Raw genomic sequence first — 57,671 nt, forward strand, 5'->3', positions numbered from 1 at the left:
GTGCCGGATGCGCTGGATAACGGTCACGGTGATCGCGATACGCTACTCCCGCTGGCTGCGCGCTTCACCGCCGAGGACGTTCAGCTCTATTACCAGATTGCACTGCAAGGCCGCGGGGACATGGAAAGCGCCCCGGATCCGCGTACCGCGCTGGAGATGACGCTGCTGCGCATGCTGGCGTTTAGGCCCCAGGGCGTACCCAAGCCGCCGCAGACACCATTGCCGATTCGCGGCTCGGCCGAGAATGAGGCGCCAGCCGCCGCGCCATCGAGCGCTCCGGCACCAAACCCGCCAGCGTCTACCGTCGCGCCTTCATCTGGCGAGCCGTCGCGTCCCGAGACCCAGGCGCCCGCAGCGAGTGATAGCAGTCTCGCAGCGGACGATAGCGGTGAAGAGACACCGCACGAGTTACCTGAGACCGCAGCGCCTGAAGTCGAAACGCCCACGGTAGCGGAAGAGACGCCGCCTCTCGTGGCCGACGTCCCTGATGATGCTGCCGATGCCGCGCTCGAAGACGAGGCGCAACGCCAGGCGGACGCCGCTGGCGTTGCCGATGTGGACGATGCGCCGCCTTGGGCGCTCGATGACGCCCCGGCGCCTGTCGCCTCCGAGGCCCCCGCCGCCGTGCCGGAACCTCCGGCGATGGATGCTGCCGCTGATGTGGATGAGCCTGATCCCGAGCCTGATCCCGAGCCCGAGCCCGAGCCCGAGCCCGAGCCCGAGACGCCGGCACCCGTCGTTGCCACGCACGAGTCGGGCGCTTTCGACCACGCGCGTTGGCTGGCGGTGTTCGAGTCGCTGGCACTGGGTGGGCTGACGCGTAACCTGGCGGCGCATTGCATCGTGGAGCACGACGACGGTGAAACGCTGGCGCTGCGGCTGGACCCTTCGCAGGGGGCGATGCTGGCCGATGTACACATTGAGCGTCTCACCAAAGCTTTAGCCGATCAGGGCGTCGAGCGGCGCTTGAATGTCACGGTCGAGGCCCTGCCCGAGAACCTGGATACCCCGCGTTCGCAAAGCGAGCGGCAGGCGCGAGAGCGTCATGCCCAAGCGGTTGAAGCGTTGCGCCGCGACCCGCATATTCAGATGCTGGAACATGATTTTGGCGCCCACTTGCTGGAACGCAGCGTGACGCCGACCGATGGCGCCGCTTCCGACGCGTAAGTCGTCGGCGGCTCTGACTTTTTAGAACTCCTTGAGGATACGACCATGATGAAGGGCGGAATGGGCAACATGATGAAACAGGCCCAGGAAATGCAGGAAAAGATGCAGAAGGTCCAGGAGGAAATCGCCGAGACCGAAGTCACGGGCGAGGCCGGGGCCGGGATGATCAAGGTCACCATGAACGGTCGTCACGACGTGAGTGACGTGAATATCGACCCCTCGGTGATGGAAGAAGACAAGGAGTTGCTCGAAGATTTGCTGGCCGCCGCCGTCAACGACGCGGTGCGCAAGGTCGAGACGACATCCAAGGAGCGTATGGAAGAAGTCACCGCGGGGATGAACCTGCCGGCGGACTTCAAGATGCCGTTCTAAGCGATGGCGTTTTCTCCCCTCGTCGATCAACTGCTGGAGACGCTGCGTGTGTTGCCGGGCGTGGGCCCCAAGACCGCGCAGCGCATGGCCCTGCATCTGCTGGAGCGCGACCGCGACGGCGGCCGTCGGCTTGTCGCCTCATTGGGCGAGGCCTTGGAACAGGTAGGCTATTGTCAGCGTTGCCGCACGCTGACAGAGACGCCGCTATGCACCATTTGTGAGGATGCACGGCGCGATGAAGGACTGCTGTGCGTCGTCGAGTCGCCGGCCGACATGCTGGCGATCGAGCAGGCCGGCGGCTATCACGGCCACTATTTCGTGCTCCACGGCCATTTGTCGCCGCTGGATGGCATCGGCCCCGAGGACATTGGGCTCGATCAGCTCGATGAACGGCTCGCAAACGGCGCCATCGAGGAATTGATTCTGGCCACCAACCCCACCGTGGAAGGCGAGGCCACTGCGCACTACATCGCCGAGCAATTACGTGGCACCGGCGTGCGCCTGTCGCGCCTGGCCTACGGCGTGCCCATGGGTGGCGAGCTGGAATACGTGGATGGGGGCACGCTGAGCCGTGCCTTCAATGGCCGTTTACCGTTCGCGCAAGAGTCGAGCTGACCCTCATCATCGTCAACAAGGATACGGGATGCCCCCGAGTTTCGAGATTCGCTGGGTGGAAACGCCCACCGCGCTGGCCGAGGCGTGCGAGGCGCTGGCCGACGCCAATTGGCTGGCGGTGGACACAGAATTTCATCGCGAGTCGACGTTCTTTCCCATCGCGGCCCTGGTGCAGCTCTATGCCGGCGGTGATGAGGCCTTCCTGATCGATCCGCAAGTCGTGGCGGCCGATAGTGCTCTGCAGTCGCTCCTGGGGGCCGACGGACCGCTCAAGTTGCTGCATGCCAGCGGCGAAGACCTCGAAGTGCTGGAGAGCTGGGCGAATGTCGCCGTCGCGCCAATCGCCGATACGCAGGTGGCGCAAAGCCTACTGAGTACCCAGGCATCGCTGGGCTATCAACGCTTGGTCGAGCAGTGGACCGGCGACGTGTTGCCCAAGGAGGAAACGCGCTCGGATTGGCTGCAGCGTCCGTTGTCCGACTCACAGCTACGCTATGCCGCGCTGGACGTGGTCTATTTGCCGCTTGTCTGGCAAGCGCAACGCGACGCGCTGGTGCAGCAGGGGCGCCTGGCCTGGTTGGAAGAAGAGTGCGCGCGCCTGTGCGAGGCCAATCGTCGCAACCGCGATGCCGATGAGCAGTGGTATCGTCGTCATCGCCAGCTGTGGCGGCTCGAGCCGCGTCAGTTGGCGCTTTATCAGGCGCTCACGCGATGGCGCGAAGGTGAGGTGCGACACCGCGATCTGCCGCGTGGTTGGCTGGCGAGCGATAAGGTGCTATTCGCGATCGCTGTGGAGATGCCGCGCAACCGCCATCAGCTCTCGACCATCGAAGGCGTCAGGCCCAAGCTGATCAAACATGACGGCGATACCTTGCTGGCGATGGTGCAAGCAGCCGTGCACCTCGATGACGAGGCACTGCCGGCGCCGCTTCCACCCCCGCATTCAGCGGCGTTCAAGACGCGGCTCAAGGCACTCAAGAGCGTCGTCAACCGCGAGGCCGAACGCCTGGATATCGCCCCCGAGGTGCTGGCCAATCGCCGCGATCTCGAAGCCTTGGTGATGGCGGATCTGGACGGCGTGCCGCTGTCGCTGCCCCAGGGCTGGCGTGGCACCTTGCTGGCCGAGGCGTTCACCCAGGCCCTGGCCGATCACTGAGAGGCGAAGACGATGCCCAAACGACTCTGTGAAATCTTCAAGAGCCCGCGTCGCGACGAAATGTATTTATACGTGGATCGCGCGCGAGGGCTGACGGATGTGCCCGCAGCACTGCTCGAGCGGTTCGGTAAACCGGTATCGGTGACCGTGATGATGCTCAGCGACGACAAGCCGCTGGCGCGGGCCAAGGCCGGGGACGTGCTGGCCGCCATCGCGTCACAAGGCTTTTATCTGCAGATGCCGCCGACGCGCGAGGCCTACATGCTGGACTTATACAAGGCGCCCACCGAGGCACGGTACTGACCCATGCGTGAACGTTTCTGGGAGCGTTTTTCCCTCCAAGAACTCGACGATGAAGAGTGGGAAGCGCTTTGTGATGGTTGCGGTCTGTGCTGCCTGCTCAAGCTCGAAGACGAAGAGAGCGGCGATGTCGCCACGCTCAACGTGGCCTGCCAGTTGCTGGATATCGATACTTGCCGTTGCAGCGATTACGAAAACCGCTTCGAGCACGTGCCGGGATGCACCAAGTTGACCCGCGACAACCTGGCGGCGTTTCACTGGCTGCCGACGTCGTGTGCCTATCGTCGATTGGCAGAGGGACGTAAGCTCGCGGCCTGGCATCCGCTGATCGCGGGCGATGCACGGCGCATGCATCGCAAGCAGAAGAGCGTGCGCCACTTCGCGGTGAGCGAGTGCGAGGTGGCCGATGAGGCGCTCGAGGATCACATCATCGACATTATCCCGTGCCAATGACGTTTTTGGTGGCAGGGTGCGGTATATGAAGAAGGCCCCGACCGGGGCCTTCGTCGTTATAGGGCGTCAGCGTGGGCGATCAGCGGGCACCTCATTGTCGGCGAGGCCCAAGGCCCAAAGCAGGAAGGCATCCTGACGGGCGTTGTCGTGCCAGGCCTTGAAGCGTCCCGAGGCGCCACCATGTCCGGCCGCCATGTCAGTGCGCAGCATGATCGGGCGGCGCTGCTCGGCGGGCAGTTGGGAGACGATCTCGGTCAGGCGTGCGTAAAGCTTGGCCGGTTCCCAGTAGGGTACACGCGAGTCGTGCCAGCTGCCTTGCAGGAACAGCGTGGGATAGGGCTGCGCGACGAGGTTGTCGAGGGGGGAATAGTCGCGAATGCGGCGTTTCGCTTCCGGCTCATTGGGGTTGCCCCATTCGCTGTATTCCGCCGTCGTCAACGGCAGGTCGGGGTTTTCCATGGTGCGCAGCACATCGACGAACGGCACGTCGAGTACGGCGGCACAGAACGCGTCCGGTTCGAGATTGAGGCTAGCGCTTACCAGCAGGCCGCCGGCGCTGGCGCCATAGGCGGCGATGCGCTGGGTATCTGCTACGCCATTCGCCACCAGGGCATGACGCGCGGCGAGAAAGTCGCGGAAGCTATTTTCCTTGTGCGCCAGCTTGCCGGCCAGATACCACGGCTCGCCCCGATCGCCGCCACCGCGCACATGGGCGACGGCGAACGCCACGCCCCGCGACAGCAGTTCGAGCCGCGCCACGGAAAACCACGGATCGAGCACTTCCCCGTAGGCCCCATAGCCATAGAGCAACGTCGGCAGTGGCCCTTGCTCGATCAGGTCGCCCCGCGCCACGACGGAGACCGGAATGCGTTCGCCATCGTGGGCCTCGGCCCACAGGCGGTGGCACACCAGTTGCTCAGGGGCAAGATCGCCGTGCACGGGCTGAGCCTTGAGCAGGCGGCGCGCGTCGGTATCGAGGTCGTGCTCGATCCAGCGCGGCGGCAGCGTGAACGATTCCTCGTGCAGGCGCAGGCGGCGGGTGTCGAAGTCGGGTGTATCGCCCAGTATCAGGCTGCAGGGCGCTTCGGGCAGCGGTAGACGCCGCTTGATGGGCGTCGCCGTGTCGAGCGCGACCACGCTGAGATGCACCTGGGCCTCGCGGTGATCGCGTTCGGTGATGACGAGCCCCCAGGCGAAGGCATCGACGCCTTCCAGCGTCAGATACTCCTGATGATCTAGCAGCGGTGCCCACTCACCGGGTGTGGATTCGGCCGCGACGTCGAGCTGGAAATGCGGCGCATCCTGATTATGCAAAATGTAGAAGTGGCCGGGACGATGCTCGAGGCCGTATTCGACGCCCTTGACGCGTTCGCGTACGCAGCGCGGCGGCGTATCGGGCGCTGCCGCGGGGATCAGGTGGCATTCCGAGGTGTCCTTGGAGGCGGTTTCCAGCACCAGCCAGGCGCGTGATCGGGTCTTGCCCAGCCCCACCCAGAACTCGGCGTCTGCTTCACGGAACAGGCACGCGCTTTCCCCGCTTCCGATATCCAGCCGCCAGATGCTATCCGGACGTTGCGTGTCGTCGTAACGCGTGAACAGCAGAGTACGGTTATCCTCGGCGCAACACAGTTCGGGGCCGATGTCGTTCAGCAGGCGCCGGGGTTCGCCGTCAGGCAGGACGCGTAGGAAGAGATCGAAATTCTCGTCGCCGTTGGTGTCCTCGGTCCACGCCAGCCAGCTTTCATCGGGGGCGATGGCCATGTCGGCGACTTCCATGAAGTCGTGATGCAGGGCGCGGGCCTGGACATCGAGCACGCATTCACGCTGTGACGCGTTGTGGTTGGGGTGGCGCCACCAAATCGGATAGTCGGCGTCGTGGGCGGTTTCGCTCCAGTAGGTATGGTGATCGAGCGGCGTGCGCAGGCCATCGACGGCCAGTTCGCGACGCGCCAGGTGGCCGGCGTAGAGTGTCTCGACGAGTGGCTCGAGGGGCGCGAAGCAGGCGGTGGACTCTTGGTTGGCCTGCTCGAGAAAGCGTACCACCTCGGGGTCGTCGCGATTCTCCAGCCAATGCCAGTAAGGATCGTCCTTGCGTTTGAAGCGTGCGACCGGCGAGAGTTGGGTCGCGTCGTGAAGCGCAGGGATGTGCGGCTGTGCTTTCATGTGCAGCGGTGTACCATGTCGAAGAAAGATCGAACGCGAGAGGACGCGATGCTGATTTCCGATTCCCTGCCACAGTTGTGGCTGAGTTACTTTGTATTATCGCTGCTGGTACTGGTCACCGGCTACCTTGGGGTGCGCTTTTTGCCCAAGTTACCGCGTTGGGTCGTGACGGGGGCGGTCGCGGGAATGTTATGGGCGGTGGCGCCATTTACCTCGCCCTTGTTGGAGGACGGTGAGCATTATTCCGGTCTTGCGCCGGCCATCGTCGTCGCGGCGGTGGGCGTCTTGCAGGGCGATGGTGGCCAGCTTGCCGTGGCCACGCCGCTGTTGTTGGTCGGTATGGCGATAGGCGGTGTACTAGGCGCGTTAATGTGGATATGGCGCCGACGTCGCCATAGCGGTGGTGATAACGATGCGCCACACGGTGGTGGCAAGCAGCGTAAGTCGCCCTCCGGAAATGCGCGGGACGACGACCGGCGTCGCGAACCGGTGCTCAACTGATATGTTCGGCCGTTATGCGCCTCACATGAGTTTGGTTTTATAAAGAAGAAGGAAGGGTCATGCGAGCGCTGTTCGCGTTGTTGGTGCTGTGTGTCGGTGGGGGACTTGCGTCGCTGAGTTGGGCACAGGACACCAGCGCCTCCCAGACGCCGGATGTCCGCATGATTTTCGACGTCTCGGGAAGCATGAAAGCCAATGATCCCAATAACTTGCGTGCTTCGGCATTGAAGTTGGCGGCGACGTTGTTGCCTTCGCAGGCGCGCGGTTCGGTGTGGACGTTTGGTTCCCGGGTGCAAAATCCGTTGCCTGGCGGCAAGATCGACTCCGATTGGCGGCGGCGTGCTCGGTCGCTGGCGCCGCAACTGATCGACTATCAGCAGTTCACGGATATCGAGCAAGCGCTGCGTGAAGTAAGCCAGACAACAGGCGGTAAGCGTCATGTCATCTTGCTGACCGATGGCATGGTCGACCTGCCCGGGAGCGGGGAGGAAAAACGCACGCGTGATGCGGCCTCGCGTGAGGCCTTGATAGCGTCGCTGGCGCCCGAACTGGCGTCGCGTGGCGTGGTGGTGCACACCATTGCGCTCTCGCCGAATGTGGATCGCGAGTTGCTCGAACGGGTATCCCAGATCACGGGTGGCCTGGCGGCGGTGGCCGAAACTCCCGAAGCATTGCTGCGGGCGTTTCTCGATGTGCTCGAGCGCATCGTGCCCCGCGATCAGTTGCCGATCAAGGAGGGCAGTTTCGAGGTCGACGACGAGGTCGAGGGCTTCAATGCGCTGCTATTTCACGAAGAAGGTGCGCCCGAGATCGCGCTGGTGGGCCCTGACGGTGAGCGTTACACGCGTGACGATCACCCCGATGACATGCTTTGGCAGAGCAATCCGCGTTATGACTTGATCCGCGTGCCTGAGCCGCAGGTGGGGGAGTGGCATATCGAGGGGCCGGTGGGGCGCGATAGCCGCGTGAGCATCGAATCGCCGTTGCAATTGCGCAGTGATACCTTGCCGCCGACCCTGTATCTGGGCTTCGGTGTGCCCCTCGACGTTTGGCTATCCCGCGAGGGCGAGACGCTCACAGGTGATGCGTTACCGGCTGGTATCCGTGTGCGTGGTGAATTGCGTGGACTCGATGACGAAACGCGGGCATCCACGTCTCTGAAGGCCGAGGACGACGGCCACTTCACGGGCACGCTGCAGGCACCCGAGGAGGCAGGCAACGCCCGCCTGGTGCTCAACGCCGATAGTGATGCCTGGACGCGTGAGCGTGTGCAGGGCGTCAACGTCGTCCCTCCCGTGATCACGACGCTTAACGGCGATGCCACGCAGGTCACGCTGGAGGCGCAGCATCCGCGTTTGAACGTCGACAATACGCAGATCTCGGCGAGCTTGTTGGGCGAAACGCTCGACGTGGTGCCGGATGGAGAATGGACGTGGCAAGTCGCGCTGCCGGAAGTCGATCCCGATCAATCGGTACCATTGAATCTCGACATGACGGTGACGCTCGATGGACGCACTTGGTCCATTGCCTTGCCTGCACTACGTCTCAACCCCGAGGCGCGTATCGGGGTTTCCGGCGCCGATGTCAATGGCGGGGGCGCGCGTGCCGAGACGTTGCCGGGCGGCGATGCTGTCGCCGCCCAAGAGGATGAAAGTGATGCGCGCGAAGAGGGCAATTTGACCGCCCTGGCCGGCGCGCTATGGGATAAGGCCGGCGATGAGTGGCAGGCGCTGCGGCCGCATGTCGAACCCTACGCCAAGCGTCCCACGACCTGGGCGGTGTTCGCCGCGCTTCTATTGTCGCTGGTGCTCATAGGTGGGCTGCGTCGTCGCTCAAGACGGCGTCGTCATCGGCGGCGGCGCGACCCGCAGGTATAATCATCGGCAAGATTCAGAGCCTCGGCATGATTGCCGGGGCTTTTTTGTCTTCCGATTCTTGCGACAGCGTACGGGCAATCGACGTTAAACGTTAGTTTCAATCGGCTGTTTTAATTCCTGCTGGCCTGTTATAACGGAAACGGCAACATCAATAATGTTGTCTAAAAGATGTCGAACGATGTTGCATTGCGCGTGCCGAACCGGCTGGTGTCGTAGCCGGTGTCGCGCTATCTTGCGGAAAGCCTGTGTTTTTTCGGCATGACCCAGGCTCGAGATTCAATAATAAATGTCGGCACTCTGAAGTCGACCCGGTCAGCGGAGATATACGATGAGTCACGCCACCTCGCCGGTCGTTTCCGGTCCGCCTCTCGAAGGAATGGAGGAATTCGCCTCGGTCAACGAGGTGTTCGTCCACAGCTGCGGACGCTTCGCCGACAAGCCGGCGTTCACCTGCATGGAGCAAACGCTGAGTTATGCGGAGCTCGAACGCCTCTCGCGGGATTTCGCCGCCTGGCTAAGCGAGGAAACCGACCTGGTGCCGGGAGATCGCATCGCCATCCAGTTGCCCAATGTGCTGCAATTTCCCGTGGCGATTTTCGGCGCCATGCGCGCCGGGCTGATGGTGGTCAATACCAACCCGCTGTATACCGAGCGCGAGATGGCGCATCAATTTCAGGATGCCGACGTCAAGGCGATCCTGATTCTCGCCAACATGGCCGACAAGCTCGAGCGGATACTGCCGCGCACGGCGATTCGCCACGTGCTGGTGACCGAACTCGGCGACATGCATGACTTCCCTAAACGGGCGTTGATCAATGCCGTGGTCAAGCACGTCAAGAAGATGGTGCCGCGTTACACATTGCCCGAGGCGACACGTTTTCGCGATGCCTTGACGCGCGGGCGAGGGCTGTCGAGTGAAGCGGCCATATGCCAGGCCGATGACGTGGCCGTGCTGCAGTACACCGGCGGTACTACCGGCGTGGCCAAGGGCACCATGCTCACGCACCGCAACCTGATCGCCAACATGCTGCAGACGCGTCAGATGATCGCCGGGCTGATCGAGGAAGGGCGCGAGACGATCATTGCACCGCTGCCCGTCTATCATATCTATACGTTCACGGTGAATTGCCTGTTCACCATGGTCACCGGCAACCACACCGTGCTGATTCCCAACCCGCGTGATATCGACGGCTTCATCAAGACGCTGCGCAAAACCGAGTACACCGGTTTCGTGGGGCTCAATACGTTATTCAACGCGCTCTGCCAGCGCGAAGACTTCCGCGCCCTGGATTTTTCGCGTCTCAAGCTGACCATTTCCGGAGGCATGGCGCTGACCAAGGCCGCCGCGAAACGTTGGGAAGAAGTCACGGGCTGCGCGATCCTGGAAGGCTACGGCATGACCGAGACCTCGCCCATCGTGTGCGTCAATCCACCGGATGGTATTCAACTGGGCACCATCGGCAAGCCGGTGCCCGGCACCTCGATCAAGGTGATCGGCCCCGAAGGCGAAGAGGTTGCGCGGGGCGAGCCCGGCGAGCTGTGCGTTCAGGGCCCGCAGGTGATGAAGGGCTATTGGAATCGCCCCGAGGATACCGCCAAGACGCTGGACGCCGAGGGCTGGATCCGCACCGGCGATATCGCCGTGATTCAGGACGACGATTACGTGCGCATCGTCGACCGCAAGAAGGACATGATCATCGTCTCCGGCTTCAACGTCTATCCCAACGAGGTCGAGGACGTGGTGGCCACGCACGAGGACGTGATCGAGGTTGCTGCCATCGGGGTGCCCGACGATGCCACCGGCGAGGCGATCAAACTCTTCGTGGTGAGTCGTAACGAGGCGTTGGATGCCGAAACGTTGCGCACCTGGTGCAAGCAGGAACTCTCCGCCTACAAGGTGCCCAAACTCATCGAGTTTCGTGATGAGCTGCCCAAGACCAACGTCGGCAAGGTACTGCGCCGTGAGCTGCGCGACGGCCAGGATGGCAAAGAATCGACGCCGGGTGATGGGGCAACATAGGCGCGAGGTCGGCCTTGGCGTTACAATTGACGGCTCGCCTTCCCGTGGAGGCGAGCCGTTTTGCTGATTTCATGAGGCGCCCTTGAGCACGACACCGACGAGCGATTCCCGCGATCAACTGGCGCACTTGCGCTCGCAACTTGACGACTGCCTGTTGCGCGATGCCCACGATCAGGGGCGGCGTCTCGACAAGCTGGCAGGACGCGCGCGCGGCGGCAAACCCATCGACCGTTCGCTGCGCGAGATCGAAACGCGTCTGGCGCGCTCGCGAGAGGCCTTGGCGGCGCGGCGTGCCCAGCCGTTGACGCTGCGCTATCCCGAGCATCTACCCGTGGCCGAGCGGCGCGACGACCTGCTGGCGGCGCTCGACGAACACCAGATCGTCGTGGTGGCCGGGGAAACCGGCTCGGGCAAGACCACCCAGCTACCCAAGCTGTGTCTCGAGCTGGGACTGGGGCGGCGCGGCCTGATCGGCCATACGCAGCCACGGCGTCTGGCGGCACGCACCGTCGCCACGCGCCTCGCCGAAGAACTGGAAGTACCGCTGGGGGCGCAGGTCGGCTATCAGGTGCGCTTCACCGACCAGACCGATGAGCGCACGCTGGTCAAGCTGATGACCGACGGCATCCTGCTCGCCGAGACGCAGAACGACCCGGATCTGATGCGCTACGATGCGATCATCATCGACGAGGCCCACGAGCGCAGTCTCAACATCGACTTCCTGCTCGGTTATCTCAAGCGTCTGACCGAACGGCGTCCGGATCTCAAGATCATCATTACCTCGGCGACCATCGACGTCGAGCGTTTCAGCCAACACTTCGGGCGTGAAGGCAAGCCGGCGCCGGTGGTCGAGGTCTCGGGGCGCACCTACCCGGTGGACGTGTTCTATCGGCCGCTGGTGCGCGATGCCGACGACGAGGAAGACCGCTCCCTGCAAGAAGGCATCCTGCATGCGGTGGAAGAGATCGAGTCCATCGAGCGCGAGCGACGCTGGTTCAGCGGGCCGCGCGACGTATTGATCTTTCTGCCCGGTGAGCGTGAAATCCGCGAGACGGCGGATACCCTGCGGCATGCCGATCTCCGGGGCACCGAGATCCTGCCGCTCTATGCGCGCCTTTCCAACGCCGAGCAGAACCGCGTGTTCCAGTCGCACGCCGGGCGGCGCATCGTGCTGGCCACCAACGTCGCCGAAACCTCGTTGACCGTGCCGGGCATTCGTTATGTCATCGACCCCGGCCTGGTGCGCATGAGCCGCTACAGCTACCGCGCCAAGGTCCAGCGCCTGCCTATCGAGCCGGTCAGCCAAGCCAGCGCCGATCAGCGCAAGGGGCGCTGCGGACGTATCAGCGAGGGCGTGTGTATTCGCCTCTATAGCGAGGAGGATTTCCGGGCACGGCCGACCTACACCGAGCCCGAGATTCAACGCACCAATCTGGCCTCGGTGATCCTGTCGATGCTCGCACTCAAGCTTGGCGACATCGAAGCGTTTCCCTTCGTCGACGTGCCGGACTCGCGCTTCGTCAAGGACGGGTATCGTCTGCTCTATGAGCTGGGGGCCGTGGGAGCCGACAATCGCCTGAGCGAGCTGGGACGGCGCCTGGCCCGCTTGCCCATCGATCCCCGCCTGGCGCGCATGGTGCTGGCCGGTGCCGAGCAGGGCAGCCTGCGCGAAACCTTGATCGTGGTCAGCGCGCTGGCCGCTCAGGATCCGCGCGACCGCCCGGCCGACAAGCGTCAGGCCGCCGATCAGCAACATCGCCAGTGGCAGGATTCCGAGTCCGACTTCATGGCCTGGCTGAATCTTTGGCATGGCGTCGAGCATGCCCGCGAGACCTTGTCCGGCAACCAACTGCGGCGCTGGTGTCGCGACAACTATCTGAGTTATCTGCGCTTGCGCGAGTGGCACGATACTTTTCGCCAGCTCAAGCAATTGACCCGCGACATGGGGCTCGAGTCCTCCAGCGCGGTACTGCCGCCGAAGGAAGACGCCCCCGCGACGGCGCATCCGCGTGTCGACGGCGAACGCCTGCACAAGGCGCTGCTCTCGGGGTTGCTCTCGCACCTGGGGACGCTGCAGGAAAATCGCGAGTATCTGGGCGCGCGCAATCGCAAGTTCATGATTCATCCCGGCTCGGGACTAGCCAAGAAGACGCCCAAATGGGTCATGGCCGGCGAGCTGGTGGAAACCTCGAGGCTATATGCGCGTGACGTGGCGCGCATACAGCCGGCCTGGGTAGAGCCCATGGCCGAGCATCTGATCAAGCGCAGCCACAGCGAGCCGCATTGGGAAATGAAACGCGGTCAGGTGGTGGCCTTCGAGCAGGTCACGTTGTTCGGTCTGCCGATCGTGACCGGACGACGCGTCGATTATGCCAAGGTGGCGCCAGCGGAGGCGCGCGAGATATTCATTCGCCGCGCCCTGGTGGAGGGTGAGTATCGCAGCCAGGCCGATTTTTTCCAGCACAATCGCGCCTTGATCGACGACGTCGAGGAACTCGAGGACCGTGCCCGCAAGCGCGATATCCTGGTCGACGAGGAGACGCTGTTCGCTTTCTACGATGCGCGCTTGCCGGCGGACGTCGCCGGTGCCCGCAGTTTCGAGCGCTGGCGCAAGCAAGCCGAGCGCGAGGCCCCCGAGGTGCTCAAGCTCGACCGCGACACGCTGATGGCGCGCGACGCCGAAGAGATCACGCAGGAGGCCTATCCCGATGTGCTGGTGCACAACGGTGTGCGTTACCCGCTCAGCTATCATTTCGCACCCAGGCAACCCGACGACGGCGTGACCTTGACGGTGCCGGCGGCGATGCTGTCGCAACTCCCTGAAGGACGCCTCGAATGGCTGGTGCCGGGGCTCTTGCGCGAGAAGTGCATCGCGCTGCTCAAGACGCTGCCCAAGGCGATTCGCCGGCAGGTGGTGCCGATACCCGATTGGGTGGATGCCGCCCTGGCGACACTGGTGCCCGATGAGCGCCCGCTGACCGAGGCGCTGGGCGAGTTCCTGCGCCGACGTACCGGCGTGCGCCTGGGCCCTGATGACTGGCATACCGAGGCCCTCGAGGCACATCTGGTCATGAACCTGCGGGTGGTCGACCACGATGGCAAGGTGCTCGGCGAAGGACGCGACCTGGGCGCCCTCAAGCAGCGTTTCGACGAGGCGGCGAGCCAGGGCGCCAAGGCGCTGGCGGCGAGCGGGCCGACGGCCGAGGCGCTTGCCGAGCTGCCGACGCAAGCGATTCCCGAATCGCGTTCCACCCAGCAGGCGGGGATTCGCGTCGAGGCCTATCCGGCGTTGGTCGATCAGGGCGATAGCCTGGCCATCGAATCGTTCGATCATCCGAACAAGGCGCACGCGGCGCACCGCCACGGGGTCAAGCGCGCGGCGATGCTGCGTCTGCCCGAGCAGGTGCGCTACCTCGCCCGCGAGCTCAAGGGCGTGGACCGTTGTGCGCTGCTGTTCGCCAAGGTGGGTAGCAAGCAACAACTCGTCGACGACCTGATCGAAGCGGTCTTCCTGCAGGTGGTCGCCGTGGACCCGTTGCCGCGCGATCGCGACGCCCTCGAGGCGCGCATCGAGGCCACGCGGGGCGAACTCGTCGCCCATGCCGAATCCCTGGTTGCGACTCTCCAGAAGGCTCTGGAAGGGCATCTCGAGGTGACCAAGGCACTCAAGGGTAACCTCAATTTGTCCCTGGCCTTGGTCTACAGTGATTTGAAAGCCCAGATGGGGCGCCTGGTGTATCCCGGCTTCGTCAGCGACGCCGAGGCCTGGCTCGAGCAGTATCCGCGCTACATGCAGGCGGCTCTGATCCGGCTCGAGAAGGCGCCGCGTGAACGCAATCGCGATCAGGCGGCAATGCATCAGGTACACGAATTCGAGGAGCGCTTGCACGCGCGGCGCGAAGCCGACCAGCGCGAGGGACGCCGCGACCCGCATTTCATCGAGTTCGGCTGGTGGCTTGAAGAATTGCGCGTGTCGTTGTTCGCTCAGCAACTCGGCACTCTGGCGCCGGTGTCGGTCAAGCGCCTCGAGCGTCGCTGGGCGGAACTGACGGGGCGTCAGCAGTGACACCGCGAATCCTAACGACTATACGACAAGCGCACCTGGGAGTACGCTCATGACGCACGCGGTCATCACCGGAACGGGGCTCTATACACCGCCCAATGCCATCGACAACGCCACGTTGGTGGCCTCGTTCAACACTTGGGTGGAGCGCGAGAACGCGCGCCACCACGAGGCGATTCGTGACGGACACCGCGAACCGCTCGAGCACTCGAGCAGCGAGTTCATCGTCAAGGCCTCGGGAATCCACAGTCGCTATGTGGTCGAGGCGGCGGGTATCCTCGATCCTGATCGCATGCGTCCGCAGTTGGCCCCACGTGCCAATGACGAGCTCTGCGTACAGGCCGAGATGGGCCTGGAAGCGGCGCGCCAGGCGCTGTCCAATGCCCAGGTCACGCCCGATGCCCTGGATATGGTGATCGTGGCGTGCTCCAACCTGCAGCGGGCGTATCCGGCCATTGCCGTGGAGCTGCAGGCGGCGTTAGGTGCCGGCGGACATGCCTTCGACATGAATGTCGCGTGTTCCAGTGCGACCTTCGCCATCGATGTGGCCAACAATGCGATCCGTGCTGGCAGCGCCAGGCGCGTCTTGGTAGTGAGCCCGGAGATTTGCTCGGCGCATCTCAACTTCCGCGACCGCGACAGTCACTTCATCTTCGGCGATGCGTGCACGGCGGTGGTGGTGGAGGCCGATGACGTGGCGCGTGCCGCGGAGCGTTTCGAGATCATCAGTACGCGCCTGGTGACGCGTTTCTCGAACGCGATCCGCAATAATTTCGGCTTTCTCGACCGGGTCACCGAGCACGGGGTCGATGCCGAGCCGGCGTTCGTGGCCGACAAGCTGTTCGTCCAGGAAGGGCGCCAGGTGTTCAAGGAAGTATGCCCGCTGGTCGTCGAGTTGATCGGCGTGCATCTCGAAGCGGAGAATGTGGTGCCCGACGATCTCGAGCGGCTGTGGCTGCATCAGGCCAATCGCCACATGAACGACTTGATCGCACGGCGCGTGCTGGGCCATGCCCCTAGCGAAGGTGAAGCGCCGGTGATTCTCGACCGCTATGCCAACACCAGCTCCGCCGGCTCGATCATCGCCTTCCATCTGCATCGCCACGACCTGGCCGTGGGCGATATCGGGGTGGTCTGTTCGTTCGGGGCGGGCTACAGTGCGGGCAATATATTATTACGTAAGGTGCAAGCTTGATGAAAACGACCAAGTGGCTGGCCGTGGTATGCATGGTAGCGGCGGTGAGCGGCTGCGCGACGCAGGGCCAGGTGGATGCCAATCCCGACGATCCTTGGGAGAGTTACAACCGCAAGGTGTTCGCTTTCAACGACACCTTGGATCGCTATGCGTTGAAACCCATCGCCCAAGGATATGACTATGTGGCCCCCGAGCCGGTTCAAACCGGGGTGGGCAATTTCTTCAGCAATCTTGGTGAGATCGGAACCACGGTCAATAGCGTATTGCAGTGGAAGTGGGTCAACGCCGGCGTGGCGTCCGGGCGTTTCGTGATCAATTCCATTCTCGGCATCGGTGGGTTCCTCGACCCAGCCTCGCGCATGGGCCTCGTCGAGCGTGAAGAAGATTTTGGCCAGACGTTGGCTACCTGGGGAGTCGCGGAAGGCCCTTACGTGGTGTTGCCAGTCCTCGGGGGACGGACATTACGCCATACCTCGGGGCTCCCCGTGGATTGGTATACCGACCCGGTGACCTATGTCGAAGAAGATTCGGTGCGCTATGGCTTGCGCTTCCTTGATCTCATCGATACGCGAGCGGGACTTCTCGACCGCGAGAAGCTGATTCGCGGCGACCGTTATAGTTTCATTCGTGACGCGTATCTTCAGCACCGGCGCTACGAGGTCAACGATGGCGAGACGGGCAGAGACCCCTTTGCCAGCGGTGATTTCGGCGATGATTTCGAATACGACGAAGACGCCTTCGCCGATTGATCTCGAGACCCCACATGGCCAACGCACGTACTCTGATCGGTCTACTCGATACGCCCGGCGCATCGCGCGATGCACTGGCGCGTCTCATTGGAAGCGGGCGCTTTGCCGTATTGGCGGCGACGTCCGCCGACGCGTTACCCGATGATGTGGCCTTGGTGGTCGCCCATGTGCGTGCGGTCGAACGCGGTGACTGGGCTGCGTTGGCCGCGCGCTGGCCGACCATCGTGATCAGTGAAACGCGTCTCGATGGCGATCTGCTGCAGGCCGTCGACGCTGGGTTGGTCGATTACCTGGTCGAGCCGGAGGGGCATGGCGATATTCTGCGTCGTCTGATCGAGCGTTCCATCGAGCATCACCGGCTGAGCCAAGAGCATGCTCGCGACCGCCAACGCCTGGCCGAGCTCAATGAAAGCCTAAAAACCCATTTGGCCATGTTGCGGCTCGACCAGCAGGCCGGTTGGCAGATCCAACGCAAGCTGCTGCCCGCCAGCCCGATAACCCTGCATGGCGTGAGGGCCGATTACTGGCTAGCGCCGTCTCTTTATTTGTCGGGCGACTTTCTCGACTTTCAACGCTGTGATGCGCGCTATAGTTTCTTTTATTTCGTCGATGTCTCAGGACACGGGGCGTCATCAGCGTTCGTGACCGTGCTGCTCAAGTATCTCAGCAACCGTTGGCTGACGCAGTGGCGGTCGCAGGAGGCCGAGACATTCCCCGCGCGGTGCCTTACGGAACTCAATCGGGAGCTTTTGGAGACGGGGATCGGCAAGCATGCCACGGTGTTTGCCGGTGTGCTTGACCATGAGCAACACTATCTCCACTATTCGCTCGGCGCGCAGATGCCGATGCCTTTCTTGCAAGCAGGTCACGAAATCAGCGTGCTCTCGGGCGAGGGGCCGCCCGTGGGGTTGTTTCCCCATGTCGAGTTCCCCACCTATGGTTGTTCACTGCCGGAACGTTTTCGTTTGTGGCTATGCTCCGACGGCATTCTCGAATGCCTGGAAGGCGATACGCTCGATCAGCGTCTCAAGGCGTTGAAACACAGGATTGCCTCATGCACGTCGGTAGATGCGTTGAAAGACGAACTCGTGCTGGGCGATGAATTGCCGGATGATCTCACCATGATGACATTGAGTGGATTCGACCATGCATGAAGGGCGTATTCAGGCGGCGTTCGACGCTGGTGTATTCGTACTCAAGCTCAGTGGTGACGTGCGTCTGACGTTATGTGCGACGCTTGATCAGCAGGCCCAGCGCGTGGCCGACAGTCCGGGCCTGGTGGCGGTGATGATCGACCTGCGCGAGGCGACCAATGTCGACTCCACGGCGTTGGGTTTTCTGGCCAAGGTGGCCATGGCCGTCGAGGGGCGGCTCGAGCAACCGCCGACCATCGTCGCCGAGCATCCCGACGTGCGTCGTATGCTCGATGTCATGGGGTTCTCGCGGTATTTCACGCTGCTCGAGGCACCGCTCACCGAGCCGGCGAGCCTCGACGAGTTGCCGCAGGTGAGTGCCGACGCGCATGACATGCAGCAACGCATCCTCGAAGCCCACCGTATCCTCATGCGCATGAGCGATCACAATCGCGATGAGTTCCAGCCCTTGGTCGATCTGCTCGAGGAGCAGAAATCCGACTAGGATTTTTCCAAGGCGCACGCTGACGCACGATTGGCACGACCGTTCCATGATGTCATTGCCGGGACATCCCGTCACCGGCTTCAGTTACCGACGCTCATGCTCGGTCCCCAGTGAGCCCGTTATCGGCTATGATGAGCGCACTAGCGGTTAGCCTTCTTCATGATTGCGTATCGTCCCGTTCGGGGTGATGCGTCGACGTATGTTTTCGGGAGATGTCGTGACTCAACTCAATGCGCGGCGATTGGCATTGCTGGTAGCGGCCAACACCGCCCTGGCACCTTTTGCCATCGATGCCTACTTGCCTGCCATACCCACGCTCGCCGAGGCAGTGAATGCCAGTGTTCACCATACCGAACTGTCGCTGAGCGTGTTCCTGTTCGGGTTCGCTATCGGGCAACTGATCTGTGGCCCCTTGTCAGACCGCTTGGGTCGGCGCCCGGTGCTGCTGACCGGCCTGGTCGTGTTCCTGCTTGCCAGCCTGGGGATCATGCAGGTTTCGTCGCTGGAGACGCTGTGGGGATTGCGCTTCATTCAGGCGTTGGGCGGCGGCGCCTGTGTGGTCAATTCGGCGGCCATCGTGCGTGATTGCTTCAGCGGGCGCGAGGCCGCCAAGGTGATGTCGACCATGGCGATGATCCTGATGCTGGCGCCGCTCGTGGCGCCCACGGTGGGAAGCGTGCTACTGGGGATTTTCAACTGGCAGTCGATTTTCCTGTTCCTGGCCCTGTACGCGGCATTTCTGTTGTTCTTCCTGGGCACACGGCTGCCCGAGACCCACGGGCGCGATCCCGACGCGCCGTCACCGCGCCAAGTGCTGGGCAATTATCTCAGCGTGCTTCGTCATCGTGAGGCGATGGGATATATCTGTGCGGTGTCGATGTCATTCGCGGGCATGTTCGCGTTCATTACTGGCTCGCCTTATCTGTACATGGAGCATTACGGATTATCGGCGGCCGTCTATCCGTTCGTGTTTGGGGCCAACATCATCGTCATGGCCTCCTCGAACCGACTCAATATTCATCTCTTGAAGACCCGCACGCCGCAGCAGAACCTCGTCGTCGGGCTGGGCATACAGCTGTGTGCCGGTGTGGCGCTGGTGGCGCTGATCCTCTCTGGTCTGGATTCGATCTACAGCGTGGCGCCGCTGATGGTCGTCTTCGTGGGAATGCAGGGGCTGATCGCGCCCAACGCGATGTCGTCGATGCTGGATCACTTCCCGAAGATGAGCGCCACGGCGACGGCTTTGCAAGGGTGCCTGCAATTTTCCAGTGGTGCGTTCGCCGGCATGCTGGTAGGGGCCTTCGAAATCGCCAGTGCCTGGCCGACGGTGTTGACCATGCTCGGCGCCTCGCTGCTGGGCAATATCGGTGTGCGCTTGCTGGCCGGTCGAGCGCTGGGGGCGGAAACGCAAGTGGCTTCCCAGCGTTAGGCGGTGTCTCCTGAAATCCGCGAATAAGCGCAGCGTTTGCGTTCGTTGAGCTGTCGAGTACTGCTGATGTGATATTCGTCATCTCCTGTCATGAAGCTGTCATTTTTGTCGGGCATCTTAGGTGTCGCGAAGGTTGAACACTCTCATCGACAGGAGTTACCCGCATGAACCGTATACTCAAGAGCCGTGTCTTGAAGACCACTGCGCTGGCTGCCGCCGTGATGAGCGTCGCGGGTGTCGCCCAGGCTCAGGAGCGCCAGCAGCTACGTATCGTCGGTTCCAGTACCGTCTATCCGTTCGCCAGCTATGTCGTCGAGGAATTCGGTGCGACCACCGACTACCAGACGCCCGTCATCGAGTCCACGGGATCGGGTGGCGGTCTCAAATTGTTCTGTGAAGGTCCGGGAATTGATACGCCGGATATCACCAACGCGTCGCGTCGCATCAAGATCTCCGAATTCAAGCGTTGCCAGGAGAATGGCGTCACCGACATTACCGAGGCCAAGATCGGTTATGACGGTATCGTGTTGGCTGAAACGTCCGAAGGCCATGAGCCGATCAACCTGACGCGCAAGCAGATATTCCTGGCGCTGGCGGCGAAAGTGCCCCAGGACGGCAAACTCGTCGACAACCCCTACGAGAAGTGGAGCGATATCGACCCGTCGCTGCCGGATCGCGAGATCGAAGTATATGGTCCGCCGACCACGTCCGGTACACGCGATGCCTTCGAAGAACTGGTGATGGAACACGCCTCTGAGAACATGGAGGCATACGGCGGTGAAGGCTATACCGATATTCGTCAGGACGGTGCCTACATCGATGCCGGTGAGAACGATAACCTGATCGTCCAGCGCATCCAGGAAAACACCACGGCGTTCGGTATCTTCGGTTACTCCTTCCTCGAGGAAAACCAGGACATTCTGATGGCCGCGAGCATCGGCGGCGTGGAGCCCAAGCCCGAGGCGATCGGCTCTGGCAAATACCCGGTGGCCCGCTCGCTGTTCTTCTATGTCAAGAACCAGCATGCCGACAGCGTGCCGGCGATGTATCCTTACGCCAATCTCTTCTTGAGCGAGAAGATGATCGGCCCGATGGGCTACCTCAAGGGATTGGGGCTGATTCCGCTGCCGGAAAAACTGCGCGAAGAGCAGCGTGAAGATCTTGCCAACCGCGAGACGCTGAAGCTTAGCGATCTGAAGTAACGCTCGTGCAGATCGCCGGAATGGCCGGCAGCTTAGCTGCCGGCTCATTTGTTTGATGGGCCCAAGGAGATAAAAACCTCCATGGGAGAATGTTTTTCCGAGAGATCGATATGTCGACGAATATCGTCTTCCTGCTGTTTTGTGCAGTCCTCGTGGGGCTCGGCGGGGTGGCCTTTGTTCTGAGCCGGGCGAAAGCCACGCGGGTACGCGCGACGGGTACCTCGATGTACGCACAGCCGGATCAATATGGCTGGTTCGCGGTGCTTACCACCGCCGGGCCGGCGCTGCTGATCAGTGCCCTGGGGGCGTTCGTGCTGCTCTTGATGGGTGCTGATATCCCCTTGCTTTATTTGTTGGCAGCAAGCCTGGTCATCGCGGCCATTGGCTTGGTGCTGGGTTTGAACCAGGTGCGTCCCGATTTCCATGCCCGGCGCGCCATCGAAAGTGTGATCCGCAAGCTGCTGGCGGCGGCGGCGGCGATTTCGATCCTCACTACGCTGGGCATTCTCATCTCCATCGTCGGCGAAGCGCTGCGCTTCTTCCAACTGCATAGTTTCTGGGACTTCATCACCGGCACGACCTGGAATCCCGGGGCAAGCTTTCTTTCCTCCGCCGGACGTGGAGAAGATGGAGGCAGCGCCGCACAGTTCGGGTCCGTCCCGCTGTTTGCCGGCACCTTCATGATCACCTTGATCGCCATGCTGGTGGCGATTCCCGTTGGACTAGGCGCTGCCGTGTACATGGTCGAGTTCGCGCCCGCCAGGGTGCGCCAGGCCGCCAAGCCGGTTCTGGAGGTGCTGGCGGGGATACCGACCGTCGTTTATGGCGTGTTTGCGGCCTTGACCGTGGCGCCGCTGGTGGTGGACATCGCCGGGCTTTTTGGGCTCGAGGCTTCGTATTCCAATGCCCTGGCACCGGGGCTGGTGATGGGCATCATGATCATCCCGTTCATTTCCTCGCTTTCCGACGACGTCATCAACTCGGTACCCAGCAGCCTGCGTGAAGGCGCCCTGGCATTGGGCATCACCAAGGGCGAGATGGTCCGCAACGTGGTGGTGCCGGCGGCGGCACCGGGGATCATTTCCGCCTCGCTGCTGGCCGTCTCCCGTGCCCTAGGGGAAACCATGATCGTGGTCATGGCGGCCGGCATGCGCCCCAACCTGACCGCGAATCCGCTGGAGGACATGACCACGGTGACAGTGAGTATCGTCGCGGCGTTAACAGGCGATCAAGAGTTCGGCAGTGCCCAGACGCTCTCGGCCTTTGCCTTGGGGCTGGTGCTGTTCATCGTGACGCTGACGCTGAATATCGTCTCGGTGATCATGATTCGCCGCTTCCGCGAGAAATACCGCGTCAACAACCTGTAATTCGATAGGTCGAGAGCATGAGTCAATCGTTCGAAGAAATTTCCGCGCAGCTCAAGAAGCGCCACCGGCGTTCGGCGCGCATGAAGTGGATGACCATGGGCGCCTTGATCCTGGCGGCGGTGTTTCTGGTGTTCTTCATTTCCGACATGGTCGTGCGTGGCTGGCCGGCGTTTCAGCAGGCCCAGATAAAAGTGGACATTACGTATAACGAGCAGTCCAAGGAAATCCCCTTGGCTGCCGTGAACGAGACAGTACGCCCGCTGGTGTCACGCGGCGTATTCCGCACCCTGCCACAGCGTATGGAAAGCAATCCTGAGTTGATGGGCACCACAAAAACCCAGTGGGTGATTGCCGATAGCCCGGTCGATCAGTACCTTCAGGGCAACAAGAGCGAGCTCAGCGCCGAAGCGAGGGAAGTGGTCGACAGGCTGGTCCGTCAGGGACGCGCGGAACTGAAATTCAACACCCGGTTCTTCACTGCGGGTGACTCCAAGATGCCGGAGTTGGCGGGTATCGCCGCTGCGGCAATCGGCACATTGATGACCATGCTGGTCACCATGTCGGTATGTTTTCCCATCGGGGTCATGACCGCCGTGTATCTAGAGGAATTCGCCCCCGACAATAAGTTGACCCAGATAGTCGAGATCAATATCAATAACTTGGCGGCCGTTCCCTCCATTCTGTTTGGTCTGCTGGGTCTGGCGATCTACATTGGCTTCTTCGGCGTACCGCGTTCATCACCTCTGGTGGGCGGTTTGACTCTGGCGCTGATGACGCTGCCGGTGATCATTATCTCGACACGTGCGGCGCTGCGCAGCGTGCCGGACAGCATTCGCCATGCGGCATTCGGCGTGGGGTGTTCACGCTGGCAGGTGGTGCGCGATCACGTGCTGCCGGTGTCGCTGCCGGGCATTCTGACGGGCTCGATCATCGGCCTGGCGCAGGCTATGGGCGAAACCGCGCCGTTGATTCTGGTGGGCATGGTGGCGTTCATTCCGGAAGCCTCGATGACCTTGACGGATGCCTCGACCGTGATGCCGGCGCAGATCTTTACCTGGGCCAGCGAGCCCGATAGCGCCTTCGCCGAAAAGACGGCGGGTGGGATACTGGTGCTTCTGGCAGTGCTGATCTTCCTCAATGCTCTCGCTGTCTGGCTGCGCAACAAATTCGAACGCCGCTGGTAAGCGACTCCTGACAGGACATCATTCGCCATGAACGATACGACTTTGCAAGACTTTCAGACCCAGCAAGAGCCGCCCATGACGTCGGAGGGTGGTGCGCGTGAGCAATACAGCGATGCGCCGACACCCGACAAGGGACAACCGGTGACGCGTAACGAAAACGTCGAGGAAAATTTGAGCGTGCGGGTGCGCGACCTCAATCTGTGGTACGGCGAACATCAGGCATTGAATGACATCAGCATCGATATATTCGCCAATACCGTCACTGCATTGATCGGTCCTTCGGGGTGCGGGAAGTCCACCTTTCTGCGCTGCCTGAACCGCATGAACGATTTGATCAGTACGGTGAGGATCAAGGGGTTGGTGGAAATGGATGGCCGCGACGTCAATGCCCGGGGCATGGATGAAGTGGCCCTGCGCCGACGCGTGGGCATGGTGTTCCAGAAGCCCAATCCGTTTCCCAAGTCGATCTATGAAAACGTCGCGTATGCGCCGCGCATGCACGACATGGTCAGCCGCAAGGCCGACCAGGATGAACTGGTGGAGCGTGCGTTGCGCGATGCGGGTCTATGGAACGAGGTCAAAGACAAGCTATACGAGCCGGGAACCTCGCTTTCCGGTGGGCAGCAGCAGCGCCTATGTATCGCGCGTGCAATTGCCGTGCAACCCGACATCATTCTGATGGATGAGCCGACCTCGGCGCTTGATCCCATCTCCACGGCCACGATTGAAGACTTGATGGATAAGCTCAAGAAAGACTTCACCATCGTCACCGTGACCCACAACATGCAGCAGGCAGCACGCGTGGCGGATTACACGGCGTTCTTTCATCTTGGTGATATGATCGAGTACAACGCCACCAAGCAGATGTTTTCCAACCCGCATACCAAAAAAGCAGAGGACTATATCACCGGCCGCTATGGTTGATGACGAAGCCTCCCGACGATATTCCCTGGGGCGCTGCGGCGCCCTTTTTTGCGACGAGAAACAAGGTGCTCAAGTTCACTGCGCGCAATCGATGCATTTCAAGATTGCATAGTCCAGTGTCAGGGGCCCCCAGGCAAGAAGAAAGCCGATCGCCAGAATGCCGTAATGTTGCAGGATGATGCGTCGATAACCCACTACGCTTCCTTTCCGGTGAGTTGAATGATCAATTCGTGATGCGAGAATAGCCGCCGGGTACGCCGGGCTTGGCGAGCACCCATTGCCACAGCTGTATGTCGCGCACGCGGAAGGATGCGGCACACGACAACAGGTAATAACGCCACATTCGGTAGAACTCGTTGCCGTAGCGTGCCTTGAATTGCGGCCAGTGCGCTTCGAAGTTTTCCCACCAGGCCATCAGTGTCTTGTCGTAGTCGGCGCCGAAGTTGTGCAGGTCTTCGGTAACGAAAAGCCCGCCTGCGGCATCACCGATCTGGCCGATGGAAGGCAGGTCGCCGTTGGGGAAGATGTACTTATCGATCCACGGATCCGGCGTGCTCTCACGAACGTTCTTGCCGATTGTGTGCAGCAGGAAGAGCCCGCCTTCCTTGAGGCAACGATGGGCGACTTCCATGTACTCGCGGTGATTCTTGCGGCCGACATGCTCGAACATGCCGATACTGACGATGGCATCGAACTCTTCGTCGGTATCGCGGTAGTCCTGAAGCCGAAATTCCACGGGAAGCCCCTTCTTCATCAAGGATTTCCCGTAGTCGGCCTGCTCGCGCGAGATGGTGAGTCCGACACACTCGACCCCATAATGCTCGGCAGCATAGGCCATGAAACTGCCCCAGCCGCAGCCGATATCCAGAACACGCATGCCGGGTTTGAGATCTAGCTTGCGGCAGATCAGATCGAGCTTGGCTTCCTGGGCGGCGTCCAGCGTCTCGGCATCGTGCCAATACCCGCAGGTATAGGTCATCCGCTTGTCGAGCATGGTCGCGTAGAAGTCATTACCCAGGTCGTAATGCGCCTCACCGACTTTCCAGGAACGTTTGACGCTTTGCAGGTTGGTGAACTTGGCCCTTAGAGCATGGAACACCAGTTTGGAAGGTTGCACGGCCTTGTCGATGTCGGCGCGGAGCAGGCGAGTAAAGAACTGGTCGAGGCGCTCGGCGTCCCACAGGCCGGCCATGTAGGTCTCGCCGAGCCCGAGATTGCCCTCGGCAAGCGCCCGGTCGAAAACCTCGGCTGAATGCACCTGCATGTCCCAGGGGCGCGAGCCATTGATCTGGATATCGGCGCGGGCCAGGAGGTCGGCCACGAAACGATAGCTCTTGTGCTGCTCAAGCGCCTGAGTCGAAGTGGTGGTTTCCTTGAGTGGAGCGTTCACTGCTAATCTTCCTCTTGCTCATGCTTCCAGCTCGCGGGGAAGCTTATTGGGCTTTCTTGCTCTGCTTTTAGGCTAGACGAAGATTATACGCCATTGACACCGTTTGCACGCTACCGAGCTGATAGTTTTTATGGATGGTGGAATGCAAACAAGGCCATTCGGTGGGCATCGAGAAGCGTTTTAGCGACGCCCTGTATGCATGATACTTTGACGCCCGATCATTGGGGCTGTCTCGGCAGGCCCAGCGCGAGCAGGGCGCTTGCCAGGACCATGGCGGCTGAGAGCCACAGGCATGCTGCCAGGCCGTACATCTGGTAGATCCAGCCGGACAGAATGGTCCCGATGAGGCGTCCCATGGCATTGGCCATATAGTAGAAACCGACGTCCATCGACACGCCCTCGGCGCGGGCGAAGCGCACGATCAAGTAGCTATGCCAACTGGAATTGATGGCAAAGATCGCCCCGAAGGCGAGCAGGCCGATGACTAGCCACAGGACGGTGGTATCCAAGGGCGTCAGGGCGGTCACTGCCGGTAGCAAGGCCAACGCCAGTGCCCAGCCGGCGGTGATGGTGCGCGTATCGCCGTGGAGCAATCGGGTGATGCGCGGCGCCTGGGTCTGAATGCCTCCGTAGCCGATGACCCAGACGGCCATCAGGATGCCGACGCTCCAGAAGTTCCAGTCATGCTGATCATAAAGGAACACCGGCAGTGCCACCACGAACCAGATATCGCGAGACGCGAATAGGCATAGGCGAGCCGCGGCGAGCACGTTGACCGCGCGTGACGTGGAAAACACCTCGCGGAACTTGGGCTTGGCTTTCTGGCGCCCAAGATCGGCGCGTAAACGCCATAGCGACAGGCCCAGCACGACGATGAGCATCAGCCACATGGCGAATATCGCGCCCTGGAACCCGATCAGGGTCAGCAGCAGCCCGCCAAGGAAGAAACCGGCCCCCTTGAGGGCGTTCTTGGAGCCGGTAAGGATCGCCACCCAGCGGTACAATGCCCCTTGAGCATTGGCACTGTCCGAAGGCACCAGCACCTTGACGGCGCTCTTGGCGCTCATCTTGTTGAGGTCCTTGGCAATCCCGGATATCGCCTGGGCGGCCATCACCCAAGGGACGGTCAACGCCGTCGTCGGCACCAGCAGCATGCCCAGTGCGATCAACTGCAGCCCCAGGCCCAGGTTCATGGTGCGATTCAGTCCGAGTCGCGCCCCGAGCCAGCCACCGACGAAGTTGGTGACCACGCCGAAGGCCTCGTAGAACAGGAACAGCAGCGCGATCTCCAACGGCGAGTAGCCCAACTGGTGAAAGTGCAGCACCACCAGCATGCGCAGTGCGCCGTCGGTCAGCGTGAACGCCCAGTAGTTGCCCGTCACCAGCAGGTACTGGCGGATCTCGAAGGGAAGGGCGCGTAAGCGTTCGATGGCCGTCATCATCATTGTCCTAGGCGTTACCGACTTTCAGGGTGAGCTCGGCGGTGCGATTGGCGTAGCCCCATTCGTTGTCGTACCAGGCGTAGAGCTTCACCTGCGTATGGTTGATCACCATCGTCGAGGGCGCATCGATGATCGAGCTGCGCGGATCGGTGCGGTAATCGATGGACACCAGCGGTCGGGTCTCGAATCCCAGGATACCGGCCAGTTCACCATTCGCGGCGTTTTCCAGGGCGGCATTGACTTCCTCGACGCTGGTGGCGCGCTCGACCTCGAAGACCATGTCGGTGAGCGAGGCGTTGGCCAGCGGTACGCGCACGGCATGGCCGTTCAGCTTGCCCTCGAGCTCGGGAAATATCTCGGTGATCGCCTTGGCCGAGCCGGTGGTGGTGGGGATCAGGCTCATGCCGCAGGCCCGCGAGCGGCGCAGATCCGGCTTTTGTGGAGAGCTCGGTGCGTCGAGGATCGTCTGGGTATTGGTGATGTCGTGCACCGTGGTCATCGAGCCGTGGCGAATGCCGAACGTCTCGTGGATGACCTTGACCGCCGGGGCGAGACAGTTGGTGGTGCAGCTCGTGGCGGTGACGATGCGATGGGTGTCGGGATCGAAGGCGCCATCATTGACACCCATGATCACGTTGAGCACGCCTTCGTCCTTGAGCGGCGCGGACACCACTACGCGCTTCACTCCCTGCTCGAAGTACGGCGACAATTGCGCGCTCTTCTTGACGACGCCTGAGGCGTCGATCACCACATCGCACCCTGACCAGTCGCTGTCCGCGAATCCCCGGTTGGCGCTGAAGGGGACGGTCACGCCGTCGATGATCAGCGCGTCTTCGCGTGCCTCGAGGCCCTGGCCCGGTGCCCAGTGGCCATGAACCGAATCGAATTCCAGCAAGTGCGCGAATGTCTCGGCATCGCCGCCGGGATCGTTGATGCGCGCTATTGCCAGGGACTGCGTCTGACGCGCAGTCCACAAGGCACGCAGGGTAAGGCGGCCGATGCGGCCGAAGCCGTTGATGCCGATACGCAGTGCCATGGAGTACTCCTTTCAATATATATGATAAAAATAATGTAACGTCATTGTGTGTCAGCATGATGAAAGACTACATGGCGCGTTGATTGACCCGCTGCGAGACTTGCTCGACGCTTTCCTTACGTTCGGAATAGCGATCGCTCAGGTAGTCACTGCGGTCCCGCACCAGCAGGGTGAACTTCATCAACTCTTCCATGACATCGACGATGCGGTCATAAAGTGGTGAGGGTTGCATGCGGTCTGCGTCGTCGAACTCCAGGAATGCCTTGGGCACCGAGGATTGATTGGGGATGGTGAGCATACGCATCCAGCGCCCGAGCACGCGCAGTTGATTGACGGTATTGAAGGACTGCGAGCCGCCACATATCTGTATGACCGCCAGGGTCTTGCCCTGGGTCGGGCGGACGCCGCCGAGTGCCAGCGGAATCCAATCGATTTGTGCTTTCATGATGGCGCTCATCGCGCCGTGACGTTCCGGCGAGCACCACACCATGCCTTCCGACCACTGCGCCAGATCGCGAAGCTCCTGTACCTTGGGATGCGTGGCATCTTCGCTGTCGGGAAGCGGCAGATCGCGCGGATCGAATAACCGTACGTCGGCGCCCATGGCGCGCAGCAAGCGGGCGGCTTCCTCGCTGACCAGGCGGCTGAAAGAGCGCTCGCGCAATGACCCGTAAAGCAGCAGGATGCGCGGCGCATGCGTACCGGGCGGCGTATCGAACAAGCGCTCGGCGGAGGGGGCCGCGAAGTGCGCATCCTCGAGGTTGGGAAGGTCGTGCATGGGGGCCTCCTGTATGGGATAGTCGGGGATCAACGTCACTTCAATTGTTGTGCAATCATGGAAACCAACGACGCGCTCAAGGCGCTCTCGGCGCTGGCGCAGCGTACGCGCCTGGCGATTTTCCGCTATCTGGTCGGTGTCGGCCCCGACGGTGCCTTTGCCGGCGATATCGCCGAGGCGCTGGAAGTATCGCCCTCGACGCTCTCCTTTCATCTCAAAGAGCTGTCCCATGCTGGCCTGGTGCATGGCGAATCGCACGGCCGCCATGTGCACTACCGTGCCGATTTCTCGCACATGCGTGGCCTGGTGGATTACCTGACCGCACATTGTTGTGACGACCAACCCGAGCAGTGCCGGTTGCCTGACGACGCAGGGCGCTGTTGACCCCGGGCCTGCCGCTTTATGCGTTGAGCAGTTGTAGCCAGGCGGCCAGCGCCAGCAGCGTGATCGTCAATACCGGCACGGTGAGCACGATGCCCACCCGAAAGTAGTAGCCCCAACTGATCTGCATGCCCTTGCGTGCCAGCACATGCAGCCAGAGCAGGGTGGCAAGGCTACCGATGGGGGTGATCTTGGGGCCTAGATCGCTGCCGATGACATTGGCGTAGATCATCGCCCGCTGGGTCAGATCGGCCACGTCGCTGGCGTCGATCGACAGCGCCACGACCAGCACGGTGGGCATGTTGTTCATCACCGAGGACAGCCCGGCGGCGATGAAGCCGGTGCCCAGCGTGGCGATCCATGGGCCGTGCCCGCCTAGCCACTCCAGTCCGCCGGCGATCATGTCGGTGAGACCGGCATTGCGTAGCCCATAGACCACCAGGTACATGCCCAGCGAGAACACCACGATGTTCCAGGGCGCCTCACGGAGCACCTTGCGGGTGCGGATATGCTGGCCGCGCTGGGCGATGACGAAGAGGATCAGGGCACCGATGGCGGCGATCACGCAAACCGGTACGCCCAACGGTTCGGCGACGAAAAAGCCGATCAGCAGTAGGCCTAGTACCCACCAGCCGGCCTTGAATACCGCCGGGTCGCGGATCGCCTCGTGGGGTGCGCGTAGTTCCTCGAGTGCGTAGGTGGCGGGTATCGAGCGACGGAAGAACAGGTACAGCATGCCCAGCGACGCCAGGACCGAGACGACGTCCACCGCTACCATCACCTTGGCGTATTCGCCGAAGCCGATATCGAAATAGTCCGCCGAGACGATATTGACCAGGTTGGACACCACCAGCGGCAGGCTGGCGGTATCGGCGATGAATCCGGCGGCCATGACGAAGGCCAGGGTGGCGCTGGCACTGAACCCCAGGGCAATGAGCATCTCGAAGACGATGGGGGTGAGAATCAGCGCGGCACCGTCGTTGGCGAAGACCGCTGCCACCAGCGCGCCGAGCAGGACCACCAGGGCGAACAAACGAGGGCCTCGGCCGTTGCCCCAGCGCCCGATATGCAATGCCGCCCACTCGAAGAAGCCGGCTTCGTCGAGCAGCAAGCTCGTAATGATGATGGCAATGAAGGTAAAGGTCGCGTTCCAGACGATCTCCCAGACCGCAGGGATGTCCTCGAGGTGGATGACACCGGTGAGCAGGGCGATCAGGGCACCGGCGCTTGCGCTCCAGCCAATGCCCAGACCGCGTGGCTGCCAGATGACCAAAACGAGCGTGGCGATGAAAATGGGAAGCGCGAGTAGCATGCGATGTCCGAGGCGGATGAGTGGATCGCGATGATTCTATATTTAAATAATTATCGAAATGTTTCAAGCATACATGCTGACGGTGTCGTCTCATCAACCGATCTGGATATGGCCCTCGGCATAGCGCATGCCGCCCGTGCGCCGCGTAGCGAGGAAGTAACCCAATGACAGCGGACCGACACGCCCCAACAGCATGGTCAAGATCAGCATCCATTGTCCGGGGCTCGAGAGCTCCTCGGTGATGCCGCGTGACAGCCCCACGGTGCCGAACGCCGAGACGCTCTCGAAGGCCAGATCGAGAAACGCCTGGCGGCTATCGGTGATGGTGAGCACCAGCAGCGTCACGAACACCAGTGCGACCCCAGCGAGTGCCACAGCGATGGCTTTCATCACGGTCTGCTGAGAGATGGAGCGCCCGAAGGCCATGGGTTGCGTACTGCGTAGAAAGGCGCGGGCCACCAGGATCAGTACGATGAAGGTGGTGAGCTTGATCCCGCTGGCGGTGGAGCTTGCGCCGCCGCCGATGAACATCAGCAGCATGGTGAGCAGCGACGAGGCATCGGTCATGGCGGTGGTATCCACGCTGTTGAAGCCTGCCGTGCGTGGTGTCACGGCCTGGAACCAGGCGGCTTGAAGCTTGTCGCCGAGACTTTCCAATCCACCCAACGTGGCGGGGTTATGCCACTCGAGATACCCCAGCGCCAGCATGGCCACGAGATTGACGGCCAGGGTGGCGCAAAGCACCACCTTGGTTTGCATCGAGAAACGGCCCCAGTGGCGTTTCTCGCGGACATCACTGATGACCACGAACCCCAGACCTCCGACGATGAAAAGCCCGCTGACGACAAGCGTCACCAGGGGAGTGCCAACGTCGCGCGTCAGGCTGTCGGGCCACAACGAGAAGCCGGCGTTGTTGAACGCAGAGACGGCATGAAACAGGCTTGCCCACAGCCCCCGTGACCAGCCGAGTTCTGGAACCCAGTGCAGCGCCAGCAGCGCGGTGCCCAGCGCTTCGACCACCAAGGCGAAGGTGACCACCATGCGTACCAGTTGCGAGAGCGCGCCGAACGAGGTTTCACCGAGCGCCTCGCGCACCAGCGTTTGCTGCTGCAAGGGGAGGCGCGCGCCGAGCAACAGCAACGTCAAGGCGCCGAAGGTCATGAAGCCGAGTCCGCCGATCTGGATCAGCACCAACAGGATGCTTTGGCCCAAGATCGTGAAGCTGCTGGTATCCACCACCGTCAAGCCGGTGACGGTGACCGCCGAGGTTGCCGTGAAAAGCGCCTGTTGCCAGGCGATTGGCTGCGTTGCCGTGCCAGGCAACATCAATAGCCCGCTGCCCAATAAACATAACAGGGTGAAACCGAGCAGCAGGGATTCCGGTGGTGAGAGGCGCAGCATGCGCCCGTGCGGCGCATGCCGGAACGGACGCGTCAGACGCTTCCAGAGACGCATGCTCAGCGCTCTCCCCGGTTGCCGAACGCCCAGGCGCGGTGAGGTGATGCGTCCATCATAGCTTGTTGCCGAGCTCGCGTAGGGCGGCGAGATCGCCCATCAGCACGAGGTGATCGCCACGAGTGAGGGTGGTGTCGTGTCCTGGAGCGCGAATCACCTCCTCGCCCCGCTTGATGGCCACCAGCTGGAGTTCGCGTTCGTCGATCCCCAGAGTGGCAACACTGTCGCATTGCTCGGTGAGGCGCTCGGTGGTTTCGATTTCGACGATGAATTCGTGTTCGCCGAGACGAATGAAATCGACCATGGCATGATAATTGAGGCTCTCGGCGACGCGGATGCCGCTATCGTATTCGGGGTAGACGATATGATCCGCGCCGAGGCGGTCGAGCAGTTTGTAATGGGCGTCGGAGTGCGCCTTGGCCCAGATCTCGCGTGCCCCGAGTTCCTTGGCATGCACTGTGCAGATCACGCTGGCTTCGAGGTTACCGTCGACATCAATGAGTACGGCGTCGTAATTCTCGAGGGAAAGCTCGGCGAGGGATTTTTCGTCGGTGATATCGGCGATCACGGCGTGATCGAGATGCTCGGCCAGCGCATCGACGCGCGATTCGTCGCGGTCGACGCCGAGCACCTGATTGTCATGGCGCTTGAGTTCACGTGCGACCGTGCTGCCGAAATAGCCGAGTCCGAGGATGGCAAGTTGGCGTGACATGCGGCCTCCTTGACTGTCGCCTTTGCCGCCATGCGCAGGCGGCATTTCGTTGCCAGCTTCGCATATGCCGGGGCTGGGCTCCAGCGCACGCAATAATGGTATGGAACGCGGTTCGCGAAATACCAACGGAAAACGGTAGAATCTCGCGGTGGCAAGTGCTCGCGCCGCGCTGCATGAACCACAACAATAACCCTTCAGGTGAACCATGACGGCAAGACAGCAACCGAAAAATCTTTGGATCGGCCGCTGGGGCTTCGTGCTGGCGGCGACGGGCTCGGCGGTGGGCCTGGGCAATATCTGGAAGTTTCCCTACATGACCGGGGAGTACGGCGGCGGCGCCTTCGTACTCGTGTATCTGGCCTGTATTCTGTGTATCGGCATTCCCGCGATGATGACCGAGATCGCCTTCGGGCGGCGTGGTCGCGGCAGTCCCATCGACGCTGTCAAGCGCGTGGCGCAGGAATCCGGACGCGGCAAGATCTGGTCCGGCTTCGGCTGGATGTCGATGCTCGCGGGGTTCATGATCCTGTCCTTCTACGTGGTTGTCGCCGGTTGGTCGTTGGCCTATCTATGGAAGGCGATCAGCGGCGGCCTGCAAGGCGGCAGTGTCGATGACATGGCGGCCATTTTCAGCGCCAATAACGCGAACCCATTGAGTCTGGGGGCGTGGAGCACCCTGGTCACTGTGGTGACCATGTTCATCGTCGGCAAGGGGGTGCAAGAAGGGATCGAGCGCAGCATGCGTTGGATGATGCCCGGCATGGTGTTGTTGTTGCTGGTGATGATCGTCTACGCGATGTTTTCGGGCGGCTTCGGCGATGCGGTGACGTTCCTGTTTTCCTTCGAAATCGGCAAGTTGTCGAGCGAAGGTCTGCTGGCGGCGATGGGGCATGCGTTCTTCACGCTGTCGCTATCGGCGGGGGCCATCATGGCCTATGGCGCCTACCTCCCCGATAACAAGTCCATCGCCCGTACCACATTCACCGTGGCGATCTGCGACACGTTGATCGCGTTGATGGCCGGGTTGGCGATCTTCCCGGCGATCTTCGCCAATGGCATGGACCCGGCCAGCGGTCCGGGGCTCATCTTCATGAGCCTGCCCCTGGCATTCCAGCAGATGCCGTTGGGAAGCGTACTGCAGGTGATCTTCTTCGTGATGCTCAGCGTGGCGGCGCTGACCTCGGCGGTGTCGATGATCGAGGCCACCGTGGCCTGGCTGACCGAGCGCAAGGGCATGACTCGCAAGCGCGCGGCCTGGAGCAGTGGCATCGTGCTGTGGTTGCTGAGCACGTTGGCCATGTTGTCGTTCAACCTGGGCGCCGACTGGACGCTCGCCGGCAAGAACTTCTTCAACTGGCTCGACTACCTGACCTCGCGGTGGATGATGCCGCTGGGCGGTCTGGGCCTCTGCCTGATGGCCGGTTTCTTGCTGCGCGATGAGACCTTCCGCGACGAGTTGCGCCTTTCCAAACGTCAGCATGCCCTGTGGCTGTTGATGGTGCGCTATGTCAGCCCGCTGGGGATCGTGCTGATCTTCATCGACGCGCTGGGGGTGATGACCATCGACATCGGTAGCCAGTGGCCATGGTTCCTTGCGGTGCTGGTGGTGATCGCCGTGCTCGGCGAGATGCTGAGCCCGCGCGTGAAGCGCCAGTTCGTCGGTTGAATGCGGCGTCGCAAGAGCGCCTTGCATCCATGCAGAAGCCCGGCCTTGGCCGGGCTTCTGCATGTCTGAGTCGACGTGGTCGAAGTCTAGTCTTCGATTTCCCAGGTGACGCTCACGCCAGCGTCGATGGAGATTTCTCCGGCCCGATATTCAGGCGCTGATTTGGCGTCGGCGGACTCGGCTCGCATCATCATGCTACGCGGCGCGTAGGTGGGGGACTGCGTTTCCTCGATGCGGATGACATCGCCGAGCTGGACCTCGAGCGTTTTGGCCATCAACTGCGCTTTTTGCTTGGCGCGCTCGAGAGCTTTCGATAGCGCCTTGTCGGTGGCCGCGTCGCGATCCTTCAGGTCATATTCGACACCGTCCAGCGCATCCACGCCGGCAGCGGTCAGGGCATCGAGAATGCTCGGCAAGCGTTCGAGATCATGAATGGTGACACTGATGGGGCGCGCGATCTGGGTGCGCACTTGATCTTCCGCGTTGTCGCCCTCCCGGGAGTGCGCGATGATCTCGGGGTGCACGCTGAGTGAGCCGGCTTTGATGTCATCGCTCTTTACACCGGCTTCTTCCAGGGCGCGGATCAGCTTGCCGGTGCGTGATTCGAGACGTTGGCGTGCCTCGACGAGGGCCTGGGTGTCGTTGTCGGCCTTGCTGCGAGCCACCGCGGGTGTGCGTTCCCATAAGCGTGCATTGAGCCGTGCCATGTTCGGGGCCACGTCGAGGCTCGACTGTGCCTGTACGTGGAGTTCATGCGGCGCGTGGGGGCCGGGTTTGGCTTGCGCCTGGGGTACGGCTATGAGCAACGCGCCGAGTAGCGCCGTCGCCATGCAGGGAAAGCGAATATCCTTGCGCATCATGCAAATCTCCTATGGATATTGAGAAGCTGAGCCGTCGTCGAGGCGAGCGACTCATGCGCGCATGCTATCCTGCGCGCCCGAGAGTGGCTATGGGAGTCGTGAGGTTGTGCCGTATTTACGCGTTTCTTGCACACCTGCTGTTGATGGCGGTGTTGCTATTGCCGGGCGCGGCCCTGGCGGCGATCGAGGTGACCGACGATGCCGGCAACACGGTGACACTCGATCGCCCTGCCGAGCGTGTCGTGGCCCTGGCGCCGCATATCGTGGAAATGCTCTATGCAGTGGAGGCCGGCGAACGGCTGGTGGGCGCGCTGCAGGGCAGCGATTACCCCGAGGCGGCCAAGCAGATCCCCCGTGTGGGCAGTTATCGAGGCATCGCGCTGGAGGCCATCATGGCCCGCGAGCCGGATCTCGTCGTGACCTGGCGCAGTGGCACGCCGCGCAGCGTGGTCGAGCGTCTTGACGCACTCGGTGTGCCGGTCTACGAGAGTGAGCCGCGTCGGCTCGACGATGTGGCGGACAATCTGCGTGACCTGGGGCTTCTCACCGGTCACTCGAAGGTGGGAGAACGTGCGGCCCGCGCGTTTGAATCACGCCTCGCTGCCTTGCGGCAAACGCTGAGCGAGACGCCGCGCGTGTTCTATCAATTGGGACACAACCCGCTGACCACGCTGGGGGATGGACATATCATCACCCAGGCGATTCGCCATTGCGGGGGAAAACCGTTGTTCGCCGAGCGCTCGGTGCTGGTGCCGGAGATCGGGCGCGAGGCGCTGATCGAGGCGCGGCCCGAAGTGATACTGTCGGCTTCGCGCAGCGATGATTGGCAGCGCGCCTGGCAAGGCCACGACTGGTTGCCGGCGGTGCGCGATGGCCATCTCTACACCCTCGACCCCGACCCCATCAGCCGTCCCGGCCCACGCCTCGTAGAGGGCATCGCGCAGGTTTGTCAGGTCCTCGAGCGGGCGACCCGGTCTTCCTGAGGGGTGACGCAATAGCGAGTCACTCAGTAGTCGATACCGCGGCGTGCCTGGACCCCGGCATTGAAGGCATGCCGCACTTCCTGCATCTCGGTGACGGTATCGGCCATGTCGAGCAGCTCGCGATGGGCATTGCGCCCGGTGACGATCACCGTCTGTTCGGCGGGCCGGTTGGCCAGCGCCTCGCTCACCGTGGCGATGTCGAGATAGCCGAACTTGAGCATATAGGTGATTTCGTCGAGGACCACGAGATAGACCTCGGGATCGCTCAGCAGGCGTTGGGCGTCCGCCCATACGGCCTGGCAGGCCTGGGTGTCCGTTTCTCGATTCTGCGTTTCCCAGGTAAAGCCGGTGGCCATGACATGTACACTCAGGTTGGGGTCACTCGCGAGGCGCTCGCGCTCGCCGCATTCCCACATGCCCTTGATGAACTGCACCACGCCGGCCCGGTAGCCATAACCAAGGGCGCGGGTGACGGTCCCCCAGGCGGCGGTGGTCTTGCCTTTGCCATTGCCGGTAAAGACGAGCAACAGACCGCGTTGCTCGGTGGCGGCGGCGACTTTCTCGTCGACATGCGACTTGAGGTTGCGCATGGCGTTGCGATGGCGGGATTGACGGTCGGTCATGCGATATTCCTGAATGAAAGAGGCAACGTAACGCGCCCCGGGCCTGCACCACAACGTTGTAGACGTGCGTGGTTTACTACAGACGCTGTTCGAGCTCTCGCCACAGGCTACGATAAGCACGTGCCGCAGGGGAGGAGCGTGCGAACTGTGTGATCGGCGCGCGCTCGAGCCCCATGCGCTCGACGGCACTGGCGTTGGGAATGGTCGTGGTCAGCATCAGTGGCCAATCCTGGTTGAGCGTGGCCATGACGTCGAGATGGAGTTTCTTGCGGCGATCGGCGAGCGTGAAGAAAGGCCAGACCGGGCAGGTATGGTCGGCCTCGTCGAGGTGCTCGCGCAGTTGTTCCAGCGTGCGCAGCGAAAGCGTCGTTGGCACGGTGGGCACCAGCAGGGCGTCGACGCTCGAGAAAACATGCTCGGAGAGCGTGGAAATGCTCGGTGGGCAGTCGAGTATCACCAGATCGTAATCGTCGTGTACCGGCTTGAGGATCCTGCGTAGCCGGCTGAGCTTGCGGCCCTCGAGCAGATGATCCATCTCTCGCGAGCCGAACGATGCCGGCAGCAGATCGAGATCGGGCATCTCGCTGGTACGAATGACCTTGTCGAATGAGGCCTTGCCCTTGACGAGCTTGTCCACGCCACCGCGCACCTTGGGTTTGACGCGTAGATAGAAGGTGGTGGCCGCTTGTGGGTCGAGATCCCAGAGCAGCACGCGATGCCCGGCCTGGCTCGCCAGCGCGGCCAGATTGACGGCGCTGGCGGTCTTGCCCACGCCACCCTTGATACTGTAGATGGCCAGCATTTTCATCGCGGTTTCTCCCGGGCTATAGCGCGTGGGGCACGGTGACAGCCAGTTATGACATTCATGTGTCAGCCACGCGCTTCATCGACGATTGTGACAACGATCCATCAGAACATAACGCGGTATCATGGTAACCCCTTCATTGTGTGATGGTCGTCAGGCAACAAGGGAAGTGCAACCCAGCGCTGTGGGAGGCGGAGGTGGAAATACTGAGACGGCGTATCGAGCGTCAGATCATGGGCATGACCGGCATGGCCCTGGGCGATATCGATTATGAGTTCCCACCGGGCGACCCTGGCCTGTTCGGGCCGCAGAGCGTGTGTTGGCGCGTGCACAGCGATTTCACCTCGATGCTGTGCGGCGGCATCAGCTCGCTGATGTTGCAGATGCTGCATCCGCTGGCGCTGGCCGGGGTATGGGATCATTCCAACTTTCGCGACGACATGCTCGGCCGGTTGCGGCGCACCAGCCAGTTCATCGCCGCGACCACCTTCGCTTCCACGGCGGATGCCGAGCGCCTCATCGAGCGGGTACGGCGCATTCACGACGAGGTGGCGGGCACCGCGCCTGACGGCCGGCCCTATACCGCCAACGATCCGGATTTGCTGACCTGGGTGCATGTCGCCGAGGTCAGTCGTTTTCTCGCCGCGCATCTGCGTTATCGCAATCCTGAACTGAGCGCTGCCGACCAGGACCGTTACTATGCCGAAGTGGCGCGTATCGCCGAGGCGCTGGGTGCGCGTGATGTGCCGCGCACGCGCGGGGATACCGATGCCTATCTCGAGGCGATGCGTCCTCAGTTGTGCTTCGAGGCGCGCACCGCTGAGGTGTTTAGACTGCTGATCGGCGCACCGGCCCCGCACCCGTTAGCGCGGCCGCTGGTGGCGTTGACGATGCGCGCCGGCGTCGACTTGTTACCGCCCTGGGCGGCTGAAATGGCCCACCGCGACATGCCGCGCTGGCAGCGTCATGGCGTGCGGACGGGCGTGCATCGGCTGGTGCCGATAATGCGTTGGTCGGTGCGCAATGGCGCCTCGAGTCGTGCACGGCGACGTGTCGCCGGGGTTACGACGACGGCGGCTGGGTCACCGATGGAGGATGACCGTACTTGACTTCGAATTGCTCGGTCATCTCCTGGCAGCGTTCCTGAGTGGTGTGTCGCTCGCGAACGCTCATTTCCGACGCCGTCAGCGACTGCCAGCACTGTGCGATGCCACGTTCCTCGCGGGCTTCGTCTTCCGGGGTCGCGCCCTGGCTGATGAAATAGATAATGATGGCATACACCGCCACGATGAAGGCGATGGCGCCGACGATCAGACCCAGGCAGCCTTTGCGACTGGCGCGGCGGGGAGAGGATGTATCTTTCACGGCGGGCTCTTTCGTCGATTGAGTGCGTCCCGGAGTATAACAAAGCAGGGCCCAGTGTCGGGGCGGCGCAATGTCGCGTGCTAGGCTATCGTCGGACGAGGTGCGCTCTGCTTGGGTCGCCAAGATGTAGGTTGCTATCATGCGCTCATGAACGCTATACCGCTCCCGCCGCATCCCGCGTCCCTCGACGATCCGCTTTATTATCTGCACAACTTCCGCAGTGCCTTGCGCTGGCTCGAAGCGTGCTACGCGGACCTGCTCGATGACACCGAGCGCGACTTCCTCGGCCGCTTCGAAACCTTGCCCGAGCCTGCCCAGGCGCTGTGGGTGCGCATGGTCATGCGCAAGGGGGATACCTTCCGTGACGATCGACTCGACTATGCGGAAATCGGGCCGCCGGCCACGGCGCTGACGCCGTTGATCGAACGCGGATGGGTGGAAGACGATCCGCTCTTGTCGGTATCGGCGTTGTGGCCCTTGCTGACCAAGGTCGAGATCGGCCGCCACCTGCACGGGCTGTTGCGCGATCACGGCCTCACGCGTGGCGCGCGCAAGGCGGAGATGCTCGAGGTGCTCGCCGAGGCCGATCTTGGCGAGCACCCGCTGACCGCGTGGTGCCCCGAGATTCCTTTAAGGGTAGTGAGCATGACGCGCATGGCGCTGTGCGAGCGGCTACGCTTGATGTTCTTCGGCAACCTGCATCAGGACTGGAGCGAGTTCGTGCTTGCCGATCTCGGCGTCCGCCGCTTCGAGCGGGTGCCGCTGAGTCCGGCCTCGCGGGCCTTTCAGTGCCGCGAGGACATTCACACCTACGCACACCTGCATGCCTGCCGCGAGCGTCTGGAGGCCGGCGAGCCCATCGCCGCCATACTCGATGAAGTGCCGCCGGCGAACGCCAATCCATGGCTGGAAAATCGCCGCGGCAAGCTGCTGTTCCTGCTGGCTCGGGCGCGTGAGCGCGAGGGTGAGCTGGCGGCGGCGGAAGGCCTCTACGCGCAGAGTGTTCACCCCGGTGCACGCGGGCGTCGCCTGCGCATGCTGGAACGCCAGGATTGCCACGCCGAGGCCCTGGCGTTGGCCAACGAGGCTGTGGCGGCGCCGGAAAGCGAGAGCGAACGTCAGCAACTTGACCGCCTGTTGCCGCGCCTGCATCGCGGCCTCGGCCTCGCGCCGCCGTCCGTGACCGAGGAACCGGTGCCGGCGCGCCTGGAAATGGCGCTACCACGCACGGCGTCGGTGGAACGCGCCGTGGCGCAGCATCTGTCGTGCGCGTCGATGCCGGTGTACTACGTTGAGAATGCGCTGATCAATGCGCTGTTCGGTTTGCTGTGCTGGGAGGCGGTGTTCGCACCGCTCCCCGGCGCCTTCTTTCATCCGTTCCAGCGTGCCCCTGCGGATTTGTTGCGTCCTGAGTTCGCGTCGCGCCGCGAGACGCTCTTCGCCCGCTGCCTGGCGCGTCTCGAGGTGCCCGAGGGCGAGCATGGCTATCGCGCCGTGATCCGACGTACTTACCACCACAAGCATGGGCTCGAGTCGGCTTTCGTGCAGTGGGAGGCGCTCGATGAAGCGCTGCTGGACATGGCGCTGGCATGCCTGCCGGCGGCGCATTTGCGGCTGTGGTTCGAGCGTCTGCTGCGTGATGTGCGCGCCAACCGTTCGGGAATGCCGGATCTGATTCAGTTTCGCCCCGAGCAGGGCGACTACCGGATGATCGAAGTCAAGGGACCAGGCGATCGCCTGCAGGACAACCAACGACGGTGGCTGGCGTTTTGCGCGCGTCACGGCATGCCCCTCGATGTCTGCCACGTGACGTGGGCATCATGAGCGAAGCAGTGGACTATACGGTGGCGGTGCGCACCCTGTGCGATTTCACCGCCAAGCGCGGCGATCTCGACTTGCGTTTCACGCCGTCGCCCAGCGCTGAAGAGGGCATCGAAGGGCATGCCAAGGTGGCCTCGCGCCGCGCCGACCACTATGAGCGCGAAGTCGCCTTGAGCGGTGTCTACTGGAGCGCTGCCGGGCACGGCTTGCGTGTGCGTGGGCGTGCCGACGGTTTCGACCCGCAACGTGGACGTCTGGAGGAGATCAAGACCCATCGCGGTGACCTGACGCGTCAGCCAGACAATCATCGTCATCTGCATTGGGCCCAGCTGCGCCTTTATGGCTGGCTACTATGCGAGGCGCGAGGCCTCGACGAACTCGAGCTGGCGCTGGTGTATTTCGATATCGCCCGCCAGGTCGAGACACCGCTCGTCGAGCGCGTGGGTCGCGACACCTTGCGTCATTTCTTCGAGGCGCAGTGCGCGGCCTTTCTCGACTGGGCGCTGCAGGAAACGGCGCACCGCACGGCACGCGATAACGCTCTCGAGGCGCTACGGTTTCCGCATGCGAGCTGGCAGGGCGAGCAGCGCACGCTGGCGGAAAACGTCTACAAGGCGGCCAGTACCGGGCGCTCGCTGCTGGCCCAGGCGCCGACGGGCACCGGTAAGACCCTGGGCACGCTCTTCCCGATGCTCAAGGCGATGCCGACGCAACGCCTCGATAGCCTGTGTTATCTCGCCGCCAAGACCCCTGGACGACAGCTGGCGCTGGATGCGCTGAAACCCGTGGTGGAAACGACCCCGCTGCGCGTGCTGGAACTGACCGCACGCGACAAGGCATGCGAGCATCCCGATCTGGCCTGCCACGGCGAGTCCTGCCCGTTGGCGGCGGGCTTTTTCGATAAGTTGCCGGATGCACGCCGCGCATTGATCGGCGATGGCGACTGGGATCGCGCGCGCCTGCGTGACACCGCCTTGGCGCATGATGTCTGCCCCTATTACCTGGGTCAGGAAATGGCGCGCTGGAGCGATGTCACGGTGGGCGATTACCACTATTACTTCGCCAGCGGCGGCCTGTTGCATCTGTTGGCACAGGCCAACGACTGGCGTCTGGGCGTGCTGGTCGACGAGGCGCATAATCTGGTCGAACGCGCGCGGGATATGTACAGCGCCAGCCTCGATCAAGGCGACCTGCGCGCCCTGATACGCGAGAAACCCGCCGGTGTCAGCGCCGCACTCAAGCAACTCAATCGTGAGTGGAACGCGCTGGGTCGCGAGTGCATCAATGAACATACCGCGCTCGAACACGTTCCCGAGGCGTGGCTGTCGGCGTTGCAGCGCCTGGTGGGAACGATCGGGCAAGTGGCGGCCGAACCGCCTTATACCTTGTCACCGGCCTTGCAGCGTTTCTATTTCGATGCCTTGAAGATGGTGCGCATTGCCGAACTGTTCGACCGCCACTTCGTGTGCGACATCGCCATGCGCCCGGGCCACCGCGGCATGCGCCATGCGCGCTTGAGTCTGCGCAACATCGTGCCGGCGCCATTGCTGACCCCGCGTTTCAAGGCCGCGCATGCCAGCGTGCTGTTTTCGGCCACCCTGACGCCCGAGCGCTATCAGCGCGATCTGTTGGGGTTGCCCGAGGACAGCGTGTGGCTGGATGTGGCGTCGCCCTTCGCCAGGGAACAGCTCAGCGTGCATATCGCCCGGCACATTTCCACGCGCTTTCGCGACCGCCAGGCATCGCTGTCACCTATCGCCGACCTGATCGCCGCGACCTATGCGCGGCGGCCTGGCAATTATCTGGCCTTCTTCAGCAGCTTCGCCTATCTGGAGGATGTCGCCGCGCGTTTGCGCGAGGCGCATCCCGAGGTACCGCAATGGCAACAGGCGCGGGGCATGGACGAAGCGGCGCGGGCGGGTTTTCTGGCACGCTTCACGTCGGATGGGCGCGGGGTCGGGTTCGCGGTACTCGGCGGGGCCTTCGGCGAGGGTATCGATCTGCCGGGCGAGCGGCTGATCGGCGCCTTCATCGCCACTCTGGGACTGCCGCAGGTCAACGCGGTCAACGAGCAGCGTCGACGCTATCTGCAAGCGATGTTCGGTGCCGGCTACGACTATGCCTACGTCTATCCTGGAGTACAGAAGGTGATTCAGGCCGCCGGGCGCGTGATCCGCTCCCGCGAGGACCGGGGGACGATTCATCTGATCGACGATCGCTTCGCCGAGCCCCGAATTCAGGCGTTATTGCCGTCGTGGTGGCACGTTACCCACAACGTTGACGCCCCGGCTCGCAACCCGGGCAACGCTTCTCTAGGCTAGGCGCACATGTCTCAAGGACGAGTGATATGAGCTTGATGCTGAGTGTGGCGCTATTCGCTGGATGCGCACTGGTCATCGGTGTGGTCGGGACGCGCCTGACCGGCGTGGTGGACACACTGGCCGACCGTACCGGCATGGGGGAGGCCATCGCCGGGGCGGTGCTGATGGGCATGGCGACCTCGCTATCCGGCATCGTGCTGTCGGTGACGGCGGCCTGGAAGGGTCAGCCCGAGCTGGCGATGAGCAACGCCGTGGGCGGGATCGCGGTGCAGACGCTGTTTCTTACCGTCGCCGATGCGGCGCTGCGGCGTATCAATCTCGAGCATGCGGCAGCTTCCATCGGCAATCTGGCTCAGGGCACGTTATTGATGTGCCTGCTGGGGATGCTGCTGGTGGCGCGTTATTCGCCGGAGTGGACGCTATGGGGCATTCACCCGGTCACGCCGCTTCTTCTGATGGGCTATGTGTATGGATTGCGCATCATCGATGAAGTGCGTAGCGAACCGATGTGGACACCGCGACGCACGCGTGAAACCCGCGAGGATACGCCGGATGACGACGCTCAGCGTTATTCGTTGACGAGGCTGGCGGGTGCGTTCGTGGCCTTGGCTTTATTGTTGGGCGTCTCTGGTTGGGTGATGGAAAAAGCGGCCATGGCTCTGGCGACCGAAACGGGCATGAGCCAGACCGCCGTGGGGGTGCTGCTGACCTCGGTGGCAACCTCGCTGCCTGAGTTGGTGACCGCCGTGGTGGCCGTGCGTCGCGGGGCGTTGACCCTGGCCGTAGGCGGCATCATCGGCGGCAATGCCTTCGATACGCTGTTTGCGGCGGCTTCCGATATCGCTTACCGCGACGGTTCGATCTATCACGCCGTTTCCGAGCAGACATTGCTGTGGATTGCGCTGTCGGTGCTGATGACGGCGGTATTGCTGCTGGGGCTGGTGCGTCGCGAGAAGCATGGGCCGGCACGCATCGGTTTCGAGAGCGTGGCATTGGTGCTGTTGTATGGCGCGGGTGTGGCGATGGTTTTCCACGACGCCGCCTGAGAGGGGGGCACGCTCAGTCGAACAAGTCGCCCTGGGCGTGCGGGGCGCGAAATGCGCTGGTATCGAGCCCCATCTCGGCACGGCTGCCAATGCCCAGGCGGCGGCAGGTGGTGCGAAAACGCTGCGCCAGCAGTTCCGCGAAGACGCCTTCACCGCGCATGCGATGGCCGAAGCGGGCATCGTAATCCTCGCCGCCACGGCATTGACGAATCAGGCTCATGACTTTGTCGGCGCGCAGCGGGTAGTGCTCGGCGAGCCAGGTCTCGAACAGCGGCGCGACCTCATGCGGCAGGCGTAGCAGCATCCAGGCGGCGGTGCGCGCGCCGGCGTCGTGTCCGGCCTCCAGCAGGGACTCGAACTCGTGATCGGTCAGCCCCGGAATCACCGGCGAAATCAAGGTGCCCACGGGAATGCCCGCCTCGCCGAGTTCGCGGATGACCTTGAGGCGCGTGCGTGGCGCCGCCGTACGCGGTTCAAGCGTGCGCTTGAGGTCGTCGTCGAGGCTGGTCAGGCTGACAAAGACACGCACCAAACGGTGCTCGGCCATCTCGGCGAGCAATGCCTTGTCGCGCAGGATCAAGGCACTCTTGGTGACCAATGTGACGGGGTGGCGGGTATCCAGCATCAGTTCCAGCAGCGCCCGGGTGGTGCCGCGCTCCGCTTCCAGAGGCTGGTAGCAATCGGTGTTGCCCGACAGATTGATCGGGCGACAGACGTAGCCGGGCTTGTCGAGTTCGTCGCGTAGCCGCTCGACCATGCCGGTGCGCGCGATCAGCTTGGTTTCGAAGTCGAGCCCCGGTGACATGTCCCAGTAGGCATGGCTGGGACGTGCGTAGCAGTAGATACAACCGTGCTCGCAACCGCGATAGGGATTCAACGAGCGATCAAAGGACAGGTCCGGCGAGTGATTCCAGGACAGCGCGCTCTTGGCGGGCTCGTCACGCACTTCGGTAGCCAGTCGTGTGGGCGCTTCTTCCTGCCACCAGCCGTCGTCGACGGCCTCGCTGACCGTGGGCGCAAAGCGATTATGGGGATCGAAGGTAGCGCCGCGTCCTTTGCGGGCCTGGGAGCGATCTCTGGGCGTCGTCATCATGCAATGCCTTGGCTGTATATAGGTACAGTATAGGCGTCATGGAAATGGCTTCAACCCGGCGATGGTGTTGTCAGCCCGGCGGATAGCCCAGCGCCTCGCGCAAGCGTTCGGCATGCGCGGCGACCCACGTCGGGTCGATGGGCCCCCAGTCATGGATGACATAGCGACCGATATGATGCCGGGCCCCGGCTTGCTGCTTGAATTCGCAGTGAATATCCAGCTCGATCAACGCGTTGACGGTATCCTGGGCGGTGCGGCGGGGCATGCCCGTGGCCTCGATCAGCGCCGGGATGCTGGCCGTGCCGCCGGCGATCAGGTGCGCCACGTAGAGACGGCGATAGAAGCTGCTTTGGGTCTTGCTCAGCGCCATGAGTCTTCTCCTGTAGAGGGGCATACAGCATAACGCCCCGCCCCGATGAAGGGGCAGGGCGTTATGCGTTACGTCGTGCGGGAAGAGGCGAATCAGAAACGTAGTGTCACGCCGCCTTCCACGTAGCGATCCTGGGTATTGTAACCATCGACCAGTTGGTACTGCTTGTCGAAGGCGTTCTCCATCTTGGCCGAGAGCTCAACCATGGGCGTGACCTGCCAACTGGTCCGTAGGTCGACCACGCCGTAGCCGGCATTGATGGCGTCGCTGTAGGGACTGTCGGGGCGATCCTGGGAGGCGCGTAGCGTCATACCGACACTGACCGCTTCGTAGCGATAGTCAGCATCAATCCGGCCGAAGAGTTCGGCACGTCTTGCTAGCTGGTCACCATTTTCACGATTTTCTGGTTCCTGACGTGTCAGGGCGGCACTCAACGTCAGCCCGCCCGCCGTCCAGCCACCAGAAATTTCGACCCCACGGATGCGGGCTTCATCGACGTTGCGATAGGTGGAGTTCGGATATTGGCCGACGGTAGTAATCAAGTTATCAATACGGTTCTGGAAAACAGTGACTCGTGAGCGCCAAGGCCCTTGGTCAAGTGCCCAAAATGCCTCGATATTCTTGGATTCTTCCGCCTTAAGGTGCGGATTAGCGCCCCAACTTTCGGGTCCATAAAGTTCTTGTAAGCTAGGGGCTTTGTAAGCCGTACTGTAGGAAACACCTAGGCGCTGGCTGGTGCTTAATTTGTAAGCATATCCCAGACTGCCGGTGGTCTTGTCGCCAAACAAGGAGTCATCGTCGTAGCGCAAGGAGCCGGAAAGCTCGTGAGCACCGTAGGTGCGCTGCATCATGCCATAGATGCCGTAATTTTCGCGGCTATCTTTCTGATAGCTATTCCCGCCGACTTCATCCTGATAATCGAGCTTGTCTTGACGGTAGTCGACGCCGATGACATCGACGCCATGCTCTCGAGTAAAGCGGTGTTGAATGCCCGCCTCATTGCGATGCGATTCGCTTAGAGTCGTCCGAGTGCCTTCGTCACGCTCTTCACGTTGCTCGTCGAAATGGCCAGCGGTGATCAGCATCTGCCAGTCCGGTTGAAGCTGGACATCGAGCTGGCCGCTAAAGGACTGGAGGTAGCCTTTGGTCCGCATGTCCTCGCAGCCAGGTGCATAGCCGAAGCCACAATTATCGTATTCGCCTTCGAAGTTCTGGCGCAGTGCGTTGACGCTCACCTCGACGTCATCGTTGATGCGATGTGAAAGCCCCAACTGGGCACCTTCGCGCTCGAAGCCGTCACGCTCGCCGCTGTCGTCCGCTTGCGTGGCATTGAAACCATCGCCGTCGCGGTGAAAGAGCGAGGCGTTCAAGCGGGTGTCGTCATCGCCGGTGGCGACCCAGGCGCTCTGGCGTTGTGTGCTGTCGCTACCCGTGCTCGCCTTGAGCCCGCCTTGCGTACCGGCATCCGTGCCGCGCCGCGTGAAGACCTGGATGACCCCACCGATGGCATCGGCCCCGTAGGCGGCGGCACGCGGTCCGCGCACGATCTCGATACGCTCGATGGCCTCGAGCGGCAGCATCTCCAAGCTGGCCCCGCCACTGGTCGCCGAGTTGACGCGCACGCCGTCGACCAGCACCAGGCTATGATCGGATTCGGTGCCACGCATGAACAGGCTGGAGGTCGTGCCGGGCGAGCCGCTCTGGGTTATTTCGATGCCCGCGCGGCCCTGCAGCAGATCGATGATCGAGCCGGCCTGGCTGCGTTCGATGTCATCGCGGTCGATGACGGTGGTGCTGGCCAGTACATCGCTTTGCGATTGGGGGAGCCGGTTGGCGGTGACCTGAAGGTCGGACAGACGTTGATCGCCCTGCGCCTGTGCGCTGCCCGCCACTACGAGGGTCAGCCACAGCAGATTCTTTTTATGCAACATAGAAAAACGCCTCATCAGCGTAAGAAACGAGTTACGCGATGAGGAGGACAAGAGGTGACGCCGCCGCGTCGCCTGGACGGCGTGAATGCAACGGTCGCCACTGGCGAAGCCCTCCGCATCAGCCAGTGCTGAGAACCAGGCCGGTCTCCGGACTGACGCGCTGGCGGCGGAGAAGCTCCGACACCGGTCGGAAACGCCTTCCCACTCGAACTAAGCAAAGAGCAGTGGCGGTCGCATGCGCGGTTGGCAGCGACGATTTCCGATGTGGCGCGATTACCGTTGCGGGGGCAGTACGGGACTTTCACCCGTTTCCCGAGCACCTGGGTCTCGACGGGCGGGGATTCTGCTTGGCGGTACTAGGGAAGTCAAACGCGCAACGCTGTAGGGCGTCACGCCCCGACACGAGAGACGCCATGAGGGGAGGTCTGGCCCGTGGCCTTTCGACTGCCGTTATAGCGCGTCGGGCTCGTGCAGCACCAGCTCGACACGTCGGTTCGCTGCACGTCCCTCGGCCGTCGTGTTGCTTTTCAGCGGATGCGTATCGGCATAACCCACAGCACGTAGTTTCTCGCTGTCGAGGCCTTCCTCGACCAGAAATCTCAAGACGGCGGTGGCGCGCGCCGTCGAGAGCTCCCAGTTGGACGGGAAGCGGTCGGTGGCGATGGGACGGCTATCCGTATGCCCTTCGATAGTGATCTCGCCTTCGAACTTACGCAAAGAGTCCAGCAATTGACGCAGGACCTCGCGCCCTTCGTCGGTGAGGCCGGCGCGGCTGCTGGAAAACAGCAGTCGGTTCTCGATACGAAAGTTCAGTGTCTGGGCGCTTTGCGTTACCACGATGCCATCGATCATGGGTTTGAGTGTATCCGTCAGCCGCCGCACTGCGCCGGTGGGTGAAGCCTCGACGCGCGCCATCAAGGCCTTGGCGGGATCCGGATTGACCATGATCATGCGTGGGTTGAGTGGTGCCATCGGCGGCGGCGTATAGAAAGCCGTGTCACGCGGTGGAACGTAGCGTTCGTTCGAACGAGGTGGGGCATAGAAGTTGGGCGACCATGCGGGCGTTTGTAGCGTGGGCACGCCCAAAACTGGAAGGGCGAGCGTCTTGTCGTTGGCGGCGCTGTCGCCGTTGCCGGTCAGCGCCAGCAACAACACGAACAAGGTGATCAGCAGGGTGAGCATGTCAAGATAGCTCATCAGCCAGCCGCCACCTTCGTCACTCGCGTGATGCACGGGGGCGATCAAGGCGTCGCCGGCATCGATGGCGTAGCGATGCGTCGCACGGCTCATGCCACCGTTTCCTCCGGCTTGCGGGCATCTTGTTCGGGCGTGTTCGCGTGCGGTGCCGGTTCGCGAATCTCGTCTTGGTGCTCGGCCATGAGGGAATTCAGTGTATCCTCGATGAACGAGGGCAAGCGGCGCTTGGCGACCAGCATGACGCCTTCCATGACCATATGCATTTCGATCAGGCGTTCCTCGGTGCGGCGTTCCAATTTTACTGCAATCGGCTTGAGGATCAGGTTGGCGAGCAGGATGCCGTAGAACGTCGACATCAGGGCGATTGCAAGGCGCGGGCCGATCACCGTCAAGTCGCCACCGTCGAGCACTTCGAGCATATTGATCAGCCCGATCAAGGTCCCCAGCATCCCGAACGCGGGGGCGTAAGTCGCCATGGTGCGAAAGATCTGCGACTCGGCGTATTCGCGCGCGCGCATACGTGCGATGCGCCAGCGAAGGACGTCATGAATCTCGTCGTCCTGAGTGTTGGCGATGACCAACGATATCCCGGTCCGCAGGAAGGGGTTGCGCGTGTCTTCGAGTTCGGCCTCGATCGCACGAATGTTGCCACGGAACCAGTGCCGAGCCATGGAGACCAGCGTTTGGATATCGTCGTCGATACGGCTGTTCTCGCGGCGGAAGACGAGTCCCACCAGACGCGAGACACGCACGACCTCGCGCATGGGATAACTGATGAATGTAGCGGCCAGCGTGCCGGTGACGACGATGGCGAGGCCGGGGAAATTGAAAAAGCTGCTGGGCGTTTGCGCGGTGAAGAGCACGACGGTAGCGAGCAGCAGCACACTGGCGGCGATGCCGATCAGGGTCGACGGGTTCATGGGCGTTATCCGGTGCACGAGCGGCATGAAAGCGATGTGGCCTGGGATTACCCGAATACGCGTGGCGGATAAACCCTATAACCTCCATGGAGCATGATACGCGCGGTTAGGACGTGCAAAGCGTGTATTTGCCGCGTGCTTTGCGCGCTTTTCAACGACTAGGGAGTGGCACGGACGAAGCGTCCGTGAAACAAGGCGGGTCGTCGCTGATTACTGCCTCGACGCCCCAGTCCCAACGGGGCAGAAACATCGCCGGATCGTTGACGGTATAGCACAGCAGATGCAGACCGGCGTCGCGCACGGCGCTGGCGGCGGCAGGTTTCAGCTTGCGCCAGTCGAGATGGGCGCTAAACGCCATTAGGGTCTCGGCATCCGCGCGCCAGCCTTTGGGAAGTCTGTCATAGAGCAGGCCCAAGCGTAGTCGGTGCGGGTCTCTCTCGATATCGCGCGCGGTGCGCAGTGCATCGCGGTCGAACGAGGACACCAGCAGCCGCGAGGGGGGAAGTGCTGCCAGCAGGCGCGGAACGACGACCTGGGCCAGGGCGGTGGGGTCATGCCGGTAGCTGATCTTGAGCTCGAGATTGAGCCCCATGCCGCATTCGACGAGCAGCGCCAGCATCTCGTCGAGCGTGGCCATGCGCTCGTGGCGAAACGCCGGACTGAACCAGCTGCCCACGTCCAGTTGCTGCGCCTGGGCAAGATCGAGATGCCGTAACTTGCCGCGTCCGTTGGAGCAGCGTCGTACGCCGGCGTCATGCCAGATCACCGGGGTGCCATCGCCGAGTTGCTGGACATCGAGTTCCACCCAACGGCAACCGGCCGCATGGGCGGCGCGCACTGCGGCCAGAGTGTTCTCGGGGGCGTGAGCGGAAAGCCCGCGATGCGCGATGGCTCGGGGGAGCGCCAGGCGCGTCTCGGCGATCGGCGAGGCCTGTGTCCCACGCTGGGGAACTGTTGTCGGCGACAAGCTGGCATTGCGTGAAGAAAGTGGCATGTCAATGAACCTCGCGAATGGCCGATAGGTATTATGGCATGTCGTACCGGCGTTGGTTCAGTGGCGGGGGCACGCCAAAACCATGTCGGTATTGACGCCTAGATTGGGACAGCCTTATGACAGCAACATGACCGTATCGCCATGGGGCGGCGTTCGTGGATATGGTAATCTGCGCGCCTTGTTTCGAGATCAGCCGTCTGACGCCTTGGCGAGCAGACGGCGCCTGACCGGCAGAGAGACCGATGAAAATCATCCATGTGAAGAATCCGGAAAATCGCGAGGCGTGCCTTGCCCAACTGTGCGCCAATGTTTATGGCCAAAAAGCCGGCCTTGATCCCCTGGTGACCTTCACTGGCACGCTGGGAGTGTTGTTCGAGCAGGATGCGGCACGCATTTTCGTCTTGGCCGACGAACAGCAGACGATTCTCGCCATGCTGCTGCTGGTTTCGGACATCGAGGGCCAAGGCATGGAAGTGGCATTACTCTCGACACCGGAAACCGGGGGCAACGAAGAGCATGTCAAGCGCTTGGTCAAAGAAATGGCCACGCGCGCGCCCTTGCGAGTGCATGCTCCAGACGAGGCCAGCGAAGCCTTCTTTCGCGATTGCGGCATCACTCAGTGGCTCGATATGCCGGACGGCGTGCGCCTGGGCTTGGCCGCGCAACATGAAACAGTAACGCCGGATGCCTTGACGAAACCGTTGCGCTTCAATGCCGAGGGCATCGTGCAGACCTTTAAACGCGAGCCTGAAACCTTCGAGTCTTACAAGGCGCGTTTCATCGCCGGCCTGGAACGTTACGACGGCCGAGTATGATGATGCCCGTCGGGGAAGGGAATGCCTTGCGACTTTAGTAGCAATGCGCCACTCCGAGCCGATTCTCGGGGCCGGACGGCTTGACCCGGAGAGCGTTCGGCGCTTGGATGAAAGCCCAGTTTCGTTAGCTCCATAAGGAAAGCTACATGGCCAAGCGTATTCAGTTTGCACGTACCGGCGGGCCCGAGGTTCTGGAATATGTCGACGTTACCCCTGCCGACCCCGGTCCTGGTGAAGTGCGCGTTCGCAATCGCGCGGTGGGATTGAACTTCATCGACATCTACTTTCGTACCGGACTTTACCCGGCGCCGAGCCTGCCGTCCGGCCTGGGCACCGAAGGGGCCGGGGAAATCGACGCGGTCGGTGAGGGTGTGAAAGGCTTCGCGCCGGGCGATCGTGTCGCCTATGCCCAAGGGGCGTTAGGCGCCTACGCTGAGCAGCACGTGTTGCCGGCGGAAAAGGTCGTGGCGTTGCCCGAGGCGATCAGCTTCGAGACTGCAGCGGCGGCCATGCTCAAGGGCCTGACCGTGCAGTATCTCCTGCGTCAGACGTACCGGGTAAAAGAAGGCGAGACGATCCTTTTTCATGCCGCCGCAGGTGGCGTCGGCTCCATCGCCTGCCAATGGGCGAAGGCGCTGGGCGTCAAATTGATCGGCACCGTCAGTTCGTCAGAAAAGGCCGAGTTGGCCAAGCGCAACGGCGCCTGGGCCACCATCGACTACACGCGGGAAAACGTCGTCGAGCGCGTGCGCGAGCTGACCGGTGGCGAGATGGTGCCGGTGGTGTACGACTCGGTAGGCAAGGATACTTGGGAGACTTCGCTGGATTGCTTGCAAAAACGCGGCCTGATGGTCAGCTTCGGCAATGCGTCCGGCCCGGTCGAAGGCGTCAACATCGGTATCCTCAATCAAAAGGGCGCCTTGTTCGTGACGCGCCCCAGCCTCAACGGTTATGCCGACACGCGTGAGCGCTTCGAGGCCATGGCCGAAGAACTGTTCGAGGTGATCGCCAGCGGCAAGGTTGCCATCGATGTCGCCAACCGTTACCCCCTGAGCGATGCTGCCCAGGCACAGGAAGCCCTGGCGGCGCGTAAGACCACTGGTTCGACGGTGCTGCTGCCCTGAGACATTTCAGATAATGATCGAATAATGGCGTTAAAAGCCCGGGTCCTGTATGGCACAGGCCCCGGGCTTTTTTGGGTCTAGCACTGAGGGGTAGCGCTTAGTGGGTGTCGTGCCACACCACACTTTCCTTGTCGAGAGCGAAGGCGTCGAAGGCGAAGTCGTCGACGCTGAGCATTTCCAGTACCTCACCCTCGAAGCGCCGCATGAAGTCGGCTTCCGCGTCGTCGATCAAACCGGATTCCCAGGCGGCTTCCACGCGCTGCTCGGGATGCAGCGCTTCGGCGGGCAACTCCCCCTTACCATAGGCTTTGGCGATACGCCGATAGAGCGGCTCGGCATGCTCGCTGTCGGCGAGCAGGGCATTATAGCGGGCCAGCGGATTATCCTTTTGACCGGCGTCCTGTGTATCCCAGGTATTGTCGGTCAGCTTGCGGCGCAAGGCGCTGTCGGTGGAGACCGCATGGGCGATATCGCGGGTGAAGCGGTCGTGGGGCTTGTGCCAGCGCCGCCCGAGCGGCATCGCGATGGCCGATAGGGTCTTCGCCAAGGCTTGGTTGGGCAGGTTGTCGAACAGTTCGATGAATGCCTGCTCGGCGCGGTGGAGCAGCGTGCGGCAGCTGTAATGCAAAAGCGTTGCCTCATGCTCGACGTTGTCCGACTCGTGCCACTGCTTGAGTAGCATCGAGGTTAGATAAAGATTGGAAAGTACGTCGCCGAGACGCGCCGAAAGCATCTCACGCTTCTTGAGGCCAGAGCCGAGACTGGCCATGGCGGCGTCGGCGCACAGGCCGAAGGCCGCGGACAGGCGTGCGACTTCCTGCACGTAGGGGGCGGCGATTTCGTCGAAGGGAACGCTCGACTTGCCGATGCCCAGGCCCAGGGTGAAGGCGCGCGCGGCATTGCCGAAGACCATCCCGGCATGGCGGAAGATCGCCTTGTCGAAGGCCGGGAGGTCATCGTTGTCCTTGGCGGCCAGTTCATTGAGCACATGGGGATGGCAGCGAATCGCGCCCTGGCCGAAGATCATCAGGTTGCGCGTCATGATATTGGCGCCTTCCACGGTGATCGACACCGGGTTGGCGGCATAGGCGATGCCTAGGTAGTTGCGCGGCCCCAGCGTGACGGTGCGCCCGCCGTGCACATCCATGGCATCGGCGAGCATGCTGCGTTGGAATTCGGTCAACTGGCTCTTGAGAATAGCCGAGGGCACCGCCGGCTTGACGCCGTGGTCGATGGTGTTGGCGGTCTGCATGACCGCTGCCTGGGCGATATAGGCGTGCGCGGCGATACGCGCCAGCGGTTCTTGGACGCCTTCCATCTCGGCGACGGGCAGGTTGAATTGCCGCCGGATACGGGTATAGCCGCCGGCCCAGCCAAGCGCGTAGCGGCCGATGCCCGAGGCACCGGAGGGCAAGGTAATACAACGCCCCACGGACAGGCATTCGACCAGCATGCGCCAGCCCTGGCCTGCCATCTCGGTGCCGCCGATGATCCAGTCGAGAGGGATGAAGACATCCTGGCCGCGAATCGGGCCATTCATGAACGGGCTACCGATGGGATGATGGCGGCGCCCGATCTCCATGCCCTGCGTGTTGCGAGGGATCAGCGCGCAGGTGATGCCAAGATCTTCGGTCTCGCCGAGCAGGCCATCGGGGTCGAACATGCGAAACGCCAGGCCGACCACGGTAGCGATGGGCGCCAGGGTGATCCAGCGTTTCTCGAAGGTGAGCTTGAGCCCGAGGACGTCCTCGCCGTTGTGTTTGCCTCGGCAGACGATACCGACATCGGGCAGGGAGGTAGCATCGCTGCCCGCGCGTGGGCCGGTCAACCCGAAGCAGGGAATCTCGCGGCCATCGGCCAGGCGTGGCAGGTAATGATCTTTTTGTTCCTCGGTGCCGTATTTGAGCAACAGCTCACCGGGGCCCAGGGAGTTGGGCACGCCCACCGTGACCATCAGCGTCTCGTTGACCGCCAACTTCTGCAGCACTGCCGATTGCGCCTTGGCGGAGAACTCCAGCCCGCCATAGCGCTTGGGAATGATCATCCCGAAGAAGCCTTCGCGCTTGAGGTAGTCCCACAGTTCGGGCGGCAAATCGGCGCGCTCGCGGGCGATCTCCCAGGCATTGCACATGCCGGCGGCCACCGAGCATTGGTGGTCGACGAAAGCCTGTTCTTCTTCGCTCAGCTCCGTGGTGCCGAAATCCAGTAGCCGTTGCCAATGGGGGCGGCCGGAGAAGAGTTCACCGTCCCAGGCCACGCTACCCGCTTCTAGGGCGATACGCTCGGTTTCGGATACCTTGGGTGCCGATTTCTTGAAGGCCGCGAACAGGCGCGGGGTCAGCCAGCGCCGCCGCAATGTAGGTAACCCGCAGGCTGCCACGGCCAGGGCGCCGAGCCACAGAAGCACGCCCACTATCACTGCGCCGAAGACGACGCCGAGGGCGCCGAGGATCAACAATAGCCCTAGCGCCGGGAAGGCGCCTGCTTCTCGACGCATGACCCAAACCAGGCCTGCCAACGCCACGACGATGAGCAACAGTTCCAACATGCGGACTCTCCCTGGATAATTTCTAACGCTTGTTTGAATTCAGCCTAGCGTACTCGTGTCGCCACGACTAGTCCTCCATGGTGGAAGCCACCCTTCAGGATGGACATCATCATTCAAGATTGAAGGGAGAATCCGCGCCGCATGGGGCGGCACGGGGCAGTGCGGTCAGGTCGTTGGTGTCGAGTGTTGCGCCGCGTTGTCGAGTCGCGCCGGGCGCAGTCGGCGATGCAGCCGGTCGAGGTAGAGATAGACCACCGGTGTGGTGTAGAGCGTCAAGATCTGGCTCAGGATCAAGCCACCGATGATGGTGATCCCCAGCGGCGCGCGCAATGCGGCGTTCTCGTCGGTGCCCAGCAGCAGCGGAATCGCGCCGAGGATCGCCGCCAGCGTGGTCATCATGATGGGGCGAAAGCGCACCACGGCCGCTTCGCGTATGGCCTCGAGCGCGCTCAGGCCGCGTTCGCGCTCGGCACTGACGGCGAAGTCGACCAGCATGATGGCATTTTTCTTGACCACGCCGATCAGCAGGATGATGCCGATCAGGGCGATGAGCGTGAACGGCGTATCGAACAGCATCAAGGCGAGCAGCGCGCCGACCCCGGCCGAGGGCAGGGTGGAAAGAATCGTCAGCGGGTGAATGTAGCTCTCATAGAGAATCCCGAGCACCAGGTAGACCGTTACCAGCGCAGCCAGGATCAGCCACGGCATGGCTTGTATACCGCTCTGGAAAGCGCCCGCGCTACCTTCGAAATCCACCTGCACGGCGGTGGGTAGGCGCAGGTCCTCCACCGTCCGACGGATGCGCTGGGTGGCCTCGCCCAGCGTGACACCGTCTTCGAGATTGAACGAGATCGTGGTGGAGGCAAACTGCCCCTGGTGGTTGACGGTGACCGGGGTAGTGCTTTCCTCGAGATGACTGAACGCCGAGACGGGAATCGCCTCGCCTGCGTCGTTGATGACGTGCAGTCGTGAAATGGCCTTTGGTGCGCTACGGTATTGATCGGCCACCTCGAGGATTACGTAGCGTTGGTCGTCGGCATCGTAGAGACTAGCGACGCTGCTTTGTGCAAAGGCGTTGCCAAGCAGGGTGTCCACGTCCTGCATGTCGACACCGAGGCGCTTGGCGGTATCGCGATCGACCTTCAGTTCCACGGCCTGCCCCTCCCCCTGGCTATCACTGTCGACGCCGGTCAGGCCATCGATATCCTGCATGGCGGTACTGACGCGCTGCGACCAGGTATCGAGCAGCGCAAGCTCGTCGCTCTTGAGGGTGATTTCATATTGCGCGCCTCTATTCTGGCGACCGCCGATGCGGATGTCCTGCAGGGCCATCATCGACGTACTTACGCCGGGCAGGTCGCTCATCGACGTCGCCAGTCGATTGCCGATGGTTTGTGTACCTGCCGCATACTGGCCTTCCTCGAGAGTGATGAACAAGGTCGCCGAGGCGCCACCGCCACGGCCGCCCATGAAGCCCAGCACGCTATGCACCTCGGGGGCGCGGGCCAGCCGTTCGCGAATGGTACGCAGCTTGGCCGACATGGCATCGAACGACAGGCTCTGGTCGCCGCGCACGAAGCCGATCAGTCGTCCGGTATCCTGCTGAGGAATGAAGCCCTTGTCGATGGCGACGTAGAGGTAGCCGTTGAGCACGATCACGCCGACCAGAGAGAGTAGCGTCAAGCGCCGATGGCGCAGGGCGACATCCAGGCTGTGCGAGTACAGTCGCTGACAGCCTTTCCCGAAGGCGAGCAGAGCAGCTTCCCAGCGCCGGGGCCGGCGCTCGCGTTCCGACCGTAACCAGCGCGCACAGAGCATCGGCGTCAGGGTCAACGAGACCACCAGCGAGACTAGCACCGCTAGCGACAGGGTCATCGCGAATTCGAAGAACATGCGTCCGATGAAGCCGCCCATGAAGAGCAACGGCAGGAAGACCGCCACCAGGGACACGCTCATCGAGGTCACCGTGAAGCCCACTTCGCGTGCCCCTTGCAGGGCGGCTTGCCGGGGTGGCACACCTTGTTCGATATGCCGGGCGATGTTCTCGACCACCACGATGGCGTCATCGACGAGAAAGCCGATCGATACGATCAGTGCCATCAATGACAGCGTGTCGAGCGAAAAGCCCATGACATGCATCATCGCGAAGGTGCCGATCAACGACACGGGAATCGCCAGACTGGGAATCAGCGTGGCGCGGGCGTTGCGCAGGAACAGGAACACCACCAGCACCACCAGCGCGATGGCCAGCATCAGGGTGAGTTGGGTTTCGTGAAGCGAGGCGCGAATGCCCGGTGCTCGGTCGAGC

The 57,671-nt window shown here is 62.4% G+C and carries 48 protein-coding genes and 1 riboswitch (2 of these 49 running past the window's edge); of the genes, 28 read left to right on the forward strand and 20 right to left on the reverse strand.

Features of this window, described 5'->3' with window-relative positions; genetic code table 11:
* The 6 genes in view from dnaX to RVY79_RS14240 are tightly spaced (at most 45 nt apart) and all read left to right on the forward strand, a layout consistent with a single transcriptional unit that may run on beyond the window.
* On the forward strand, positions 1-1,167 hold the 3' portion of the coding sequence (dnaX, locus tag RVY79_RS14215) for a DNA polymerase III subunit gamma/tau (RefSeq protein WP_317465003.1). 891 nt of this gene lie to the left of the window's left edge; the window shows 1,167 of its 2,058 coding nt (coding positions 892-2,058); its start codon lies beyond the left edge, outside the window; the stop codon is at positions 1,165-1,167.
* Positions 1,168-1,212: 45 nt separating this feature from the next.
* The gene (locus tag RVY79_RS14220) at positions 1,213-1,539 is read left to right on the forward strand and encodes a YbaB/EbfC family nucleoid-associated protein (protein ID WP_317465004.1); all 327 of its coding nucleotides are present in this window, start codon (positions 1,213-1,215) and stop codon (positions 1,537-1,539) included.
* Positions 1,540-1,542: 3 nt separating this feature from the next.
* On the forward strand, positions 1,543-2,154 hold the full coding sequence (recR, locus tag RVY79_RS14225; RefSeq protein WP_317465005.1) for a recombination mediator RecR: 612 nt from the start codon (positions 1,543-1,545) through the stop codon (positions 2,152-2,154).
* 28 nt (positions 2,155-2,182) lie between these two features.
* A complete protein-coding gene (rnd, locus tag RVY79_RS14230; RefSeq protein WP_317465007.1) occupies positions 2,183-3,310 on the forward strand; it encodes a ribonuclease D in 1,128 nt (375 codons plus the stop codon).
* Between the two features lie 12 nt (positions 3,311-3,322).
* Entirely contained in the window at positions 3,323-3,613 is a 291-nt protein-coding gene (locus RVY79_RS14235) for a YcgL domain-containing protein (protein WP_317465009.1), read from the forward strand.
* Between the two features lie 3 nt (positions 3,614-3,616).
* A complete protein-coding gene (locus tag RVY79_RS14240) occupies positions 3,617-4,063 on the forward strand; it encodes a YcgN family cysteine cluster protein (RefSeq protein ID WP_317465010.1) in 447 nt (148 codons plus the stop codon).
* A 66-nt stretch (positions 4,064-4,129) separates the two neighbouring features.
* Here the strand turns inward: RVY79_RS14240 and RVY79_RS14245 are convergent, their stop codons facing one another.
* Entirely contained in the window at positions 4,130-6,226 is a 2,097-nt protein-coding gene (locus RVY79_RS14245) for a S9 family peptidase (protein ID WP_317465012.1), read from the reverse strand.
* Positions 6,227-6,274: 48 nt separating this feature from the next.
* Between RVY79_RS14245 and RVY79_RS14250 the strand changes: the two genes are divergently transcribed.
* The 13 genes from RVY79_RS14250 to pstB all read left to right on the forward strand — a co-directional run bounded on the left by RVY79_RS14250 (position 6,275) and on the right by pstB (position 24,375).
* Positions 6,275-6,727 carry a hypothetical protein gene (locus tag RVY79_RS14250; protein ID WP_317465014.1) on the forward strand — a complete coding sequence of 151 codons (453 nt, stop codon included), beginning with the start codon at positions 6,275-6,277 and terminating at the stop codon, positions 6,725-6,727.
* Between the two features lie 59 nt (positions 6,728-6,786).
* The gene (locus RVY79_RS14255) at positions 6,787-8,604 is read left to right on the forward strand and encodes a vWA domain-containing protein (protein ID WP_317465016.1); all 1,818 of its coding nucleotides are present in this window, start codon (positions 6,787-6,789) and stop codon (positions 8,602-8,604) included.
* A 328-nt stretch (positions 8,605-8,932) separates the two neighbouring features.
* Positions 8,933-10,624: an AMP-binding protein gene (locus RVY79_RS14260; RefSeq protein ID WP_317465017.1), complete on the forward strand. Its 1,692-nt coding sequence runs from the start codon at positions 8,933-8,935 to the stop codon at positions 10,622-10,624.
* Positions 10,625-10,706: 82 nt separating this feature from the next.
* Complete coding sequence (gene hrpA, locus RVY79_RS14265; RefSeq protein WP_317465019.1) at positions 10,707-14,690, forward strand: ATP-dependent RNA helicase HrpA; 3,984 nt, start codon at positions 10,707-10,709, stop codon at positions 14,688-14,690.
* A 49-nt stretch (positions 14,691-14,739) separates the two neighbouring features.
* Positions 14,740-15,882, forward strand: coding sequence for a beta-ketoacyl-ACP synthase III (locus tag RVY79_RS14270; RefSeq protein ID WP_317465020.1), 1,143 nt, complete (start codon positions 14,740-14,742; stop codon positions 15,880-15,882).
* Positions 15,882-16,631, forward strand: a complete 750-nt coding sequence (locus tag RVY79_RS14275; protein ID WP_317465021.1) for a VacJ family lipoprotein — start codon at positions 15,882-15,884, stop codon at positions 16,629-16,631. The genes RVY79_RS14270 and RVY79_RS14275 overlap by 1 nt, the downstream gene beginning before the upstream one ends.
* Before the next feature lie 14 nt (positions 16,632-16,645).
* Positions 16,646-17,785 carry a PP2C family protein-serine/threonine phosphatase gene (locus RVY79_RS14280; RefSeq protein ID WP_317465023.1) on the forward strand — a complete coding sequence of 380 codons (1,140 nt, stop codon included), beginning with the start codon at positions 16,646-16,648 and terminating at the stop codon, positions 17,783-17,785.
* A complete protein-coding gene (locus tag RVY79_RS14285; RefSeq protein WP_317465024.1) occupies positions 17,778-18,269 on the forward strand; it encodes an STAS domain-containing protein in 492 nt (163 codons plus the stop codon). Before RVY79_RS14280 ends, RVY79_RS14285 begins: the two co-directional genes overlap by 8 nt.
* Before the next feature lie 217 nt (positions 18,270-18,486).
* On the forward strand, positions 18,487-19,698 hold the full coding sequence (locus tag RVY79_RS14290; RefSeq protein WP_317465026.1) for a Bcr/CflA family multidrug efflux MFS transporter: 1,212 nt from the start codon (positions 18,487-18,489) through the stop codon (positions 19,696-19,698).
* A gap of 164 nt (positions 19,699-19,862) precedes the next feature.
* Positions 19,863-20,900 carry a PstS family phosphate ABC transporter substrate-binding protein gene (locus RVY79_RS14295; RefSeq protein ID WP_317465027.1) on the forward strand — a complete coding sequence of 346 codons (1,038 nt, stop codon included), beginning with the start codon at positions 19,863-19,865 and terminating at the stop codon, positions 20,898-20,900.
* Between the two features lie 110 nt (positions 20,901-21,010).
* On the forward strand, positions 21,011-22,267 hold the full coding sequence (gene pstC, locus RVY79_RS14300; protein WP_317465028.1) for a phosphate ABC transporter permease subunit PstC: 1,257 nt from the start codon (positions 21,011-21,013) through the stop codon (positions 22,265-22,267).
* Between the two features lie 17 nt (positions 22,268-22,284).
* Positions 22,285-23,451, forward strand: coding sequence for a phosphate ABC transporter permease PstA (gene pstA, locus RVY79_RS14305; RefSeq protein ID WP_317465029.1), 1,167 nt, complete (start codon positions 22,285-22,287; stop codon positions 23,449-23,451).
* Positions 23,452-23,592: 141 nt separating this feature from the next.
* On the forward strand, positions 23,593-24,375 hold the full coding sequence (gene pstB, locus RVY79_RS14310) for a phosphate ABC transporter ATP-binding protein PstB (RefSeq protein ID WP_317465077.1): 783 nt from the start codon (positions 23,593-23,595) through the stop codon (positions 24,373-24,375).
* 223 nt (positions 24,376-24,598) lie between these two features.
* Here pstB and cfa read toward each other — a convergent pair whose 3' ends face one another.
* From cfa to arsH, 4 genes are all read right to left on the reverse strand, one after another.
* Positions 24,599-25,765 carry a cyclopropane fatty acyl phospholipid synthase gene (cfa, locus tag RVY79_RS14315; RefSeq protein ID WP_317465030.1) on the reverse strand — a complete coding sequence of 389 codons (1,167 nt, stop codon included), beginning with the start codon at positions 25,763-25,765 and terminating at the stop codon, positions 24,599-24,601.
* A 218-nt stretch (positions 25,766-25,983) separates the two neighbouring features.
* On the reverse strand, positions 25,984-27,204 hold the full coding sequence (arsJ, locus tag RVY79_RS14320) for an organoarsenical effux MFS transporter ArsJ (RefSeq protein WP_317465031.1): 1,221 nt from the start codon (positions 27,202-27,204) through the stop codon (positions 25,984-25,986).
* 10 nt (positions 27,205-27,214) lie between these two features.
* Positions 27,215-28,243, reverse strand: a complete 1,029-nt coding sequence (locus RVY79_RS14325) for an ArsJ-associated glyceraldehyde-3-phosphate dehydrogenase (RefSeq protein ID WP_317465032.1) — start codon at positions 28,241-28,243, stop codon at positions 27,215-27,217.
* Between the two features lie 67 nt (positions 28,244-28,310).
* Positions 28,311-29,021: an arsenical resistance protein ArsH gene (gene arsH, locus RVY79_RS14330; RefSeq protein ID WP_317465033.1), complete on the reverse strand. Its 711-nt coding sequence runs from the start codon at positions 29,019-29,021 to the stop codon at positions 28,311-28,313.
* A gap of 57 nt (positions 29,022-29,078) precedes the next feature.
* Between arsH and RVY79_RS14335 the strand changes: the two genes are divergently transcribed.
* Positions 29,079-29,405, forward strand: a complete 327-nt coding sequence (locus RVY79_RS14335) for a metalloregulator ArsR/SmtB family transcription factor (protein ID WP_317465034.1) — start codon at positions 29,079-29,081, stop codon at positions 29,403-29,405.
* A 16-nt stretch (positions 29,406-29,421) separates the two neighbouring features.
* Here RVY79_RS14335 and RVY79_RS14340 read toward each other — a convergent pair whose 3' ends face one another.
* From RVY79_RS14340 to RVY79_RS14350, 3 genes are all read right to left on the reverse strand, one after another.
* The gene (locus RVY79_RS14340; RefSeq protein ID WP_317465036.1) at positions 29,422-30,714 is read right to left on the reverse strand and encodes an arsenic transporter; all 1,293 of its coding nucleotides are present in this window, start codon (positions 30,712-30,714) and stop codon (positions 29,422-29,424) included.
* Positions 30,715-30,807: 93 nt separating this feature from the next.
* Positions 30,808-32,169, reverse strand: coding sequence for a TrkH family potassium uptake protein (locus RVY79_RS14345; RefSeq protein ID WP_317465038.1), 1,362 nt, complete (start codon positions 32,167-32,169; stop codon positions 30,808-30,810).
* Between the two features lie 55 nt (positions 32,170-32,224).
* Entirely contained in the window at positions 32,225-32,881 is a 657-nt protein-coding gene (locus tag RVY79_RS14350; RefSeq protein ID WP_317465039.1) for a TrkA family potassium uptake protein, read from the reverse strand.
* A 205-nt stretch (positions 32,882-33,086) separates the two neighbouring features.
* Between RVY79_RS14350 and RVY79_RS14355 the strand changes: the two genes are divergently transcribed.
* A complete protein-coding gene (locus RVY79_RS14355; RefSeq protein WP_317465040.1) occupies positions 33,087-34,547 on the forward strand; it encodes a sodium-dependent transporter in 1,461 nt (486 codons plus the stop codon).
* Positions 34,548-34,633: 86 nt separating this feature from the next.
* On the opposite strand, the gene RVY79_RS14360 is transcribed toward RVY79_RS14355, so the two are convergent.
* Positions 34,634-35,407: an SIMPL domain-containing protein gene (locus RVY79_RS14360; RefSeq protein WP_317465042.1), complete on the reverse strand. Its 774-nt coding sequence runs from the start codon at positions 35,405-35,407 to the stop codon at positions 34,634-34,636.
* A 104-nt stretch (positions 35,408-35,511) separates the two neighbouring features.
* Here RVY79_RS14360 and RVY79_RS14365 point away from each other — a divergent pair, with 104 nt between their 5' ends.
* Positions 35,512-36,390, forward strand: a complete 879-nt coding sequence (locus RVY79_RS14365; protein WP_317465044.1) for a cobalamin-binding protein — start codon at positions 35,512-35,514, stop codon at positions 36,388-36,390.
* Between the two features lie 23 nt (positions 36,391-36,413).
* Here RVY79_RS14365 and cobO read toward each other — a convergent pair whose 3' ends face one another.
* On the reverse strand, positions 36,414-37,013 hold the full coding sequence (gene cobO, locus RVY79_RS14370; RefSeq protein ID WP_317465045.1) for a cob(I)yrinic acid a,c-diamide adenosyltransferase: 600 nt from the start codon (positions 37,011-37,013) through the stop codon (positions 36,414-36,416).
* 76 nt (positions 37,014-37,089) lie between these two features.
* Complete coding sequence (locus RVY79_RS14375) at positions 37,090-37,821, reverse strand: ParA family protein (protein WP_317465046.1); 732 nt, start codon at positions 37,819-37,821, stop codon at positions 37,090-37,092.
* A gap of 194 nt (positions 37,822-38,015) precedes the next feature.
* On the opposite strand from RVY79_RS14375, the gene RVY79_RS14380 reads away from it, so the two are divergent.
* Entirely contained in the window at positions 38,016-38,927 is a 912-nt protein-coding gene (locus RVY79_RS14380; protein ID WP_317465047.1) for an oxygenase MpaB family protein, read from the forward strand.
* Here the strand turns inward: RVY79_RS14380 and RVY79_RS14385 are convergent.
* The gene (locus tag RVY79_RS14385; protein WP_317465049.1) at positions 38,881-39,183 is read right to left on the reverse strand and encodes a hypothetical protein; all 303 of its coding nucleotides are present in this window, start codon (positions 39,181-39,183) and stop codon (positions 38,881-38,883) included. The two genes, RVY79_RS14380 and RVY79_RS14385, sit on opposite strands and share 47 nt — an antisense overlap.
* Positions 39,184-39,330: 147 nt before the next feature.
* Here RVY79_RS14385 and RVY79_RS14390 point away from each other — a divergent pair, with 147 nt between their 5' ends.
* The 3 genes from RVY79_RS14390 to RVY79_RS14400 are packed head-to-tail and all read left to right on the forward strand — an operon-like array spanning position 39,331 to position 44,371.
* The gene (locus RVY79_RS14390; protein WP_317465050.1) at positions 39,331-41,007 is read left to right on the forward strand and encodes a VRR-NUC domain-containing protein; all 1,677 of its coding nucleotides are present in this window, start codon (positions 39,331-39,333) and stop codon (positions 41,005-41,007) included.
* On the forward strand, positions 41,004-43,325 hold the full coding sequence (locus RVY79_RS14395; protein WP_317465052.1) for an ATP-dependent DNA helicase: 2,322 nt from the start codon (positions 41,004-41,006) through the stop codon (positions 43,323-43,325). The genes RVY79_RS14390 and RVY79_RS14395 overlap by 4 nt, the downstream gene beginning before the upstream one ends.
* Positions 43,326-43,351: 26 nt before the next feature.
* Entirely contained in the window at positions 43,352-44,371 is a 1,020-nt protein-coding gene (locus RVY79_RS14400; protein ID WP_317465054.1) for a sodium:calcium antiporter, read from the forward strand.
* Between the two features lie 13 nt (positions 44,372-44,384).
* On the opposite strand, the gene RVY79_RS14405 is transcribed toward RVY79_RS14400, so the two are convergent.
* From RVY79_RS14405 to RVY79_RS14430, 6 genes are all read right to left on the reverse strand, one after another.
* Complete coding sequence (locus RVY79_RS14405) at positions 44,385-45,461, reverse strand: PA0069 family radical SAM protein (RefSeq protein ID WP_317465056.1); 1,077 nt, start codon at positions 45,459-45,461, stop codon at positions 44,385-44,387.
* A gap of 73 nt (positions 45,462-45,534) precedes the next feature.
* The gene (locus RVY79_RS14410) at positions 45,535-45,834 is read right to left on the reverse strand and encodes a winged helix-turn-helix domain-containing protein (RefSeq protein WP_317465057.1); all 300 of its coding nucleotides are present in this window, start codon (positions 45,832-45,834) and stop codon (positions 45,535-45,537) included.
* A gap of 92 nt (positions 45,835-45,926) precedes the next feature.
* Positions 45,927-47,765: a TonB-dependent receptor domain-containing protein gene (locus RVY79_RS14415; protein WP_317465058.1), complete on the reverse strand. Its 1,839-nt coding sequence runs from the start codon at positions 47,763-47,765 to the stop codon at positions 45,927-45,929.
* 120 nt (positions 47,766-47,885) lie between these two features.
* A riboswitch (cobalamin riboswitch) is annotated at positions 47,886-48,104 on the reverse strand.
* 111 nt (positions 48,105-48,215) lie between these two features.
* Complete coding sequence (locus RVY79_RS14420; protein ID WP_317465060.1) at positions 48,216-49,055, reverse strand: OmpA family protein; 840 nt, start codon at positions 49,053-49,055, stop codon at positions 48,216-48,218.
* The gene (locus RVY79_RS14425) at positions 49,052-49,882 is read right to left on the reverse strand and encodes a motility protein A (RefSeq protein WP_317465061.1); all 831 of its coding nucleotides are present in this window, start codon (positions 49,880-49,882) and stop codon (positions 49,052-49,054) included. Before RVY79_RS14425 ends, RVY79_RS14420 begins: the two co-directional genes overlap by 4 nt.
* A 151-nt stretch (positions 49,883-50,033) precedes the next feature.
* Entirely contained in the window at positions 50,034-50,804 is a 771-nt protein-coding gene (locus RVY79_RS14430; protein ID WP_411161733.1) for a glycerophosphodiester phosphodiesterase family protein, read from the reverse strand.
* A 314-nt stretch (positions 50,805-51,118) separates the two neighbouring features.
* Here RVY79_RS14430 and RVY79_RS14435 point away from each other — a divergent pair, with 314 nt between their 5' ends.
* A complete protein-coding gene (locus RVY79_RS14435) occupies positions 51,119-51,691 on the forward strand; it encodes a hypothetical protein (RefSeq protein WP_317465063.1) in 573 nt (190 codons plus the stop codon).
* 146 nt (positions 51,692-51,837) lie between these two features.
* On the forward strand, positions 51,838-52,815 hold the full coding sequence (locus tag RVY79_RS14440; protein ID WP_317465064.1) for an NADPH:quinone reductase: 978 nt from the start codon (positions 51,838-51,840) through the stop codon (positions 52,813-52,815).
* A 97-nt stretch (positions 52,816-52,912) separates the two neighbouring features.
* Here RVY79_RS14440 and RVY79_RS14445 read toward each other — a convergent pair whose 3' ends face one another.
* A complete protein-coding gene (locus RVY79_RS14445; protein ID WP_317465066.1) occupies positions 52,913-55,363 on the reverse strand; it encodes an acyl-CoA dehydrogenase in 2,451 nt (816 codons plus the stop codon).
* 165 nt (positions 55,364-55,528) lie between these two features.
* Positions 55,529-57,671 carry the 3' portion of an efflux RND transporter permease subunit gene (locus tag RVY79_RS14450; protein ID WP_317465067.1) on the reverse strand. The gene runs 962 nt beyond the window's last position, so only the last 2,143 of its 3,105 coding nucleotides appear in the window; its start codon lies off the right edge, out of view — the gene reads right to left on this strand; it ends in the stop codon at positions 55,529-55,531.

Origin of the sequence: Chromohalobacter sp. HP20-39 (assembly GCF_033052815.1) — a bacterium.
Lineage (GTDB): Bacteria > Pseudomonadota > Gammaproteobacteria > Pseudomonadales > Halomonadaceae > Chromohalobacter.

Excerpts from the sequence above, each read along its gene's own strand:
- RVY79_RS14220 (WP_317465004.1), top strand. The coding sequence starts at position 1,213 with ATGATGAAGGGCGGAATGGGCAACATGATGAAACAGGCCCAGGAAATG.
- recR (WP_317465005.1), top strand. The coding sequence starts at position 1,543 with ATGGCGTTTTCTCCCCTCGTCGATCAACTGCTGGAGACGCTGCGTGTG.
- rnd (WP_317465007.1), top strand. The coding sequence starts at position 2,183 with ATGCCCCCGAGTTTCGAGATTCGCTGGGTGGAAACGCCCACCGCGCTG.
- RVY79_RS14235 (WP_317465009.1), top strand. The coding sequence starts at position 3,323 with ATGCCCAAACGACTCTGTGAAATCTTCAAGAGCCCGCGTCGCGACGAA.
- RVY79_RS14240 (WP_317465010.1), top strand. The coding sequence starts at position 3,617 with ATGCGTGAACGTTTCTGGGAGCGTTTTTCCCTCCAAGAACTCGACGAT.
- RVY79_RS14245 (WP_317465012.1), bottom strand. The coding sequence starts at position 6,226 with ATGAAAGCACAGCCGCACATCCCTGCGCTTCACGACGCGACCCAACTC.
- RVY79_RS14250 (WP_317465014.1), top strand. The coding sequence starts at position 6,275 with ATGCTGATTTCCGATTCCCTGCCACAGTTGTGGCTGAGTTACTTTGTA.
- RVY79_RS14255 (WP_317465016.1), top strand. The coding sequence starts at position 6,787 with ATGCGAGCGCTGTTCGCGTTGTTGGTGCTGTGTGTCGGTGGGGGACTT.
- RVY79_RS14260 (WP_317465017.1), top strand. The coding sequence starts at position 8,933 with ATGAGTCACGCCACCTCGCCGGTCGTTTCCGGTCCGCCTCTCGAAGGA.
- RVY79_RS14270 (WP_317465020.1), top strand. The coding sequence starts at position 14,740 with ATGACGCACGCGGTCATCACCGGAACGGGGCTCTATACACCGCCCAAT.
- RVY79_RS14275 (WP_317465021.1), top strand. The coding sequence starts at position 15,882 with ATGAAAACGACCAAGTGGCTGGCCGTGGTATGCATGGTAGCGGCGGTG.
- RVY79_RS14280 (WP_317465023.1), top strand. The coding sequence starts at position 16,646 with ATGGCCAACGCACGTACTCTGATCGGTCTACTCGATACGCCCGGCGCA.
- RVY79_RS14285 (WP_317465024.1), top strand. The coding sequence starts at position 17,778 with ATGCATGAAGGGCGTATTCAGGCGGCGTTCGACGCTGGTGTATTCGTA.
- RVY79_RS14295 (WP_317465027.1), top strand. The coding sequence starts at position 19,863 with ATGAACCGTATACTCAAGAGCCGTGTCTTGAAGACCACTGCGCTGGCT.
- pstC (WP_317465028.1), top strand. The coding sequence starts at position 21,011 with ATGTCGACGAATATCGTCTTCCTGCTGTTTTGTGCAGTCCTCGTGGGG.
- pstA (WP_317465029.1), top strand. The coding sequence starts at position 22,285 with ATGAGTCAATCGTTCGAAGAAATTTCCGCGCAGCTCAAGAAGCGCCAC.
- arsJ (WP_317465031.1), bottom strand. The coding sequence starts at position 27,204 with ATGACGGCCATCGAACGCTTACGCGCCCTTCCCTTCGAGATCCGCCAG.
- RVY79_RS14325 (WP_317465032.1), bottom strand. The coding sequence starts at position 28,243 with ATGGCACTGCGTATCGGCATCAACGGCTTCGGCCGCATCGGCCGCCTT.
- arsH (WP_317465033.1), bottom strand. The coding sequence starts at position 29,021 with ATGCACGACCTTCCCAACCTCGAGGATGCGCACTTCGCGGCCCCCTCC.
- RVY79_RS14335 (WP_317465034.1), top strand. The coding sequence starts at position 29,079 with ATGGAAACCAACGACGCGCTCAAGGCGCTCTCGGCGCTGGCGCAGCGT.
- RVY79_RS14340 (WP_317465036.1), bottom strand. The coding sequence starts at position 30,714 with ATGCTACTCGCGCTTCCCATTTTCATCGCCACGCTCGTTTTGGTCATC.
- RVY79_RS14345 (WP_317465038.1), bottom strand. The coding sequence starts at position 32,169 with ATGCGTCTCTGGAAGCGTCTGACGCGTCCGTTCCGGCATGCGCCGCAC.
- RVY79_RS14350 (WP_317465039.1), bottom strand. The coding sequence starts at position 32,881 with ATGTCACGCCAACTTGCCATCCTCGGACTCGGCTATTTCGGCAGCACG.
- RVY79_RS14355 (WP_317465040.1), top strand. The coding sequence starts at position 33,087 with ATGACGGCAAGACAGCAACCGAAAAATCTTTGGATCGGCCGCTGGGGC.
- RVY79_RS14360 (WP_317465042.1), bottom strand. The coding sequence starts at position 35,407 with ATGATGCGCAAGGATATTCGCTTTCCCTGCATGGCGACGGCGCTACTC.
- cobO (WP_317465045.1), bottom strand. The coding sequence starts at position 37,013 with ATGACCGACCGTCAATCCCGCCATCGCAACGCCATGCGCAACCTCAAG.
- RVY79_RS14375 (WP_317465046.1), bottom strand. The coding sequence starts at position 37,821 with ATGAAAATGCTGGCCATCTACAGTATCAAGGGTGGCGTGGGCAAGACC.
- RVY79_RS14390 (WP_317465050.1), top strand. The coding sequence starts at position 39,331 with ATGAACGCTATACCGCTCCCGCCGCATCCCGCGTCCCTCGACGATCCG.
- RVY79_RS14395 (WP_317465052.1), top strand. The coding sequence starts at position 41,004 with ATGAGCGAAGCAGTGGACTATACGGTGGCGGTGCGCACCCTGTGCGAT.
- RVY79_RS14400 (WP_317465054.1), top strand. The coding sequence starts at position 43,352 with ATGAGCTTGATGCTGAGTGTGGCGCTATTCGCTGGATGCGCACTGGTC.
- RVY79_RS14405 (WP_317465056.1), bottom strand. The coding sequence starts at position 45,461 with ATGACGACGCCCAGAGATCGCTCCCAGGCCCGCAAAGGACGCGGCGCT.
- RVY79_RS14410 (WP_317465057.1), bottom strand. The coding sequence starts at position 45,834 with ATGGCGCTGAGCAAGACCCAAAGCAGCTTCTATCGCCGTCTCTACGTG.
- RVY79_RS14415 (WP_317465058.1), bottom strand. The coding sequence starts at position 47,765 with ATGTTGCATAAAAAGAATCTGCTGTGGCTGACCCTCGTAGTGGCGGGC.
- RVY79_RS14420 (WP_317465060.1), bottom strand. The coding sequence starts at position 49,055 with ATGAGCCGTGCGACGCATCGCTACGCCATCGATGCCGGCGACGCCTTG.
- RVY79_RS14425 (WP_317465061.1), bottom strand. The coding sequence starts at position 49,882 with ATGAACCCGTCGACCCTGATCGGCATCGCCGCCAGTGTGCTGCTGCTC.
- RVY79_RS14435 (WP_317465063.1), top strand. The coding sequence starts at position 51,119 with ATGAAAATCATCCATGTGAAGAATCCGGAAAATCGCGAGGCGTGCCTT.
- RVY79_RS14440 (WP_317465064.1), top strand. The coding sequence starts at position 51,838 with ATGGCCAAGCGTATTCAGTTTGCACGTACCGGCGGGCCCGAGGTTCTG.
- RVY79_RS14445 (WP_317465066.1), bottom strand. The coding sequence starts at position 55,363 with ATGTTGGAACTGTTGCTCATCGTCGTGGCGTTGGCAGGCCTGGTTTGG.